The organism is Petrotoga halophila DSM 16923 (assembly GCF_002924615.1).
On record NZ_JALY01000116.1, the window covers coordinates 1 to 42,208 of the forward strand.

General features: G+C 35.2%; 57 protein-coding genes, 1 other RNA gene and 1 pseudogene. 9 read left to right on the forward strand and 50 right to left on the reverse strand.

The window, feature by feature from the left end:
* The 4 genes from AA81_RS05220 to rnpB form a co-directional block, all read left to right on the forward strand.
* Positions 1-1,160 (forward strand): amidohydrolase (locus tag AA81_RS05220; protein WP_103898446.1); only part of this gene is annotated, 1,160 nt, incomplete at its 5' end.
* Positions 1,069-1,560 carry a hypothetical protein gene (locus tag AA81_RS05225; protein ID WP_103898447.1) on the forward strand — a complete coding sequence of 164 codons (492 nt, stop codon included), beginning with the start codon at positions 1,069-1,071 and terminating at the stop codon, positions 1,558-1,560. The genes AA81_RS05220 and AA81_RS05225, both read left to right, overlap by 92 nt.
* Positions 1,554-2,480 carry a tRNA modification radical SAM protein MnmL/YtqA gene (gene mnmL / locus AA81_RS05230; protein ID WP_169999619.1) on the forward strand — a complete coding sequence of 309 codons (927 nt, stop codon included), beginning with the start codon at positions 1,554-1,556 and terminating at the stop codon, positions 2,478-2,480. Before AA81_RS05225 ends, mnmL begins: the two co-directional genes overlap by 7 nt.
* Positions 2,479-2,808: RNase P RNA component class A (gene rnpB / locus AA81_RS05235), an RNA gene on the forward strand. Before mnmL ends, rnpB begins: the two co-directional genes overlap by 2 nt.
* 38 nt (positions 2,809-2,846) lie before the next feature.
* Here the strand turns inward: rnpB and rplQ are convergent.
* The 45 genes from rplQ to AA81_RS05460 all read right to left on the reverse strand — a co-directional run bounded on the left by rplQ (position 2,847) and on the right by AA81_RS05460 (position 33,413).
* Positions 2,847-3,233, reverse strand: a complete 387-nt coding sequence (gene rplQ / locus AA81_RS05240) for a 50S ribosomal protein L17 (protein ID WP_012208588.1) — start codon at positions 3,231-3,233, stop codon at positions 2,847-2,849.
* The gene (locus AA81_RS05245; RefSeq protein ID WP_103898467.1) at positions 3,223-4,287 is read right to left on the reverse strand and encodes a DNA-directed RNA polymerase subunit alpha; all 1,065 of its coding nucleotides are present in this window, start codon (positions 4,285-4,287) and stop codon (positions 3,223-3,225) included. Before AA81_RS05245 ends, rplQ begins: the two co-directional genes overlap by 11 nt.
* 95 nt (positions 4,288-4,382) lie before the next feature.
* On the reverse strand, positions 4,383-5,018 hold the full coding sequence (rpsD, locus tag AA81_RS05250) for a 30S ribosomal protein S4 (protein WP_103078821.1): 636 nt from the start codon (positions 5,016-5,018) through the stop codon (positions 4,383-4,385).
* 19 nt (positions 5,019-5,037) lie between these two features.
* Positions 5,038-5,427 (reverse strand): 30S ribosomal protein S11, encoded by a 390-nt coding sequence (rpsK, locus tag AA81_RS05255; RefSeq protein ID WP_103898448.1) that lies wholly within the window; start codon positions 5,425-5,427, stop codon positions 5,038-5,040.
* A gap of 209 nt (positions 5,428-5,636) precedes the next feature.
* A complete protein-coding gene (gene rpsM, locus AA81_RS05260; protein ID WP_103078822.1) occupies positions 5,637-6,002 on the reverse strand; it encodes a 30S ribosomal protein S13 in 366 nt (121 codons plus the stop codon).
* Positions 6,003-6,040: 38 nt separating this feature from the next.
* Complete coding sequence (rpmJ, locus tag AA81_RS05265) at positions 6,041-6,157, reverse strand: 50S ribosomal protein L36 (protein ID WP_103078823.1); 117 nt, start codon at positions 6,155-6,157, stop codon at positions 6,041-6,043.
* Between the two features lie 48 nt (positions 6,158-6,205).
* The gene (gene infA, locus AA81_RS05270) at positions 6,206-6,436 is read right to left on the reverse strand and encodes a translation initiation factor IF-1 (RefSeq protein WP_103078824.1); all 231 of its coding nucleotides are present in this window, start codon (positions 6,434-6,436) and stop codon (positions 6,206-6,208) included.
* Positions 6,437-6,972: 536 nt separating this feature from the next.
* Positions 6,973-7,725: a type I methionyl aminopeptidase gene (gene map / locus AA81_RS05275; protein WP_103898449.1), complete on the reverse strand. Its 753-nt coding sequence runs from the start codon at positions 7,723-7,725 to the stop codon at positions 6,973-6,975.
* Positions 7,725-8,369 (reverse strand): adenylate kinase, encoded by a 645-nt coding sequence (locus AA81_RS05280; RefSeq protein WP_103078826.1) that lies wholly within the window; start codon positions 8,367-8,369, stop codon positions 7,725-7,727. Before AA81_RS05280 ends, map begins: the two co-directional genes overlap by 1 nt.
* A gap of 7 nt (positions 8,370-8,376) precedes the next feature.
* The gene (gene secY, locus AA81_RS05285) at positions 8,377-9,657 is read right to left on the reverse strand and encodes a preprotein translocase subunit SecY (protein WP_103076381.1); all 1,281 of its coding nucleotides are present in this window, start codon (positions 9,655-9,657) and stop codon (positions 8,377-8,379) included.
* Between the two features lies 1 nt (position 9,658).
* On the reverse strand, positions 9,659-10,114 hold the full coding sequence (rplO, locus tag AA81_RS05290; RefSeq protein WP_103076382.1) for a 50S ribosomal protein L15: 456 nt from the start codon (positions 10,112-10,114) through the stop codon (positions 9,659-9,661).
* 32 nt (positions 10,115-10,146) lie between these two features.
* Positions 10,147-10,332: a 50S ribosomal protein L30 gene (rpmD, locus tag AA81_RS05295; protein ID WP_103066425.1), complete on the reverse strand. Its 186-nt coding sequence runs from the start codon at positions 10,330-10,332 to the stop codon at positions 10,147-10,149.
* A 3-nt stretch (positions 10,333-10,335) separates the two neighbouring features.
* Positions 10,336-10,869 (reverse strand): 30S ribosomal protein S5, encoded by a 534-nt coding sequence (gene rpsE, locus AA81_RS05300; protein ID WP_103076383.1) that lies wholly within the window; start codon positions 10,867-10,869, stop codon positions 10,336-10,338.
* Positions 10,870-10,885: 16 nt separating this feature from the next.
* Entirely contained in the window at positions 10,886-11,254 is a 369-nt protein-coding gene (rplR, locus tag AA81_RS05305; protein ID WP_103076384.1) for a 50S ribosomal protein L18, read from the reverse strand.
* A 30-nt stretch (positions 11,255-11,284) separates the two neighbouring features.
* Complete coding sequence (rplF, locus tag AA81_RS05310; protein WP_103898450.1) at positions 11,285-11,845, reverse strand: 50S ribosomal protein L6; 561 nt, start codon at positions 11,843-11,845, stop codon at positions 11,285-11,287.
* Between the two features lie 12 nt (positions 11,846-11,857).
* The gene (gene rpsH, locus AA81_RS05315) at positions 11,858-12,262 is read right to left on the reverse strand and encodes a 30S ribosomal protein S8 (protein ID WP_103898451.1); all 405 of its coding nucleotides are present in this window, start codon (positions 12,260-12,262) and stop codon (positions 11,858-11,860) included.
* 14 nt (positions 12,263-12,276) lie between these two features.
* The gene (locus AA81_RS05320) at positions 12,277-12,462 is read right to left on the reverse strand and encodes a type Z 30S ribosomal protein S14 (RefSeq protein ID WP_103078834.1); all 186 of its coding nucleotides are present in this window, start codon (positions 12,460-12,462) and stop codon (positions 12,277-12,279) included.
* Between the two features lie 16 nt (positions 12,463-12,478).
* Complete coding sequence (rplE, locus tag AA81_RS05325) at positions 12,479-13,036, reverse strand: 50S ribosomal protein L5 (RefSeq protein ID WP_103898452.1); 558 nt, start codon at positions 13,034-13,036, stop codon at positions 12,479-12,481.
* Between the two features lie 73 nt (positions 13,037-13,109).
* A complete protein-coding gene (rplX, locus tag AA81_RS05330) occupies positions 13,110-13,430 on the reverse strand; it encodes a 50S ribosomal protein L24 (protein ID WP_103898453.1) in 321 nt (106 codons plus the stop codon).
* 9 nt (positions 13,431-13,439) lie between these two features.
* Positions 13,440-13,808 carry a 50S ribosomal protein L14 gene (gene rplN, locus AA81_RS05335; protein ID WP_103076390.1) on the reverse strand — a complete coding sequence of 123 codons (369 nt, stop codon included), beginning with the start codon at positions 13,806-13,808 and terminating at the stop codon, positions 13,440-13,442.
* Entirely contained in the window at positions 13,789-14,121 is a 333-nt protein-coding gene (rpsQ, locus tag AA81_RS05340) for a 30S ribosomal protein S17 (protein ID WP_103076391.1), read from the reverse strand. The genes rplN and rpsQ overlap by 20 nt, the downstream gene beginning before the upstream one ends.
* Before the next feature lie 5 nt (positions 14,122-14,126).
* Positions 14,127-14,327 (reverse strand): 50S ribosomal protein L29, encoded by a 201-nt coding sequence (rpmC, locus tag AA81_RS05345; protein ID WP_103066435.1) that lies wholly within the window; start codon positions 14,325-14,327, stop codon positions 14,127-14,129.
* On the reverse strand, positions 14,327-14,752 hold the full coding sequence (gene rplP, locus AA81_RS05350) for a 50S ribosomal protein L16 (protein ID WP_103076392.1): 426 nt from the start codon (positions 14,750-14,752) through the stop codon (positions 14,327-14,329). The genes rpmC and rplP overlap by 1 nt, the downstream gene beginning before the upstream one ends.
* A 218-nt stretch (positions 14,753-14,970) precedes the next feature.
* Entirely contained in the window at positions 14,971-15,606 is a 636-nt protein-coding gene (gene rpsC / locus AA81_RS05355; protein ID WP_103076393.1) for a 30S ribosomal protein S3, read from the reverse strand.
* A gap of 15 nt (positions 15,607-15,621) precedes the next feature.
* Positions 15,622-16,068: a 50S ribosomal protein L22 gene (rplV, locus tag AA81_RS05360; protein ID WP_103076394.1), complete on the reverse strand. Its 447-nt coding sequence runs from the start codon at positions 16,066-16,068 to the stop codon at positions 15,622-15,624.
* Positions 16,069-16,080: 12 nt separating this feature from the next.
* Positions 16,081-16,374, reverse strand: coding sequence for a 30S ribosomal protein S19 (rpsS, locus tag AA81_RS05365; protein ID WP_103076395.1), 294 nt, complete (start codon positions 16,372-16,374; stop codon positions 16,081-16,083).
* Positions 16,375-16,407: 33 nt separating this feature from the next.
* A complete protein-coding gene (gene rplB, locus AA81_RS05370) occupies positions 16,408-17,232 on the reverse strand; it encodes a 50S ribosomal protein L2 (protein WP_103898454.1) in 825 nt (274 codons plus the stop codon).
* A gap of 14 nt (positions 17,233-17,246) precedes the next feature.
* A complete protein-coding gene (gene rplW / locus AA81_RS05375; RefSeq protein WP_103898455.1) occupies positions 17,247-17,543 on the reverse strand; it encodes a 50S ribosomal protein L23 in 297 nt (98 codons plus the stop codon).
* Positions 17,543-18,208, reverse strand: a complete 666-nt coding sequence (rplD, locus tag AA81_RS05380; RefSeq protein ID WP_103065579.1) for a 50S ribosomal protein L4 — start codon at positions 18,206-18,208, stop codon at positions 17,543-17,545. Before rplD ends, rplW begins: the two co-directional genes overlap by 1 nt.
* A 16-nt stretch (positions 18,209-18,224) precedes the next feature.
* Positions 18,225-18,866: a 50S ribosomal protein L3 gene (rplC, locus tag AA81_RS05385; protein ID WP_103065580.1), complete on the reverse strand. Its 642-nt coding sequence runs from the start codon at positions 18,864-18,866 to the stop codon at positions 18,225-18,227.
* 59 nt (positions 18,867-18,925) lie between these two features.
* Positions 18,926-19,237, reverse strand: coding sequence for a 30S ribosomal protein S10 (rpsJ, locus tag AA81_RS05390; RefSeq protein ID WP_103065581.1), 312 nt, complete (start codon positions 19,235-19,237; stop codon positions 18,926-18,928).
* A gap of 77 nt (positions 19,238-19,314) precedes the next feature.
* The gene (tuf, locus tag AA81_RS05395; protein ID WP_103065582.1) at positions 19,315-20,514 is read right to left on the reverse strand and encodes an elongation factor Tu; all 1,200 of its coding nucleotides are present in this window, start codon (positions 20,512-20,514) and stop codon (positions 19,315-19,317) included.
* 34 nt (positions 20,515-20,548) lie between these two features.
* Positions 20,549-22,636 (reverse strand): elongation factor G, encoded by a 2,088-nt coding sequence (gene fusA / locus AA81_RS05400; RefSeq protein WP_103065583.1) that lies wholly within the window; start codon positions 22,634-22,636, stop codon positions 20,549-20,551.
* Positions 22,637-22,661: 25 nt separating this feature from the next.
* Positions 22,662-23,129: a 30S ribosomal protein S7 gene (gene rpsG, locus AA81_RS05405; RefSeq protein WP_103076399.1), complete on the reverse strand. Its 468-nt coding sequence runs from the start codon at positions 23,127-23,129 to the stop codon at positions 22,662-22,664.
* Positions 23,130-23,148: 19 nt separating this feature from the next.
* Positions 23,149-23,523 (reverse strand): 30S ribosomal protein S12, encoded by a 375-nt coding sequence (gene rpsL, locus AA81_RS05410; RefSeq protein ID WP_103076400.1) that lies wholly within the window; start codon positions 23,521-23,523, stop codon positions 23,149-23,151.
* Positions 23,524-23,729: 206 nt separating this feature from the next.
* Positions 23,730-25,727, reverse strand: coding sequence for an ATP-dependent helicase (locus AA81_RS05415; RefSeq protein WP_103078838.1), 1,998 nt, complete (start codon positions 25,725-25,727; stop codon positions 23,730-23,732).
* Between the two features lie 52 nt (positions 25,728-25,779).
* Positions 25,780-27,024 carry a sigma-70 family RNA polymerase sigma factor gene (locus tag AA81_RS05420; RefSeq protein WP_103076402.1) on the reverse strand — a complete coding sequence of 415 codons (1,245 nt, stop codon included), beginning with the start codon at positions 27,022-27,024 and terminating at the stop codon, positions 25,780-25,782.
* An 86-nt stretch (positions 27,025-27,110) separates the two neighbouring features.
* Positions 27,111-28,850 (reverse strand): DNA primase, encoded by a 1,740-nt coding sequence (gene dnaG / locus AA81_RS05425; RefSeq protein WP_103898456.1) that lies wholly within the window; start codon positions 28,848-28,850, stop codon positions 27,111-27,113.
* A 45-nt stretch (positions 28,851-28,895) separates the two neighbouring features.
* Positions 28,896-29,303, reverse strand: a complete 408-nt coding sequence (gene rpsI, locus AA81_RS05430; protein ID WP_103076404.1) for a 30S ribosomal protein S9 — start codon at positions 29,301-29,303, stop codon at positions 28,896-28,898.
* A 15-nt stretch (positions 29,304-29,318) separates the two neighbouring features.
* On the reverse strand, positions 29,319-29,774 hold the full coding sequence (rplM, locus tag AA81_RS05435; RefSeq protein WP_103076405.1) for a 50S ribosomal protein L13: 456 nt from the start codon (positions 29,772-29,774) through the stop codon (positions 29,319-29,321).
* Positions 29,775-29,787: 13 nt separating this feature from the next.
* A complete protein-coding gene (locus AA81_RS05440) occupies positions 29,788-30,348 on the reverse strand; it encodes an ECF transporter S component (protein ID WP_103898457.1) in 561 nt (186 codons plus the stop codon).
* Positions 30,349-30,355: 7 nt separating this feature from the next.
* Positions 30,356-30,625, reverse strand: coding sequence for a 50S ribosomal protein L27 (gene rpmA / locus AA81_RS05445; protein WP_103076407.1), 270 nt, complete (start codon positions 30,623-30,625; stop codon positions 30,356-30,358).
* A gap of 4 nt (positions 30,626-30,629) precedes the next feature.
* Complete coding sequence (locus AA81_RS05450; protein ID WP_103898458.1) at positions 30,630-30,926, reverse strand: ribosomal-processing cysteine protease Prp; 297 nt, start codon at positions 30,924-30,926, stop codon at positions 30,630-30,632.
* 5 nt (positions 30,927-30,931) lie between these two features.
* Positions 30,932-31,246, reverse strand: coding sequence for a 50S ribosomal protein L21 (gene rplU, locus AA81_RS05455; RefSeq protein ID WP_103898459.1), 315 nt, complete (start codon positions 31,244-31,246; stop codon positions 30,932-30,934).
* Between the two features lie 115 nt (positions 31,247-31,361).
* Positions 31,362-33,413, reverse strand: a complete 2,052-nt coding sequence (locus tag AA81_RS05460; RefSeq protein WP_103898460.1) for a transglycosylase domain-containing protein — start codon at positions 33,411-33,413, stop codon at positions 31,362-31,364.
* A 392-nt stretch (positions 33,414-33,805) separates the two neighbouring features.
* Between AA81_RS05460 and AA81_RS05465 the strand changes: the two genes are divergently transcribed.
* From AA81_RS05465 to AA81_RS05485, 5 genes are all read left to right on the forward strand, one after another.
* A complete protein-coding gene (locus tag AA81_RS05465) occupies positions 33,806-34,561 on the forward strand; it encodes a YebC/PmpR family DNA-binding transcriptional regulator (protein WP_103078847.1) in 756 nt (251 codons plus the stop codon).
* 71 nt (positions 34,562-34,632) lie between these two features.
* Positions 34,633-35,400: a hypothetical protein gene (locus tag AA81_RS05470; protein ID WP_103898461.1), complete on the forward strand. Its 768-nt coding sequence runs from the start codon at positions 34,633-34,635 to the stop codon at positions 35,398-35,400.
* A gap of 19 nt (positions 35,401-35,419) precedes the next feature.
* Positions 35,420-36,223 carry a CheR family methyltransferase gene (locus AA81_RS05475; protein ID WP_103898462.1) on the forward strand — a complete coding sequence of 268 codons (804 nt, stop codon included), beginning with the start codon at positions 35,420-35,422 and terminating at the stop codon, positions 36,221-36,223.
* A gap of 87 nt (positions 36,224-36,310) precedes the next feature.
* The gene (mtnA, locus tag AA81_RS05480; protein WP_103078850.1) at positions 36,311-37,366 is read left to right on the forward strand and encodes an S-methyl-5-thioribose-1-phosphate isomerase; all 1,056 of its coding nucleotides are present in this window, start codon (positions 36,311-36,313) and stop codon (positions 37,364-37,366) included.
* A complete protein-coding gene (locus AA81_RS05485; protein WP_103898463.1) occupies positions 37,363-37,830 on the forward strand; it encodes a metallophosphoesterase family protein in 468 nt (155 codons plus the stop codon). The genes mtnA and AA81_RS05485 overlap by 4 nt, the downstream gene beginning before the upstream one ends.
* 12 nt (positions 37,831-37,842) lie before the next feature.
* Here AA81_RS05485 and AA81_RS05490 read toward each other — a convergent pair whose 3' ends face one another.
* From AA81_RS05490 to AA81_RS05510, 5 genes and pseudogenes are all read right to left on the reverse strand, one after another.
* Positions 37,843-38,970 carry a family 1 glycosylhydrolase gene (locus AA81_RS05490; protein WP_103898464.1) on the reverse strand — a complete coding sequence of 376 codons (1,128 nt, stop codon included), beginning with the start codon at positions 38,968-38,970 and terminating at the stop codon, positions 37,843-37,845.
* A 14-nt stretch (positions 38,971-38,984) separates the two neighbouring features.
* Complete coding sequence (locus tag AA81_RS05495) at positions 38,985-40,019, reverse strand: ABC transporter permease (RefSeq protein ID WP_103898465.1); 1,035 nt, start codon at positions 40,017-40,019, stop codon at positions 38,985-38,987.
* Between the two features lie 59 nt (positions 40,020-40,078).
* Positions 40,079-40,639: pseudogene (locus AA81_RS05500) on the reverse strand (ABC transporter ATP-binding protein); the annotation flags it as partial.
* Positions 40,636-41,703: an efflux RND transporter periplasmic adaptor subunit gene (locus AA81_RS05505; RefSeq protein WP_103078854.1), complete on the reverse strand. Its 1,068-nt coding sequence runs from the start codon at positions 41,701-41,703 to the stop codon at positions 40,636-40,638. The gene AA81_RS05505 and the pseudogene AA81_RS05500, both read right to left, overlap by 4 nt.
* Positions 41,700-42,208, reverse strand: a 509-nt coding sequence (locus AA81_RS05510) for an HlyD family secretion protein (RefSeq protein WP_169999621.1), incomplete at its 5' end; no start/stop codon positions are given. The genes AA81_RS05510 and AA81_RS05505, both read right to left, overlap by 4 nt.

Here is a 42,208-nt window from a genome sequence, read left to right on the forward strand (position 1 = left end):
TGATCGTCCCTGGATTTATTAACACCCATAGCCATTCAGTAATGTCTTATTTTAGAGGTATAGCCGATGATTTATCGCTTAACGATTGGTTGTTCAAAGAGATGCTGCCAAGAGAGGATTTTTTGGAAAGTGAAATGGCTTACTACGGTGCCTTAGTTTCTATGTTAGAAATGATTTCCAACGGAATAACAACTTTTGTTGATATGTATATGTTTACTGATGAGATAGCTAAAGCTTCATACGATTTAGGAATTAGGGCATACATATCAAGAGGGCTCTCTTTTGATACAGATGAGGGTTGGAATAGAAGGATAAAAGAAAATATCGAAACGTATGAAAAATACAATGGCTTAGACAATAGAATTTATATAGGCTTTGGGCCTCATGCCCCTTACACCGTTCCTATGAATAAATTGAAAGAAGTAGCTGAGATCGCGAAAAAGTACAACACTCACATTCAGATTCATTTGTTAGAATCAGCAAATGAAAGAAATCAGTACAATCTTTTAGATGTTGAAAATACGGGTTTGTTCGATCTTCCTACGATAGCGGCGCACTGTGTCCATGTGGATGAAAAGGATATAGAGGTTCTTTCAAGGAAAGAAGTGAATGTGGCTTATAACCCTGTCAGTAATATGAAGTTGGGCAATGGGATAGCTCCCATAGTGGATATGCTCGATAAGAATATAAACATAACCTTTGGTACGGATGGTTGTGCAAGCAACAACTCTTTGAACTTCTTCAACGAGATGAAGTTTGGAGGTATATTGCAGAAATACAAGTATGGGCCTGATAGATTTTCAGTAGAACAGATTTTAAGAATGAGCTGGGAAAACGGAGGTTTTGCCTTAGAAACAAATATCGGAAGGTTAGAACCTGAGTTCAAAGCAGATTTGGTTGTTTTAGATATGGATTCTTTTGAGTTTTTCCCTAATGATTTATCAAGGTTGAAGTCTCATATAGTTTATTCTGCAAATCCTAAGAACGTTTTTGCAACGATGGTAGCGGGGAAGTTTTTGTACTACGATAGAGAATTTTTAACTTTAAAAGAGGAAAAGGAGCAAATATATGAGAAATTCCATAAATTTTACCAAAGAATCGAAGATAAGTATAATAATAGCGATCATTCTGATAGCCATAACGACGATAGGGATATCTAAACCCATCGATGATTACATAGAGTTTTCTCCCAAAGGCTATGAGGAGATAAGTAGGATAGTCACCAGAAACGGGACTATAATAAACACAACGGTCTCAGACACTGGCGAACATTTGGAGATGAACTTCAAAAAGAATGGTGGTTTGTACGAAGTTCACGTCGTTCATTTCGATAATCCGTTCACTTTGTTGAATTTTTGGTATACCTTTGTGAGTGATTATTCTGATGGCTTAGCCGCTACTTTTTCAGCTATTCCCTTTATATATGGTGAGTATAACGACGCGTATATGAAGATGCAAATCAGTGCTTGGTATAGGGGAGTAAATAACTTATTTTTTGTTGTTTATGGACCAAAAAGAAGCGTCATAAACGACCTGAAACTTCAGTTGAATAGATGGTGATTTTGTTGGATTTGTATAATAGGTTAAGTGAGTATTTTAAGAATAGATACGGTGAAAGGGTGCAAAGGTTACCGATCAACGCAGGATTTACTTGCCCAAATAAAATAGGCGTAAGAGGTAAGGGTGGATGTATTTATTGCGATTTAACGGGGAGCGGTTTTGCCGCTTTTAAGCCTAAGGTAAGTATCGAAGAGCAGGTTAAGGAAATGATTAATAGATACGAGAAAAAAGCTAATAAATTCCTCGCCTATTTTCAGGCAAACACTAATACTTACGCCCCTGTTGATGAATTGAAAGAAAAGTATGAAAGTAGTTTAATAGACGATAGAATAGTAGGTTTGGATGTATCGACCCGCCCGGATTGTGTTCCAGATGAGGTGATAGCACTTTTAAAAACTTTTAAAGATAGAGTTGATGTTTACGTTGAGCTCGGTGTTGAGAGTACTAACCCCAATACGTTAAAGTATATGAACAGAGGGCATTCTTTGGCTGAGGTTATAGATTCTGTAAATAGGTTAAAAAAAGCGGGATTAGAGGTTATTCTGCATTATATAATAGATTTTCCTTGTGATACATTAGAAGATGTGAAAGAGATGGCTAAGGTTAGTTCCGCCTTGAAGGTTAACGGTGTAAAATTGCATTCTTTGTATATCGTTGAGAATACAAAACTTGCCGATTTGTATAAAAGTGGAGAGTTTGTACCTTTGACGCTGGATGATTTTGTAGAAAGGGCAATTACTTTCTTGGAATACTTAGATCCACAGGTCGTGATTCATAGACTCGTTGCTGATCCTCCAAAAACCGGAACGTTACATGGAAATTGGGGGATTTCTAAAATAAAGATTTTAAACTTAATTGAAAATACGATGAGAGAGAGAGGTTCCTATCAGGGGAAAAATTTTAACTATTTGAATAATTGAAGTAGGACGGTTGATCGCGAGTAGGCATACTTGGCCTATTTTGAGGAAAGTCCGGACTCTAAGGGCAAGATACTGGTTAACAACCAGAGGGAGTGATCCCTGAATAGGGCCATAGAAAAGAAAACCGCCGAAAGGCAAGGGTGGAACGGTGAGGTAAGAGCTCACCAGTGTCAGAGCGATCTGGCAGCTTGGTAACCTCTATCTTGAGCAAGGTCAAGCAAGAAGGCCAGAGGTGGCCCGCCGAGAGACTTGAGTGTCCGCCTTCTGGGTAGACCGCGTAGATTAATGGTCAACTTGACAGAATCCGGCTTATAGTCCTACTGATATATTAAACAATGACGCCCGTTCTGGGCGTCATTGTTTAAGTTATTCTTCTTTCGGAAGTAATTGGAGTATAGATAATTCTGAAGCGTCACCTTTTCTATAACCGATTTTTAATATTCTTGTGTAACCACCGTTTCTATTTTCATATCTGGGTGCGATCTCATGTACTATTTTGTAGACTAGTTTTCTGTCGTTGAAGTGTTTGTTTATATCCCTGTTTAAAGCTACTCTCCTTTCTGGGAGATCAGTCGAATTAGCTTCCTTGGCTTTGGTGATTATTCTTTCAACAAGGGGCCTTACGGCTTTTGCTTTTGCGGTAGTAGTGATTATACTTTCAGATTCAAATACACTTCTAGCCAAATTGTTCAACAACGCTTTTCTATGGGAAGCATATCTATTTAATTTTTTAGTTTTGACTCTATGCCTCATCGAAGGTGTTCCCCCTTTCTTCTTGGTGTAATTTTTCGTAATCTATATCAAATTTCTCACTTAGCTCTTTTTTTATCTCGTCTAAAGATTTTCTTCCAAAGTTTTTGATTTTAAGAAGGTCAGCAGGTCTTCTTTTTAATAGTTCTCCAATGGTGTCTATTTTTTCTCTTTTTAAACAGTTTTTAGCTCTTTTCGTTAAATCCAAAGAATCAATCTGAGTTTCCACTAAATCTTTTGGCAACCCAAAAATATTTTCTTCCGCTTCTTCCTCTTCTTCTTCCTCTCTTTCAACTGAAACTTCCATTTGTTCTATAGCGCCCTCTTCTCCTTCTTTTTCCCAAAGTTTGGAAATGAAATCAAAATGTTCCATTAAAATTTTTGTTGCTTCTTTTAATGCTTCGGTGGGTGTTATGTTTTTTTTCGTCCAAATTTCAAGTATTAGCTTATCGTAGTCAGTTCTTCTTCCCACACGGATATTTTCGGTTAAATAGTTAACTTTAAGAACGGGACTGAACACTCCATCGATGAATATGTATTCGATGTCACTTTGAAATGTCAATTCTTGGGCAGGAATGAAACCTTTCCCTGCTTGAGCGTACAATTCAAAGTCTACTTCCATATCTTTATTTACATGGGCTATAACAAAATTTGGGTTGGCTATTTCTACTCCTGCCGGAGTTTTTATGTCCCCACTTTTTATGACTTGACCTGCTTTGTATTTCTTTCTTAGACTCAATAAAATTGGGTAATCTATCTCGTTGAGACTTTCAATGTCGTCAACCTTTAATTGAACCTTTTTTAAGTTTAAAGTTATTTCCAAGATGTCTTCTTTTATACCCTTTATTGTGTCGTATTCATGTAATTTTCCTGGGATACGTAGCCCGGTTATAGCCAAAGATGGAATGGACGATAACAACACCCTTCTTAATGCATTACCTAAAGTTATAGCATATCCTTTTTCCAGAGGAAACAATTCGTATTTTGAGTAGTTATATTCATCTTGCTCTTCCTTTTCAACTATCCTAAATTTTTCCGGTTTTATTAATATCTCCATATTATCTCTGATCCTTATTAGGGAGTCAGAGCACACCTCCTTTCCTGCCCCTTATGAGCGAGGTGATATTTTGTGTTTCAAATAAATAATACTTTTTACTTAGAGTAAAGCTCTATGATGTTAATCAAAGGTACAGGAACATCCATTTCATCAATATTTGGTAGTCTTTCGAAAGTTCCCCTATAATTTTCAAATTCCACGTTTACCCAATTGGGAATATTTCTATATCCTTCTTGCACTAATTCTAATCCTTCTCGTACTTGTTGTATGTTGCGACTTTTTTCCTTAACTTCTATTACATCCCCTACTTTAACTCTGTAAGATGGAATATTTACTTTCTTTCCGTTAACTAATATATGTCCATGAGTTACTATTTGCCTTGCCGTTCTTCTGTTTGGTGCGAAACCCATTTGATAAACTACAGAATCTAACCTTCTTTCTAAGAGTTGCATCAAAACTTCTCCAGTTTCTCCGCTTGGGGATCTTTCAGCTTCTTCAAAAGTGTTTCTGAATTGTTTCTCCATTAAGCCGTACATTCTTTTTAAGGCTTGTTTTGATCTTAATTGCATAGCGTATTGAGTCAATTTTTGTTTTTGTCTTCCGTGTTGTCCCGGAATGTAATTTCTTTTTCTAAGGGCTGATTTCTCAGTGTAGCTTCTTTTCCCTTTTAAATAAAGGTTTATTCCTTCGCGTCGAGATAATTTTTCGAGTGGTCCTATGTACCTCGCCATTAATTCTTTCCCTCCTTAATTAGAATCTTTTCTTTTTTGGCCTACAACCGTTGTGAGGTATAGGGGTGACATCTTTTATACTTTCTACATTTAGACCTGCAGCCTGTAAAGCCCTAATAGCGGATTCTCTTCCAGAACCTGGCCCTTTAACATATACATCGACCCTTTTTACCCCCAGATTTAGAGCTTCTTTTGCAACTTTATCTGAGGCCATTTGAGCTGAGAATGGAGTCCCTTTTTTGGCTCCTTTAAATCCAACATTTCCGCCACTAGACCATATTATTGGCCTGCCTTCAGTATCTGTTAAAGTAACGATTGTGTTGTTGAAGGTTGAATGAATGTGTATTGCTGCTTTTTCGGGAGCAGCTTTCTTTTTTTTGGTTCTTTGCTTTACTCCTTTTTTTGCCATTTATTTAAAAGCCTCCTTAAAAATTTGATTTATTACTCTCTTTAGAAACGCTAAAACTTGTGTTAGCGCCCCTTCGCCCCGCTCCCCACCCATAAGGTTAAAGTAATTTTTATCCATTTACATAGCTCCCCACCCATGTGGAAAAGGGATCTGCAATCCCTTAAACCCCTACAACTCACCCTTAAGGATGATGAGAAGCTCAGTTAGCTTTATCTTTTTTTGATCTTGGTTAATCTTGGTCCCTTTCTAGTTCTTGCGTTGGAGTGGGTTTTCTGACCTCTTACGGGTAATCCCGCTTTATGCCTTTTCCCCCTGTAACTACCAATGTCTATCAAACGCCTAATATTTTTATTAACCTCTTGCCTTAGTTCACCTTCAACTTTATAATTTTCGTTTATGTGGTGAGTTAGCTTTGAAATTTCATCGTCGGTTAGTTCTTTTGCTCTTTTGTTAGGGTCTATTTCTAAGTTATTTAATATATCAAGTGCTGTTTTTCTACCTATTCCATAAATATATGTTAATCCTACAAATAACGCTTTATTATCTGGTACTTCAACACCTAAAATACGCGCCATCCTTTTATCCTCCTCTTAAAGAAATTCTTATTATCTTATTATCCTTGTCTTTGCTTGTGTTTTGGATTTTTTGAACATACAACCCAAACTTTTCCGCCTCTTTTTACTATTTTACAGTGCTCACATCGTTTTTTTACAGAAGCCTTCACCTTCATAATTTATTTCCTCCTTCTTGATTCTCATTCTCTGTATTGATCTATTTTTTAATTTTTGTTGCCTTTTTCCCTTTTCACTATTCTTCCTTTGTTTAAATCGTAAACGGAGACTTCCACAGTGACTCGGTCTCCTGGAAGTATTTTGATAAAATTTTTTCTCATTCGCCCAGAAATATGGGCTAATATTTCATGCCCATTATCTAATTTAACTTTAAAATTTGCATTAGGTAAAGCTTCAATGATGTATCCTTGCATAACAACGACGTCTTTTTTAGCCAATACAATCCCTCCTTTTTCAGGGATTTTTTTCTGTCATTAGTAACTCTAAAATACGATTTAGCGCCCTTCCCCCGCTGCCCCCCCTGTGGAAGAGGGACCTGCGGTCCCTTAGACCCATACGTTAAGGGGCTTGCCCCTTAAAAACCCCAAAATCTGTGTTTGTTTAAAAAAAGTTTTTTGCACAAGGCTGCAAAAGGGTAAACCCTTTAAGATCCCAAGTTCAAAATCAAAATCAACTTAAAAACATAGTTTGCATACTACAGCAAACAGTGCTCCGCCCTGTGACCCTTTTAAAACCAGATACTTAATTTTGGAAAATGATTTTTAGAACTTTTTATGTAAGCTGCGCTTAGTCCTTATTTGCGCCCCTTCGCCCCGCACCCCACCCTTCTTAGGAAAGGACCTGCGGTCCCTTAGACCCCTCAACTTACTCATAAGGATAAAAGAATTTTTATCCATTTCCACATCGCTGTCCGCCCATAAGGAAAAAGGGATGGAGGAGGGTTCCCCCGTGACCCTAAAAATAAACCCTTAAATTATAGTTGCGTTAGTATTTCTGGGCCATTTTCTGTCACGGCAATTGTATGTTCAAAATGCGCTGCTTTCGATCTATCTCTGGTTACCGCTGTCCAACCATCTTCTAAAATATCCACTTCGTAACTTCCCATAGATACCATTGGTTCTATAGCAATTGTCATGTTTTTTCTTATTTTTGGGCCTCTATCTTGTCTTCCATAATTTGGAATTTGAGGATCTTCATGTAATTTCCTTCCTACGCCGTGACCTACGTATTCCCTTATTACAGAAAAACCTTTACTTTCAATATAAGTTTGAACTTCGTAACCAATATCACCAATTGTATTACCAACTACAGCTTTTTTTATACCCATATACAAAGATTCTTTGGTCGCTTCAACCAATTCTTTTTCCTTTTCAGAAACTTGTCCTATTATGTAGGTCCTGGCAGAATCTGCTATGTATCCTTTGTAAGTTAAACCACAATCTACGGATACAACATCACCATTTTTTAAAACTTTACTTCTCAATGGAAATCCATGAACAACTTCTTCATTTACAGAAAAGTTGATGGCATATTTGTAACCACTATAACCTTTGAAAGTGGGTATAGCATCTTCCTTTTCCATGTATGCTAAAACATATTTTTCAATATCTTCTCCGTTAACGCCTTCTTTCACTATTTCCGGAAGTAAAGCGTCAAGAAGACGGGCAAGCTTTTTTCCAGCCCGTCTCATCATTTCTATTTCTTGATCAGTCTTAATTATTATCATTATTTGTTAAAACTCCTTAGTATATTAAACAATTCTTTTGTAACGTCTTCAACATCTTGAGCACCGTCTATTGTAATTATTTTGTTATTTTTTCTATAATATTCTATTACGGGCTCGGTATTTTTCTTATATACTTTGTATCTTTCTCTGACTACATCTTCTTTGTCGTCGTCTCTTTGAATTAATTTTGTACCACATACATCACATTTTTCGTCTTCTTTTGGTTTAAGTGTGATTAAATTATATACTTTTCCACAGTTTGGGCAAACTCTTCTATTACTTATCCTTTTTACTATTTCCTCTTCAGAAACATCGATTAGTACTGCCGCATCTATTTCTTTTTTCAACTCTTTTGTTGCCTGATCTAAAAATTTTGCTTGGTCTAAAGTTCTAGGATAACCGTCAAGTATAAAAGAATCTAATTCTTCCAGTTTTTCTTTTACCAAACTGTTCATTATTTCATCTGAAACTAATTCTCCACGATCCATAATTGCTTTAGCCTTTTTACCTAATTCTGTACCTTTGCTAACAGCATCTCTTAAAATATCTCCGGTGGATATGTGTACAACATCAAACTCCTTGGCTACCTTTTTGGCTTGAGTCCCTTTACCTGCACCAGGGGGTCCGAAAAATAAAAGTCTCAACGAAAATTCATCTCCTTCCTCGTAGCCTTCCTTTTTTCATAAAGCCTTCATACTGTCTAACTATCATGTGTTGCTCCATCTGTTGAACTATGTCTAAAGCAACTCCCACTGCTATTAGGGTACTGGTACCACCTATCCAAATTTGCTGCATCCCTGAAGCACCTCTGATAAAGTAGGGGACCAAAGCGATTACTACCAAAAAGATCGCTCCTATGAATGTTACCCTCGTCATAACTGAAGTGATGTAATTAACAGTCGGTTTTCCTGGTCTTAAACCTGGTATGAACCCGCCATAATTTCGAATATTATCTGCTACGTCGTTTGGATCCATAACAACAGAACTGTAGAAGTATGTAAAGAAGAAAACCAACAAACCATACAACACAAGGTAAAGCGGAGCACCTATGGCAAATAGTCTATCGTCTACCGTCGTGTTTGTCACTCCAGCAATCATACTGGGTAGAGTCATGATAGCCGAAGCAAAGATTATTGGAATTACCCCTCCACCATTTACCTTAATAGGTAAATATGTTGAGGAACCTCCATAAATTTTGGTGCCGACCACTCTTTTTGCATACTGAATATTAATTCTTCTTTCAGAGGTTTGAACCGCTACCACGGCTATTACTATAAATATGGCAACAGCCGCTAAGAGTATCCATTCTAACGGAGTTAAACCTATGAGAGCTTCTGCTGCATATGTAGGATACCTCGATACTATACCTGCAAATATTAAAACAGATACTCCGTTTCCTATTCCTTTTTCGGTGATTAATTCACCTATCCATAGTAAAAACATCGTTCCTGCTGCTATAGAAACGGTTGCTAAAGTTACAAAGAGGACTGGTGATAGGTTGGGGGATCTGTAATTGTTGGCAGCTATGGACATTAATAATCCTTGCCCAAAAGCTAACACTAACGTTAACATCCTGGTGTAATGAGCGAATTTTTTTCTCCCACTTTCACCTTCTCTCAACATTTCTTTTAAACTAGGTATTATAGAAGAGAGAAGTTGAAAAATGATCGAAGCTGTAATATAGGGTGTTACTGAGAGAACAAATATAGATAAATTGCTTAATGCTCCCCCAGCAAAAACGTCAAAAAAACCGATGAATCCTCCAACCGCTCCTTGGGCTGCTCCACTTAAAGCAGATTGCCATGCCTCAATATTTATTCCCGGAATGGGGATGTAAATACCTATCCTAAACCCTATCAACGCTAAAAAGGTGAATATAACCCTATCCCTTAATTCAGGAATCCTAAAAACGTTCCTAAAGGCTTTGAACATGTTATTCAATCACCTCTATTTTCCCGCCAACAGCTTCAATTTTCTCTCTAGCAGTTTGAGAGAAAAAGTTAGCTTTGACAACAAGAGGTTTTGATATTTCTCCTTTTCCTAATATTTTTACTCCATCGTTCAATTTTTTTATTACTTTCCTTTCTAGAAGTATATCTGGAGTTACTTCTTCATTTTCTGAGAAATACTTTTCTAATGTTTCTACGTTTACAACAGAATATACTTTTTTGAATGGTTTATTAGAAAATCCAAATTTTGGAGTCCTTCTAATAATGTTTGTTTGTCCACCTTCAAAGGCTTTACCGATTTTACCACTTCCTCTAGCCTTTTGACCTTTGTGCCCTTTTCCGGATGTTTTTCCTAATCCTGAGCCAATTCCTCTTCCTAACCTTTTTTTGGGTTTTCTTGATCCTGGTGTAGGTTTTAGATCTTCAATTTTAAGTGGCATGTATATAGCCTCCTTATTTACAGTTTGTTTAATTAAGAATCGATTTCTTCCCACTCAACTAAGTGATGTACAGTCCTTATCATTCCTCTAATTTGAGGATTGTCAGGTTTTATTACTACTTTATCTTTTCTAGTTAAATCTAAAGCATCGAGAGTAGCTAATTGTCTTTTGTTCTTCCCTGCTCTTCCTCTTACTAATTTTATTTTTAGGCTTGACATCGCTCATACCCCCTCGTGTGCACCAAAAAATACTTGTTTTACAGTTAAATCTCTCAACTTTGCAATTTCTTGAGGAGATCTTAGCTTTTTTAATCCATTGTAAGTGGCTTTAGCTAAATTTAATACGTTCGTTGAACTAATGGATTTACTTAGAATATTATCTATTCCTGCTAATTCAACAACGGCTCTTACAGCTGAACTAGCTATAACACCGGTACCTGGCCCTGCTGGGAACAGTAATACGGTGGAAGCATCTTGTTCACCGATTGTTTCGTAAGGAATGGTTCCATTTCTAACGGGGACTTCTATTATATTATTCTTTGCATTTTCAATTGATTTTCTGATGGCTTGTGGAACTTCCCGGGCATTCCCAACTCCTAATCCTACTTTTCCATTTCTATTACCTACTACTGAAACAGCTCGAAATGAAATAGTTTTTCCACCTTTAGTTACTTTACTGACCCTTCGAATTTCGATTACTCGTTCTTCTAATTCATTTGCAGCATCAGTAGCTTTTACTTTCTGATCGCTCGGCATAAATTACCAACACCTCCTAAAACTTTAAGCCCGTTTCTCTTGCTGCTTCAGCAAGAGCTTTTACTTTTCCATGGTATTTGTAACCGCTTCTATCAAAAACTATTTCTGTTATACCTTTTTCTTTTGCTTTTTCAGCTATAAGTTTCCCTACTTCTTTTGCAGCGTTTTCATCCCATGTTTTTTCTAATTTTTCTTTCAATTGTTTTTGGGTTGTTGAAGCAGACACCAATGTGACACCTTTGGTATCGTCTATTATTTGAGCGTATATATGCTTTTGACTTTTAAAGACTGTTAGTCTTGGTTTTTCTGGTGTTCCTCTAACGTTTTTTCTCACTCTTAAATGCCTTTTTCGTCTAAGGGCTTTTTTGTCTAATTGTTTTATCAATTTAAAAGGGACCTCCTTTGCGGAAATGTTTTAAACTTTCTTTCCTTCTTTTCTTAAAACACTTTCTCCAACGTATTTTATACCTTTACCGCTGTATACGTTAACTTTTCTCAAACTTCTTATTCTTGCAGCGACTTCTCCAACTTTGTATTTATCTATACCTTTAACCACCACTCGTGTGGGTTGTGGAACCTCTATTGTTATTCCTTCAGGCACCGGAAATTCTACCGGCTTTGAATAACCAATATTCAAGACTAAATTTTTCCCTTGAAGTTGCGCTCTGTACCCAATACCAGTAATTTCTAATTCCTTTTGGTATCCTTCAGTTACACCTTTAATCATGTTTCTCACGTGAGAGGTGAACGTACCTCTGAGCGCTTTTAATCGCTTCTCGTCAGAACCTCTTTTAACTACGCCTTCTTTTGATTTAATCATTAATTCGTTGTTATCTGTGTAAACTTCCAAATATTCGGGTAAATTTAGACTTAATTCACCTTTTTTACCTTTGATTTTTATTGTTTGTCCATCCACTAATAATTCTAAACCATCAGGAATAATTGTTGGTTTATCAGCTATTCTCGATTGTGGCATCTAGGCACCTCCTCACCATACATAACAGATTACTTCTCCACCAACTTTTTTCTCTCTAGCTTCTTTATCGGTCATTACTCCTAAGGACGTTGAGAGTATAGCTATACCTAATCCACCTTTTACTTTTGGTATGTTACGGGTATTAACATATACTCTTCTTCCGCTTTTTGAAACCTTTATGATTCCTTCCATTATAGGTTTTTTTTCTCTTCTAGTTCCTTTGTACTTTAAATAGACTTTGAGTATTCCTTGTTTACCATCGTCTATGAATTTATAATCATTGATAAATCCTTCTTTTTTCATTATTTCTAAAATGTCTCTTTTTAAGTTCGAAGCAGGTATTTCTACACTCTCTTTGAACACCGAGTTGGCGTTCCTTATTCTGGTTAGCATATCAGCTACCGGATCGCTCCACATTCGTTTTTCCCTCCTTACCAGCTAGCCTTCTTAACTCCAGGAAGTTTACCTTCTAGAGCCTTTTCTCTGAAACATATTCTGCATAAACCGAATTCTCTATAAACAGCTCTTGATCTGCCACAAACTTTGCATCGTGAGTACTCTCTTGTTTTATACTTTTGGGTTCTTTTGGATTTTTCTATAAGCGCCTTTCTCGCCATTAATTACAACCTCCATTCATGATTTTTGTAATGGGAAACCAAAATATTCTAACAGTTTCCTTGCTTCCTCATCAGTTTTAGCTGTGGTAACGATTGTTATATCCATTCCTTGAACTCTATTTATGTCATCAGGCTTAATTTCTGGGAAAATTAGTTGTTCAGGAATTCCAAAGGTATAATTGCCTCTCCCATCAAAAGAATCAGATGGCAATCCTCTAAAGTCTCTTAATTTTGGTAATACAATATGATTTAATTTGTACAAGAAATTATACATTTTCCATCCTCTCAAAGTTACTTTTACACCTATTGGCATTCCTTCCCTAACCTTAAAATTAGCAACGCTTTTCTTAGCTCTGGTTATTAAGGCTTTTTGCCCGACTATCCTTGTTAACTCTTGAGCATGTTTTTCAACAACGGCTCTATTTCTGGAGCCTTCTCCAACTCCCATATTAACAACTATCTTTACAAGTTTTGGTACTTGTAGTTCGTTTTTGTAGTTAAATTCTTTCATCATAGAAGGTATTACTACTTCTTTGTATCTGTCTTTTAGAGGTATATATTGAACTTTTTCCATTGATAGTCCTCCTTTTTGCTTCTTCCCTTACTTACTTGCTAGGTTTTTACAATGTTTCAACAATTCGAATGGATTAAGACTTATCTACTATTTCACCACATTTTTTGCAATATCTTACTTTGCTTCCATCCTCAAGAAATTTAAATCCCACTCTGGTTTTTTGATCACAATTTGGACAAACCAACATAACGTTTGAAATATCAATAGGACTGGGTTGCTCGATAATTCCCCCCTCCCTCATCTTTTGAGTGGGCCTTTGATGTTTCTTAACGACGTTTACGTTATCTACAATAACTTTTTTATCCTTTGGAATAACCCTTAAAACTTTGCTTTTTTTCCCTTTATCTTTTCCAGAAATTACTATTACAGTGTCATCTCTTTTTATTTTATACATATTTTCACCTCACCAAACTTCTTTTGCTAACGATGCTATTTTCGCATAGCCTTTTTCCCGCACTTCTCTGGCTACTGGGCCAAAAACCCTCGTCCCTAAAGGTAATTTATTTTTATCAACTAGTACTGCAGCATTGTCATCAAATCTAATATAGGTTCCATCTTTCCTTTTTATCTCTTTTTTCGTTCTGACAATAACGGCTTGAACTACTTGACCTTTTTTCAAATCTGTGTGAGGTATGGCTTCCCTAACGGAGCAAACAACGGTGTCTCCAACGGTTCCTTTTGATTTATGAAATCCTCCGAGTACTTTAATAACTCTTAAAACTTTTGCTCCAGAGTTATCAGCGACTCTAACTTTACTCTCTAGTTGTACCATCAACCTCACCTCCAAAGGCTTCTTGTACTTCTTCTTCAACTGACTCGGGTGTTTCAACTTCTTCCGATAAAATATTTTTTCTCACAATTCTTTTTAAAACAAAAGCCTTTGTTTTGGAAAGCTTTCTAGATTCTTCTATTTCAACAATATCACCGATCTCACATTCGTTATTTTCGTCATGTGCATGGTATCTTCTGGTTTTTTTAACAAATTTGTGGTATTTGGGATGTTTGGTAAGTCTGTCTGTTTCTACCGTTATCGTTTTGTCCATCGCATTGCTGACAACTTTTCCCGTTATTATCTTTTTAGACATGAAATTTACCTCCTTATTCCGAGTTCCCTTTCTTTGAGGATGGTCTTTATTCGAGCTATATCTTTCTTTACTTGCTTGATACTTGAAGAATTTTTTAGTTGTCCAAGTTCAAGTTGAAACCTCAATTGAAATAATTTTTCCTTTAAATTGTTTAATTCTTCATTGAGCTCTTCGTCTGTTAATTCTCTCATCTCAGTTATTCTCATCAGAGCTCCCCTCCTATTTCATATCTTTGAACTATCTTAGTCCTTATCGGTAGCTTGGAGGCGGCATACTCTAAGGCCCTTTTGGCAGTTGCTTCATCGACTCCACCTATCTCAAACATTACCCTTCCCTTCTTTACAACCGCTACCCAACCTTCTACATCACCTTTACCTTTTCCTTGCCTTGTTCCAATACCTTTGGAAGTTACTGGTTTATCTGGAAAAACGTTAATCCAAATATTTCCTGTTCTTTTTAAGGTTCTAACCATAGATAACCTACATGCTTCTATCTGTTGAGCGGTTATCCATGAACTTTCCATCGCTTTTAATCCCCAGTCACCAAAATGTACCAAACTAGCACCTTTTGTCATTCCTTTGACTGTTCCGCGTTGTTGTTTTCTGTATTTCACTCTTTTAGGCATTAACATTTAGGATTTCCTCCTTTTTTACCATTTCTACGATCTTTAGCATGCTTTAGCGCCCCTTTGCCCCGCTCCCCACCCTAAGGAAGAACACAATATTTTGTCCCTTCATTTCGTAGCTCCATCCATAAGGATGGGGAAAGATATCTTCACTCCGCTCCTTACCTTTTAGGATGAGCAGAAGACTTTGCCTCTTCATCTGGTAGCCCATCCATTTGGAAACATTATTGAATTATCGTATCTCCATGATAGACCCATACCTTTATTCCTATGGTGCCGTATTTAGTTTGAGAATGAACGATAGCGTAATCTATGTTTGATCTTAAGGTTTGAAGAGGTAATCTTCCTTCCATATACCATTCTGTTCTTGCTATTTCAGCACCACCAAGCCTGCCAGAAACCATAATTTTCACGCCTTTAGCGCCTCTTCTCATGGCGTTGCTTATAGCTCTTTTCATGGCAACTTTGTGCGAAACCCTTCTTTGAAGTTGACCCGATACATCTTCAGCTATGAGTTGAGCATCAACGTAAGGATTTTTTACTTCTTGAGCGTAGACCTTAACATTTTTATCGCCCACTATGTTTTTCAAATCATCTCTAATTTTTTTTATCTCTGAACCTTTTCGTCCGATCAAAATCCCTAGTCTTGCACCATAGATATCTATTCTTATTAACGAATCGCTGGGTCTTTCAATTAATATATCTGAAATTCCGGCAGCTTCGTAATTTGATTTTAGATAATTTCTTATCTTTTCATCTTCATGTAAATAATCAGAATAATTCTTTTCGTTAAACCATACAGATTTCCAATTTTTATTGTTTCCAAGCCTGAAGCCGTTTGGATGCACTTTTGATCCCACTTAATTCACCTCACTTTATTTATCGGCACTTTTGTCTCTCACGGTTATATAAATATGGCTCATTCTTTTTTGAAGAATATCTGCTCTTCCATGAGACCTTGGCCATAGTCTTTTTAGTCTAGGGCCTTCATTCACCATTATTTCAGAAACATAAAGATTTTCAGCGTTCAACCCAAAATTATTCTCGGCGTTGGCTATCGCGGACATCAAAGTTTTGTATAGTATACGTGCTGATTTTTTTGGACTGAAAGTGAGTATTTGAAGTGCTTCACTTATATCTTTATTTCTTATTGAGTTGGCCATGGATCTAACTTTTTTTGGTGATATTCTTACATACTTTGTAACTGCCCTAGCTTCAACAATTGGTTCAGCAGCTTCTTTTTCTTTTCTCAATCTATGATAAACAGACCTTTTTACTTTTCTACCATCTTCTTGAACTCTGGAAACATTATTAGTAGCCATAAACTACCCTCCTCAACCTTGCTTTTCTAACTTTCCTTTAACCGCTTTTTTGTCCGGATGCCCTCCAAACCTTCTGGTTGGAGAAAATTCACCTAATCTATGACCGATCATTTGTTCAGTTATATAAACCGGTATGTGTTTCATTCCGTTATGAACTGCTATTGTGTGCCCAACCATTTCTGGAAGGATCATTGAAGCTCTTGACCAAGTTTTAATGACTTTTTTTTCACCCTTTTCGTTCATCTCTCTAATTTTTTTAATAAGACTCGGATGAACATATGGACCTTTCTTTAAAGATCTTCCCACCTACTGCACCTCCTTGCTCTTTCTGTTTAGTGCCTACTTTCCTCTTCTTCTTACAATAAATTTATCGGATTGTTTTTTTCCTCTTCTTGTTTTATATCCTTTAGCAGGAGTCCCCCATGGGGATTTAGGAATGTGACCTTTGCTCCTACCTTCTCCACCACCCATTGGGTGGTCTACTGGATTTTGCACCATACCTCTTACCTTGGGCCTTCTTCCCAACCATCTGGTTTTTCCCGCTTTACCGTAAACTTCGTTGGAATGGTCTTCGTTGCTTACTACACCGATGGTAGCCATGCAACTTAAACGAACCCTTCTCAACTCACTAGAAGGCATTTTTAAAAGTGCATATTTACCTTCTTTAGCCATTAACTGAGCATAAGTCCCTGCAGATTTTGCTATTTTTCCACCTCTGCCTGGTTCAAATTCTATGTTGTGTACAAGCGTACCCAAAGGAATGTTCTCCAAAGGTAAGCAGTTGCCAACTTTGATTTCAGCATTTGCACCATTCATTACAGTTTCTCCAACTTTCAATCCCTTTGGAGATAATATATACCTTTTTTCTCCATCAGCATATACTAGTAGAGCTATCCTTGCACTTCTGTTGGGATCGTATTCTATTGAGGCAACTTTTGCAGGGATATTTACTTTATTCCTTTTAAAGTCGATTACTCTGTATTTTCTTTTATGCCCACCACCACGATGCCTCATTGTAACTCGACCATAATGGTTCCTTCCACCTGTTTTTTTCAATGGTTCCAGTAAACTTTTTTCAGGTTTGACTTTTGATAATTCGGAAAAATCAGAAGTCGACATATATCTTCGCGAAGGTGTTACGGGTTTGTATTGTTTTAACGCCATTATTTATTCCCCTCCTACAAACTGCCTTGCAATTCTCTTATTACGTAACCTTCTCCTAATTTAACTATTGCTTTTTTCCATCCTCTGGTATACCCTTCACTTCTTCCCAATCTTTTTGGTTTCGGTTTCATATTCATTACGTACACTTTTTCTACTTTGACTTTGAATATTGTTTCAATGGCTTCCTTTATTTCTGGTTTAGTAGCATCTTTCACAACTTCAAATGTATATTTTCGTTCTTGCATGAGAGAATAAGTTTTTTCTGTTAAGATCGGCCTAGTAATAATATCGTACGCTTTTTGAAGCTCCATCAGCCGATCACCTCCTCGATTTTATTCACCATTTCTTTGGTAAGTACAATTTTCTCATTGTTTATTAAATCAAATACATTCAAACCATCCACATTTTTTTTATTTTGTCCAGGATTATCAGCAATAATTACTTTCACCTTTGGTAAATTTCTTGCAGACAATTTGAAGTTTTCGTATTGTTCTTGCTTATAAGGAAATAAAAATAAGACCTTTGTACCATCCATACCAAATTGGGTCAAAATATTTTTTACATCTTTTGTTCTAGGTTTTTCAAATTTAACATCATCCAAAACAATTAAGTTATTTTCTCTATACCTGACACTCAATGCAGATTTTAATGCTAATCTTTTCATTTTTTTGTTGAGATCTTTGTGAAATTCCCTAGGTTTTGGTCCAAAAGCTACTCCACCGTGTCGGAAAATAGGAGATCTAATTGATCCGGCTCTTGCTCTACCTAAATGCTTTTGAGGCCACGGTTTTCGGCCTCCTCCCCTGACTTCACTTCTAGTTTTTGTCGAAGCTGTACCTGCCCTTTTGTTGGTTAATTGCATATCCACGTATCTATATAGTACATCCATATTTGGGTCGATATTAAAAATTTCATCTTTAATATCTAACGTTCCCACTTTTTCATTTTTAATGTTGTATACATCTATCTGTGACATTTTTTAATTGACCTCCTTACTTCATTTTTGGGCGTTTAGCCTTAACGGCTTCTCTTATTGTTACTAATCCGCCCCTCGCTCCTGGGACTCCACCTTTGACCGCTATTAGATTGTTTTGTACATCAATGTAAACTACCTCTGAGTTTTGAATGGTTACCCTTTCATTTCCGTATTGACCAGCCATTTTTTTCCCTTTGAATACCTTAGAAGGATAGGATGCATTTCCTGTTGATCCTAGATCTCTATGAAATTTTGAACCGTGAGTTTTCTCTCCCCCTGAAAAGTTCCATCTTTTCATAACTCCTGAGTATCCTCGGCCTTTTGATTTACCTATTAAATCAATCTTTTCTCCTTCAGAAAAAATTGATACATCAATTTTTTGACCGATTTCGTAATCATCGACATTGTCTACTCTAAATTCCCTTAAATATCTCATGGGTTGCACTTGTGCCTTTTTGAAGTGACCCATCAATGGTTTGTTTGCTTTTCTTTCCGGTATCTCTTCAAAACCTATCTGTATAGCGTTATATCCATCTGTTTCTACGGTTTTCTTTTGAACTACCACACATGGTCCAGCTTTGATAACTGTCACCGGGATGGCTTTATCGTCTTTAAAAATTCGTGTCATTGCAACTTTTTTACCTAAAATACTCTTCATTTTCACACCTCCAGAGCCCGAATGATATCCGTCTTAATTTTTTTAGATTTACAATGGCATTAAGCCTTTATGTCTACAGATACTCCTGCTGGAATATTGACTTTCAACAGTTTAGTAACCGTATCTGATGAAGCATTGTAGATATATATAACTCTTTTATGAACAACTTTTTCAAATTGTTCCATTGAATATGAATATTTGTGTGGGGATCTTATTACCGAATATACAGTTCTCTTATTTGGTAATGGAATAGGACCAGAAACTTTAGCTTCGGTATCTTTTACGGCATCAATAATTTTTTTTGATGATTCATCTAGTAATCTATGGTCGTATCCTTTCAATCTAATTTTTATGTACTTATTATTGGCCATATTTTTTTAAAAAGCCTCCTTTTAACTCATTAGTAAGGGGAGCTGAAGCTCCCCGTACAATAATACATTCAAATTGATTATTCAATTATTTCTGTAACAACACCGGCTCCTACTGTCCTTCCACCCTCTCTTATAGCGAATCTCATCCCTTCTTCAAGGGCTACAGGGTAAATCAGTTCTACTGTCATATTGATATTGTCACCAGGCATTACCATCTCTGCACCGCTGGAAAATTCTACAAGAGTTCCTGTAACGTCTGCTGTTCTAATATAAAACTGAGGTCTGTAACCTTTGGTAAAGGGTGTGTGTCTTCCTCCCTCTTCCTTTTTCAATACGTATACCTCAGCCTTGAATTTTTTGTGAGGAGTAATTGAACCTGGAGCGGCGAGGACTTGACCTCTTTTTACTTCATCTTTTTCTATACCTCTTAAAAGACATCCGACGTTGTCTCCAGCTTCACCTTCATCCAATATCTTTCTAAACATCTCAACACCGGTTACAACAGTCTTTTTTGTTTCATAGCTCAAACCAACTATTTCAACTTGATCTCCAGTGTGAACAACACCTCTTTCGATTCTTCCAGTAACAACCGTTCCCCTTCCAGTAATGCTGAAAATATCTTCTATGGGCATTAAGAAAGGCTTATCAGTTTCTCTGACTGGATCTGGAAAGTAATTATCAATCGCATCTAGAAGTTCGTATATCTTTTGTGTCCAAGGACCGTCTGGGCTGTCTTCTTCCAATGCTTTTAGGGCAGAACCTTTAACAACTGGGACTTCATCTCCAGGAAATTCGTAGCTACTTAGGAGATCTCTAACTTCCATTTCTACTAAGTCTATTAATTCTTCGTCATCAACCATGTCAACTTTGTTTATAAAAACAGCTATAGCAGGAACGTTAACCTGTCTTGCCAACAAAACATGTTCCCTTGTTTGTGGCATAACACCATCAGTTGCGGCTACAACCAAAATAGCTCCATCCATTTGAGCTGCCCCAGTTATCATATTTTTTATGTAGTCCGCATGACCTGGACAATCTATATGTGCATAATGCCTTTTTTCTGTTTGATATTCAATGTGTGAAACGTTGATGGTGATTCCCCTTGCTTTTTCTTCAGGAGCTTTATCTATCATGTCAAAAGGTGTAAAATCTGCCCAGCCTTTGTAAGATAAAGCCTTGGATATAGCGGCGGTTAAAGTTGTTTTCCCGTGGTCAATATGACCGATAGTTCCTACGTTCATGTGTGTCTTTTCCCTAACAAACTTCTCTTTAGCCATTGTTCTATCTCCTCCTTATAAATTATTATTGAACTTATTCTCTACTTAAGAGTTTTTGAGTTACTTGCTCCGGAACCTCCTCATAATGAGAAAATTGAATCGAACTGGTTGCTCTTCCTTGCGAAAGAGATCTCATTACTGTGGCGTATCCGAATAATTCTGATAATGGAACATGGGCATGTATTATTCTGGTATTCGTTCCTCCCACGTTTTCAAAACTCTCTACTCTTCCTCTTCTTGAGCTTAAATCGGCAATTATATCTCCCATGTATTCTTCAGGAGTTGTAACGTCCACTTTCATGACAGGCTCTAACAAAACTGGTTTGGCTCTCTTTACTGCATCTTTAAAAGCCATAGATGCAGCTATTTTAAAGGCCATTTCTGAAGAGTCAACTTCATGGTATGAACCATCAAAAACTTCCACTTTAATAGCCACCATTGGATATCCCAATAAGACGCCATCTTGCATACTTTCCTTAACACCATTCTCTATGGCTGGTATATATTCTTTTGGTATGACTCCTCCCACTATTTTATCAACAAATTCGAATTCTTTTTCGCTATTCAAAGGCAGCGGTTCAATTCTAAGTTTAACATGTCCGTACTGCCCACGACCTCCAGTTTGCCTTATATATTTACCTTCAGCTTCGGCTGGAAGTTTTATTGTTTCTTTATATGCTACACGCGGCTGACCTACTTTAACGTTCACCTTGTATTCTCTTTTAATTCTCTCAATGATAATTTCTAAGTGCAATTCTCCCATTCCAGATAATATGGTTTCTCCAGTATCGTGGTCGACGTAGCTTCTTAAACTTGGGTCTTCTTCTGTTAATGCATTTAGGGCTTTACCCAATTTTGCTTCATCATCTTTGGTTTCAGGTTCTATGGAGACCGAAATAACAGGTTCTGGGAATTCAAGTTTTTCTAGAACTATATTACATTCTTTATCTGAGAGTGTATCCCCTGTAGAAGTATCCTTTAAGCCAATTAATCCAACAATGTCTCCAGCCCTTATGTAATCAACTTCTTCCCTTTTGTCAGCATGGAGAAAAACAAGTCTAGATACCCTTTCTGTCTTATTTTTAGTTGTATTGACCACGTAGCTGCCCTTATTTAAAGTACCGGAATAAACTCTAGCAAAAGTCAACTTACCAATAAAAGGGTCCGCCATTATTTTAAAAGCCAACGCAAAAAAATCTTCGTCTTTGGAAGGATGAATATCTTTTACATATTCCCCCGTCCTTTCATCAAACGCCTTAACAGGGGGCATATCTAATGGCGACGGCAGATAATCGATAACTCCATCCAACACGGGTTGTATACCTTTGTTTTTAAAAGCACTTCCACAAAAAACAGGTACTATTTTGTTTTGAATAGTGGCTTTTCTTATCGCTTCTTTTAATTTAGCCAGGGGAATTTCTTCCTCTTCTATATAAAGTTCCATTATATCTTCATCAACCTCCGCAATTGCGGCAATTAAATCTTCTCTCTTCGATTCACAAAAATCTATTAAATCATCTGGAATACTGGTTCTTTCGATTGTTTGGCCACTTTCATCTTTCCAATAAAGTGCTTCCATAGTTAGTAAATCAACTACACCTTCAAAATCCGACTCAGAACCTATTGGAACTTGCAAAGCAACAGGATTCGCACCCAACTTATCTTTCATTGTTTGTATAGCGTTAAAAAAATTCGCTCCTATTTTATCCATTTTATTCATAAAAGCAATTCTCGGCACTCTGTACCTGTCAGCTTGCCGCCAAACAGTTTCAGATTGTGGTTCAACTCCAACTTGAGCGTCAAAAACGGCAACCGCCCCATCTAAAACACGTAATGATCTTTCCACCTCAACCGTAAAATCAACGTGGCCTGGTGTATCAATTATATTTATCCTATGATCCTTCCAAAAGGCGGACGTTGCAGCGGAGGTTATGGTAATCCCTCTCTCTTTTTCTTGATCCATCCAATCTGTTTCAGTTGTACCTTCATCAACATTCCCTAATTTGTGTTTTGTCCCCGCATAAAACAAAATTCTTTCGGTAGTAGTTGTTTTCCCTGCATCTATATGCGCAACTATTCCTATATTTCTTATTTTTTCTATGGGGTATAATCTTTCTTTCAAAACAATCCCTCCTAAAACTGCTATACTACCATCTGAAATGTGCAAAAGCTCTATTCGCTTCAGCCATCCTGTGAACGTCTTCTTTCTTTTTTACGGCAGGTCCCGTATTGTTGTACGCGTCTATCAGTTCTTGAGATAATTTACTAATCATATCTCTTCCTTTTTTTGATTGTGCAGAAGTAACTATCCATCTTATAGCTAAAGATGTGGCTCTGTTTTCAGGTACTTCAAAAGGTACTTGATATGTTGAACCCCCAACCCTTCTTGATCTTACTTCTACCACAGGTTTAACATTATCTATCGCTTTATGAAAAGCCTCTATTGGATCTTCTTTTGTTGCTTCAGCCAATCTTTCCAAAGAAGAATACACTATTTTTTGAGCTAAAGATTTTTTCCCATCATACATTAACCTGTTTATAAATTTAGAAAGTAAAATATCTCCGTAAACGGGATCTGGAACTATGTTTCTTTTCTCAGCAGTTCTTCTTCTCATTCAGTAAAGAACCTCCTTATTAAGCCTTTGGTTTTTTGGTACCATATTTACTTCTACTTTGTTTTCTACCTTCAACTCCAGCAGCATCCAAAGCTCCTCTGATTATCTTATACCTTACACCAGGTAAATCTTTTACCCTTCCACCTCTTACCAAAACGTTAGAATGTTCTTGTAGGTTATGACCTTCTCCAGGTATATAACAAGTTACTTCAATTCCATTCGATAGTTTAACCCTTGCAATCTTTCTTAAAGCTGAATTAGGTTTTTTCGGGGTCATAGTTGATACCCTTACACAAACACCTCGTTTTTGAGGGTTACCTCGTAATGCAGGAGATTTGGTCTTTTTCTTTACAGATTTTCTTCCATATCTTATTAATTGATTAATCGTTGGCACTTAGATTTCTCTCATTTCAAGGGAAGCCACTAAATAAGTGCCCTCAAAAATGAGAGTTCACCTCCTTCTGCTTTATTTTAATTTATATTAGTAAAATATATATATTTTTCGTATATTTGAAAAAATAAGAAAACGCCAGTGGATATTTTACATTATTAGACCTTAATTAAAAATTAATTAAATATAACAATTTAAATAATTTATCGTTATTTATAATTGATTTTCAAACGGTTGACCATTCCCTCAGGAATTTTTTTGATAAAATCGTTTTCCTTTTTTACAAAATAAAATGAATTCCTTAAATAAGGGTTGGTCGTTCCAGTCAGTTGTTTCAAAATGTATAATTCATTCTTTGCCCTTGTTATGGCAACATAGAAGAGCCTTTCTTCTTCATCTAATTTTTGTTCTTTAATTGCAAGTCCGTTGGGAAAATCTCCTGGATTCACCGATATGAGAATAACTACTTTCCACTCCAACCCCTTTGCTCCATGAATCGTTGTGAGAGTTAACTTATTCTCATCATTGACCCCGTTCGTGGCGTTCTTTTTTTCATCGTTCGCGGGTATTACCCCTAGCTCTTCACTGAGCGTCAAATCTTCTATAAAAGCACCCACGGAATCGTATCGACTGGCAATTTCACTGAATCTTTCAATATCCATGTTCCTTGATTTAGAATCAGTAAAAGTTAAGAAAGAATATTCTTGGTAGAAATCTTGATAAATGACATCTATCAACTCATCAGGACTACTTTCTTTCTTTTCAAAAAGTTTTGTCAATAATTCCAGGGGTGTTTTGAACTTTTTTATTTCAGTTTCCTTCAATATATTTGAGATGTTATCGTTTTCCTCATTTATTCGAGTTTCTATCTCTTCATAGATCTTTGATGCAGTTTTGTTACCAATCCCAGGAAATAATTTTAAAACTCTCATCCATGAAATCTTATCCAAAGGATTGTTTAATACCTTTAAAAAAGCCAATATATCTTTAATATGTGCGGTTTCGATGAATCTCAATCCCGATAGTATTCTGTAAGGAATACCTTTTGAATCCAATTTTTGCTGTAATACCATAGATAGTGAATGTGATCTATATAGTACAGCGATATCTTTGTAATCTAAACCTTCTTTTAATTTATCTTTTATGATTTTGGTTACGGCATCGGCTTGTTCCAAATCGTCAAAAGTTTCCACAACAAAAGGTTTTAAATAACTTTTTCTTATAGGCTTGAGGACTTTAGGTACAGAGTTAGAAGGTATTAAATGATTAATAAAACCTACTATATCAGAGGTACTTCTGTAATTACTTTGTATTTTGAAAACTTTTGTTCTGTCATCTTCTATAAAATCTTTTACGTTTTTAAATAAAGCTCCTCTAAAAGAATATATGCTTTGAGAATCGTCTCCAACAACTATCAAATTTCCATGAACCGAGGATAAAGCCTCAACCAATTCAATTTGAATTTTGTTCGTATCTTGAAATTCGTCAACTAAAACATATTTAAATTGGCTTGAACACTTGTTTAGTACTTCTGGATGAGTTTTGAATAAAACTAAAGTATTTACTAATAGATCGTCATAGTCCATGGCGTTCATATCTTTTTTTAATTGGGTATATATACCCCAGATTTGTTCAATATCTCTTTCAAAATTCAACAAATAGGGAGCTCTTTCAAGTATGGCTTCTCTTAAAGAGGTTAATGTATTACATGAATAGCTTATAATTTTCATTATTACTTCTTCTTTGGGAAGTTTGTAATTATCACTGATTTCCTTGATGTACTCGCTTTTAGCCATTTTCAGTAAATCTTTTGAATCTTCTTTGTCGAGAATGCTGTAATTATTTTTGTAATCTAAAATCGTAGCATACCTTCTGAGAATAGAATTACATATATGATGAAAGGTACCTGCAAGCATTTTGTCCATGTTTCTGTTAGTTACATTCTTTACTCTTTCTATCATTTCCTTTGCTGCCGCTTTAGTGAAGGTAACTAGTAAAATATTCTCAGGTTTAACTCCATTATTCAACAAATAGGCAATTTTATAGGTTATTACTCTAGTTTTACCAGAGCCGGGACCCGCAACTATTATCGATCTTCCTTCTGATTTTATAACAGCTTCTTTTTGTTCCTCATCTAACTCATTTTCTAGAAAAGAGGGGAACCTTTTTTCCAAAAAGAGGAAATCATTCCCCTTATTTTTCTCCATGTATTTACACTCCTATTAAATATCATATTGTATATTTGCACCCCTTCGCCCGTTATATATCTTTCTTTTCTATCATATCGCTTATTTCTTTTAATTGCAAGCTTCTGGAGGGATGCCTTAACTTCCTTAAAGCTTTTACTTCAATCTGTCTTATCCTCTCTCTTGTGACATTGAAGAAGTTTCCAACCTCTTCGAGTGTTTTCATCTTGCCATCAAGCAAACCATACCTCATTTTTAACACCGTTGCTTCTTTGGGCCTTAAGGATTCTAAAACTTTTTCAATTTCTTCTTTAAGTATCATTCTTACCGCAATTTCCTCTGGTTGATCAGCTTCAGAGTCCTCTAAAAAATCCCCTATATAAGCTTCTTCATCATCTGAACCACTTATAGGCGCATCAACGGAAATGATTTCTTTAGTTGCCAATAAAATCTCATCCATCTTTTCCAACGGTTTATCCAGTAATTCTGCTAACTTTTCGGTAGTGGGATATTCACCTGTTTCTTGGAGATGTTTTCTAATAACTATATTCATCCTATTTATAGTTTCAACCAAATGAACAGGTATTCTAATTGTTCTCGCTTGATCGGCTATAGCTCTTGTTATTGCTTGCCTAACCCACCAAGTAGCGTAGGTTGAGAACTTAAAACCTCTTTTCCAATCAAATTTTTCTACAGCTCTAATTAAGCCAATGTTCCCTTCTTGAATCAAATCCAAAAAGGTTAATCCTCTTCCAGTATATCTTTTGGCTATACTTATTACTAATCTTAAATTTGCCTTCACCAATTCGTCTTTGGCTTTTTTGTCACCTTTTTTAGCCCTTATCGCAAGTTGTCTTTCCCTGGAAGGGGTTAAGAGTTTGATCCCCCCTATTTCCCTCAAATAAATCTTTATGGGTTCATTTACGGCAGAGTTGTCAAATATCTGAGATTCCCTTTCTTGAAAAAGCTCTTCCAAACCCTCGTTAAAAAATTCTTCTTCCTCCTGGGCTTGGTCCTCTGGAAAAGATTCCATAATTTCTATTCCTTCGGATTCTAGCTTTTCATGAATCTTTTCTAAAAAGTTACCATCAATTACATCTGATAAATTATGAGGTATGCATTCATCTATATCTTGATAAGTTATGGTATTATTTTTCTTTTTGGCTATTTCAATAAGGTTTTCCAAACCTTTTTCAAGTTCTTCTATATAACATTCTTTGTCTCTTTTAACCCTAATTTTATCTTGATCAACAATCTCTATTTTTTCAATTTCTTCTATTAATTCTGAAAAATCTATCTTTTTCTTAAGCTTTTCCATCGATTAGTTTACCTCCATAGGGAACGTTATTAGATCGCTTAATAAACAAATAAAATCCATTTTTAAAATATTGTGTAATCTACTATTCAATTTACTATTTTTAGTTTAGAATAAAGTTGTATGATTTGAGACGTAATATTCGTCTTTTCCGAAAGATCTTTTGTTTCATGAAGTTTTTTCTTCAACTCTTCTATTTGTTGATTTATTTTTGTTCTTCTAATACTCTCTTTTAAAGAAGAAAGAATCCTCTCCGGATTAAAGAAATATTCAATCTTCCAAACCTCTACTATCAATTCACTTAGTTCTTTTGAAGAATTTTCAAGTAGAAACCCGATATCTGAACTTTGTGAGGTTAAAGTAAAAAATTCTTTGAGTAATTGACTAGAGAAATCTTCTTCGCTGAAATAATTTTTGAGTATCTCTCTATAGTGAGGATATTTAATCCATAGGTATAAATAAGATTTTGCAATATCGTACCTTATATCCTTTTCTACGTAAAGAGTATCTTTCGTTTGAGAATTAGACTCATTTGAAGCAGAACTTTCAGGTATGAGCGCAGACGTTCTTTCTAATACTTTTTGAATGTATTCGGTGCCTTTTCCCGTTTTTTTTGAAATATTTTCTATAAAACTTTGTAAATAACTTATTCTTCCAACATTTTCAAATTTTTTGTACCATCTTGACATTTCTTTCAAATATTTCTCTAAAGCGAATTCATTGCCTAAATCGTATTTTTCTGCATAATAATCAATAATGAATTCATGAAATTTGTAGGAGCTTTTTAATATTTCGGCGATGTATTTGTTATCGTGCTTCTTGGTTAGTTCATCTGGATCTTTAGCAGGATACTTCGAAACTGCTATTTGGAAATCTTTAGCAAATAAAGCATCTATAGTGGATAAAGTGACTTTTTGACCAGATTCATCCATATCGTACATTGTAACTACTTTGTTAGTTGCTTTCAGTAATTCAAGGGCATGATCTTTTGTAAAGGCAGAACCTAAAATTCCTACAACATTTTTGAAACCTAATTTGTACATGGAAATTACATCAAAGTACCCTTCGACCAATATTACAAAATCATTTTCTTTTATGAATTTTTTGTTTTTATAATACCTGTAAAGTATTTTAGACTTTTTAAAAAATTTATTCTCAGGAGTATTCAGATACTTAGGAGAATTCGTTTCTTCCTCTATTTGTCTACCAGCGAAGCCCACTAGTTCTCCAACATTGTTCCTGATTGGGATAATTAAACGATTATAAAAAAACTCTTTGTCACCATTGATCAACAAACCAGCATTCTTTGCAATGTCTTTGTCAAAAAGATTTTCTTCGATCACTTTTTGGATTTCTGAGCCCGTGGCAAACCCTAATTCAAATTCTTCAGCTAACTCTCTGGTTATCTCTCTCTTTTTCAGATACTGCCACACTCTATGCTTCGAAGAAAGGTTGAGAAGATTATAGTTATAAAGCTTGGAAACTTCCTCATTGAAAGTTACCTCAACAGGTTCTTCTTTTTGAGTAATATCTAGTTCAATTCCTGCATATGTAGCTATTTTTTTTAAGGCATCCAAAAAACTAATTTGTTCATACTTTTCCAAAAAAGTGATCACATCACCATGAGCTCCACATCCAAAGCAATGGAAGGTTTGAGTTTCAGGAAATATATAAAAAGATGGTGTATCTTCCGCGTGAAAAGGACATAGTGCTACGTAATTTTTTCCCCTTTTAGAAAGAGACAAATAAGAATTGACGAAATCAACTATATCAACTTTATTTTTAATTTCGTCAATCGTTTTTTTCAGGTTATCGTAATTTCTGCTCATAATACTTCACTATTCCTTAAAAATACAAAGCAAATAATACAATACTCATCTTTTTGAAAACTGAGCTCTTTTCCTAGCTTTTCTCAAACCATATTTCTTTCTTTCTACTTCTCTTGGATCTCTGGTTAATAGACCTTCTTTTTTCAAAATGGGTCTCAAAGATTCATCATAAGAAAGCAAAGCCCTGGCAATTCCAAGCCTAATGGCACCAGCTTGGCCACTCAATCCTCCACCATTAACCCTTATAACTAAATCAAACTGTCCATTCGTAGATGTAATGGTGAGTGGTTTTAAAGCTTCCATTTCCCATACCTCGTTGCCTCTTAAATATTCTACTAAACTTTTGTATTCTTTTCCGTTTATTTTAATCTTACCATTACCTGGTCTCAAATGTACCCTCGCAACAGCTGTTTTTCTTCTACCGGTTCCATAATATTCGACAAGTTCTGCCATTCGAATACCTCCTGATTAAATATTTTCTATTTTTATCTCTTTTGGTTTCTGAGCCTGGTGTGGATGATCAGGACCAACATATACCTTTAATTTTTTCATCATATGTTTGGCTAAAATGGTCTTTGGCATCATTCCCTTCACAGCCAACTTAATTATCCTTTCAGGATGTTTATTGTACATTTGTTCAAAAGAAATTTCCTTGAGCCCTCCAGGATAACCACTGTATCTTCTGTATACTTTGTTTTCTTTTTTGTCTTTCGAAAGTTTTATTTTTTCTGCATTCACTACAACAACAAAATCTCCACAATCTATATGTGGTGTATAAGTTGGCTTGTGTTTCCCTTGTAGTATTTTTGCAATCCTTGATGCTAGTCTTCCTAGTGTGTAGTCTTTTGCATCAATTAAGAACCATTCCCTTTTTATATCCTCTTTTTTAGCGATATACGAAGGCTGCACTAATTTAGAATTCATTTCAAAAACCTCCTCATTCTTCTCTTTTTGCTTGAGCGAAACTTGTTATTTTTGTTTTTTTCAATAAAAAATGCGAAATAGACGAATCCACAAAAAATTTGATGAAATTAAACAATAGAACTAGTAAAAAAAACACTTGCAAACTTATCCCTATGTTACTAACGAATTGTGATGTTGGTTGATTAGTATAAACTGGTATCGCTATAAAATAATTCAACCCGTACGCTACAACCCCCGTCAGTAAAGAAGAAATTACGTAATTGATCCAGTTGTTCAACTTAACGAAATTTTTTAACAAATACAATGTGGTTATAAAAGCAGTCCCAGCTATAAAATTCATCAATATACCTATTAAACCACCATCACCAGCTCTGAAAATAAATAAAAAACTTTTTATTATAAGAGTAAAGAATCCAGGCAAAAAACCGTATCCCATTGTCACCAAAATGATCAAACTGTCGCTGGGATCAAATTTTAAAAAAGGTAACAAAGGTATTATTGGAAATTCTATAAAAGTTAAAAGAAAAGAGAGTGCCCCAAATATTCCAACAATCGCAACTCTTCTACCATGCATAAACGGATCAGTCCTTTAGGGCATAAACATCAACGAACTTCCTGTTGTTTTTAGTTTTGAACTTAACAACGCCGTCTATTTTAGCAAATATCGTGAAGTCTCTTCCTATTCCAACGTTTTCCCCAGGATGAATCTTAGTGCCTCTTTGTCTAACAATTATAGTTCCAGCCTTAATTTTTTTGCCGTCAGAAGCCTTGACACCAAGATACTTGGGGTTGCTATCTTTTTTATTTACATCAGAGCTTTTTTTAGCAAAAAGTTGTAAATCTATTTTCATATTCTTATCTAACCTCCACTTTAAGATTTCTTGGGTAATCTTTAGATATAGCAACCAAACTTTTAAGCAAGTAATCTAATAACAATTGGGAGAGGTGAGTTTCTTGCTTGAGCGAAATCTTTAAATAGCCCTCTCTTTTCTCAATCTGACCTAAACTTTCATTTTTTAGAATTTCAGCAACAAATTGCGTTAAAACACTCACGGCACTACAAACTATATCATTGCCAAAAGAAGAAAATTCGGCATGTCCGAAAATTTCTACACTGGGGCTTTCAGAATTGGTATAAACTGCGGTAATCATCGGCGTTACCCTTCAATTTCTTTTATTTTTAGAGCGGTATATTCCTGTCTGTGACCTTTTTCTCTTCTATAATTTTTTCTTCCTTCAAATTTGATTATTTTTACCTTTCTATCTTTCCCATGCTCTACAACCTCGGTAATTACCTTTGCTCCATCCACATAAGGTTTCCCAGCTTTCTTTTCTTCATCTTTACTTAAATAAATAACTTTGTCTAATACTACCTGGTTACCTGGATCGACATCTTTTACTTTTTCAGTGTAAATCACTTGATCTTTTTCTACCTTGTATTGTTTACCATTAAAATAGACTATAGCGTACACTTTTGCACCTCCGATCTCTCAGAATTTTCTAAAATCCATTTGCCTATTTTACCATCTAAATAAACGGGTAGTATTAATTAATTGTTAATTTTAAAAAAATAAAACTAGACATTTTTCACTCTATGAACTTTTCTATTACTTTAGCTTGGTCAGGATATATATACTTTATTTGATTATAAATCTCCTTTAATTGTGCTTGCTTATCTTTATCGATAGTAATGCCGTTCAAGTAACTTTCCAAATCGTAACCGTTTTGAATGAAGGAAAATGGTTCTTTAAAGAAATCCGTCAGATTCTCTTTTTTCCATTGCTCGATTTCTTTTACCACATCAGGATAAAGATATTGAATTTCCCTCTGGGCAGCGTTTATCTTTTTTTCAAGCTCTTTATACGGATAATCGAACTTGACCGAATTTAAATATCCCACAACGTTCCCCCCGGTGGAAACAAAATCAATGGGACTTTCAAAAAATGAAATATTTTCTTGTATACTTTTTAAACTAAGATAAACATAAACCTCTTCGCTTTGGCCATAATAAAGTAAAGAGGTGGCAATCTCTTTTGCCCAGGGAACAGCCGTGTAAGAAGATAAAAGATCTTCCCCTTTAACCATAGTGGTTAAAACCTCGCTACCGGTGTATCCAACAAACCAAGCTGATAAATCAGAAGTTCCGGTTTTACCATGTAAATCTAAATCTAAAACATTTGCTCTTTGCCCTGTTCCTTCTAAAACGACTTTTCTCATTAAAGTATTCATTGTGGCATATGAATCATTGGATATACCATCGATTTTTCTTTCAACATTTGGATATCTTTTATATATTAAATTCCCTTTTTTATCGTAAACTTCTGAAATTATGTAAGTCGAAGGAATAATACCGTAATTTGGGAAAAGTGAATAAGCTTTTGTAAACTCATATGGACTTGTTTCCACAGTTCCCAGCGACAATGTTAAATCATTGGGATATTTACCTTGAACACCCACAACATTTGAAAGAAAATTCTTTATTGTTTCTATAGACCTTTGAGGAGATATATCTATATGAGAAGCGAGGTAGATCGATGGAATGTTTATGGAATCGACTAACGCTTCTTCTAAAGTGACCGTTCCTCTGTATGTCTTATCAAAATTTTCCGGGGCCCAATCACCAAATTTCATAGGTTGATCGGGAAGTACTGTATCTGTATCATAACCATTTTCCAAAGCTAAAAGATAATAAAATGGTTTAATAGCAGAACCAACTTGTTGTTGGGAATAGAAAACATCGTATTCTCCACCCCAAAAACTTAATATTTCACCAGTTTTGTTGTTGATCACAATGGCAGAGGTTGATGAATCTACAGTAACAGAATCGAATAAATTCTTATTAAAGGTGGTTTTTATAGTATACCCACCGCCCTTTAATCCTATATCTTCTTCTTCTACTTTGATTCTATAAACTAAATTTAAATATCTTTCATCGTAGGTTTGAGGGTAAAAAACCATCTTATCTATTCTTTCCTTAACGCTATCTTTTTCTTCTATTATAAAATTACTAGGAAGGGAATTTAAAACTATCATCCCCTGATTTTTAGCTCTTTCTGGGTACTTATAGGGGTTGTAAACTTCTGGCCCATTTATTATCCCTATTAAAACTAGCATCTCTTCGTAACTTAAATTCTGTAGCTCTTTTCCGTAATATCTCTCTGCCGCAGCCCCAAATCCTGAAATGTCATTCCCCAAATACACACTATTCATATAAGCTTCCAAAATTTCTTCTTTTGTATAAGACCTCTCCAGAAAAAAAGCAAGCATCATATCCATTATTTTCCTTTTAATAGTTCTTTCATTTGTGAGATAAACAGTTTTGGCAAGTTGTTGAGTCAGGGTACTCCCACCTTGGACTATAGAAAAGTTCTTTATATTTGTTAATGCAGCTCTCGTCAACGCCTTAATATTGATCCCATTGTGCTCGTAAAACTCTCTATCTTCTGACCACAAAAGGAAATATATCAATTCTGAAGGCATTTCATCCAACTTAACATATTTGTATTTTGTTGATAGTATTTGTTCTCCATTATCGAATAGATAAGTGTTGTACTTGGGATCCACAAGAAAAATAGAAGTTGAATCATTGTAATAGCCGTATACATAGAAAAATAAAGCAAAAAAAATTGCCATTCCCATAAAAAAACCTATAATGAAACTCTTTATAAAAAACACCTCCGCTACATGGCTTATCGTTTGTCTATTGTTTTTTCTTGATATGACCTTTTAAATGTTTATTTGAAGATATCATACCATATTTAGATTTATATTTTTTAAAAATTTTAGTAATAAATAATATTATAGAAAATATTTTACTTGTTTTTCTAAATGAAAAATGTTAAAATAATGGTGAAAGAATTTATAAGAATAACAAATTTCCCATAAAAGTAAAATAATAGTAATTAAATTGATAGAAAACAAAAATGCCTATGTAATCCTTAATAGTATAATTGTTTCTGTCAAAAATTTAATTAACTTAAGGAACCGCGACAAAAATAATTTATTCAATGTTTGTGAGGAGGCTGAATATTATGTCAGGACATAATAAATGGGCAAATATTAAACACAGAAAAGGTGCACAAGATGCAAAAAGATCCCAAATGTTTACAAAACTCATTAGAGAGCTTACAATAGCTGCTAGAGAAGGTGGAGGAGATCCAGAAGCTAATCCACGTTTAAGAACCGCGGTAGAAAACGCCAAGGCAGCTAACATGCCTAAAGACAAGATCGAATCAGCTATAAAAAAAGGAACCGGTGAATTAGAGGGTGAAGAACTCACCGAAATAATGTACGAGGCATACGGTCCAGGAGGAGTTGCGCTCCTAATTTCGGTTGTAACCGATAACAAGAATAGAACCGCTCAAGAGGTTCGCCATGTTCTCTCGAAATGGGGTGGGTCTTTAGCAGAATCAGGTTCTGTTTCGTGGAATTTTGAACGAAAAGGACTAATAACCATCCCCAAAGAAGAAGTTGAAGATATTGACGAGTTAATGTTACTCGCGGTTGAAGCTGGCGCAGAAGATTTAGATGAAAACACCGATCCTTTAGAAATCATCACCGCCCCGGAAAATCTGACTCAGGTGAGAAATGCTCTAAAAGAAGCAGGATATACCGTTTCCGAAAAGTTAACCTTTTTACCCAAAACAACCGTTAAGCTTTCTGATGAAGACGCCGAAAAGTTATTAAAATTGTTGAATGCATTGGATGATATGGATGATGTTCAAGAAGTATTCGGAAATTATGAGATTGACGATGAAGTAATGGAAAGACTCGCTGCAAACATTTAAAAACCCATAAATGGGGACTTTCGTCCCCATTTTAAATTATTAGGGAACTATTTGGGAAAGGATAACTACAAATGAAAAGATTTCCCTTAATACTTATATTAATTACATCGATAATCTCCACCTTGAATTTCGCCTCTAGTCCCTCGAAGGTACTTTTTTTAAGTGATTTCACTCAAACTTTGAAAAACGAATTTATTTTTGATTTAAAGTTTGAAGATATTTACGAAACTAAGTTCAATTTTGACTTTGAATCTTTAGAAGACGAAGTTCGATTATCGAATGTAGATAATGTAATTAATTATTTCAAATTCGATCAAGCAGGCTTCGAATTTTCGTATAGAAATCCCGGAAATAGAAACGACCCATACTTTTTAACAGAAAGTTTTGATAGTTTCAGCATGGTATTGGACGATTATTTTGTACTAACGTTCAACGATCTGAAAATTGGCGTTATCTTCAAAGAATCGCTTTTTAACATGTCCTTTTGGACTAAGGTCACAGACCTTTCTCAATCAAAAATTGCGTTGACTTTAGCAATTCCAAACAAATTAGGTATATCTCTAGGGTTTGAAGATATTATGAAGTACTATTTTAGAGCTGGAGATTTACTTTTTTCTTTGGATAATAATGCTCTTGACTCTGTTTATATTTTGAATCAAGATTTTCTATTGGAGTACAATTCGAGCACCAAATCTCTTTTGATTGATTCGATTTACTTCGATAAAAATGAAGAAAATTTCTATTTTCGAATACCTGTTACGAGAAATTTATTTCTGACTTATTCCAATCTTGGAATAGGTGTTTCTTTCTATATAGAACTCTTAAGCGAAAATAGATAAATAAATTTGGAGGAAAAAGATGGCGGATTATTATTCTTCTCCTTATGATGACGAAGATTACAAATTGTTTTTGAAAAAGTTGGTAACCCATTTCAATCTAGATCTCTCTGGATACAAACAACACAGAGTAAGGCGTAGAACGGATATATTGCTCAAAAAGTATGGAATCAATTCGTATTCGGAATATCTAGAATTATTACAGAAAAATAAGGACAAATGGCAGGAGTTTTTAGATAAACTCACCATAAATGTTACGGAATTTTTTAGGAACCCAGAGAAATGGGAATATTTAAAACAAGAAATAATCCCCGAGCTCATTAAAAATCACAAACCGAGGCTAAAATTTTGGAGTGCAGGTTGTTCTACAGGAGAGGAACCTTACACACTTGCTATTATATTAAATGAATTAGGTATTTCCAGCAAATCAACAATAATCGCTTCAGATTTTGACGATGGAGCTTTACAGCAAGCCAAACGTGGCATATATAATGAAAAAAGTTTAATAAACTTAAACGATGAATACATAAAAAAGTATTTCAAAAAAAAAGAAGAAGGTAAATACGAAATAAAAGATTTCATCAAAAATAATGTTACTTTCAATAAAATGAACCTCCTATTTGACGAGTTTGAAAAGAATTTTGATTTAATCATATGTAGGAATGTTGTCATATACTTTGACAACGATGCTAAAGAAAAGTTATATAAAAAATTTTACGATGCTTTGAATCCTGGAGGAGTTCTGTTTGTTGGCTCTACGGAAAGAATTTTCAATTACAAGGCTTTTGGCTTTACTTCCATTGCACCCTTTTTTTACAAGAAATGATCTGTAGATAGAGGGCAGGGAGCGGAGCAAAGGGGCGCTGAAAGAAGCTTTAGGGATTTTAAAATCAAAATGTTTAGGAGGAAACAAATGAAAAATATAAAAACTATGACAATGGAATGGACAGGTAACAGCCTAGTTTTGATAGACCAGAGGTATTTACCCTTAGAAGAAAAGTATGTAGAATGTCGGAATTATCTCGATGTTGCCAACTCAATAAAAGACATGGTAGTAAGAGGAGCTCCCGCTATAGGAGCAACTGCAGCATTTGGCTTCGTTTTAGGAGCAAAAGAGTTTTCACATCTTTCTGACAAAAATCTATTTTTAAACAAATTAGATGAAGTAAAAAACAGCTTATCTAAAACCCGTCCCACCGCCGTAAACTTATTTTGGGCTTTAAACAGAATGGACAAAGTATTAAAAGACAGCTTCCAAAACGAAGAAACTAATGACCTTGTAAAGACATTGGAAGAAGAAGCCTTGAAAATCGCTTACGAAGATATTGAAATAAATAAACAAATTGGTAAGAACGGAGAGACTTTGTTAAACGATGGAGATACCGTTTTGACGCATTGCAATGCAGGAGCTTTAGCAACCGTCGACTATGGAACTGCTTTAGGAGTTATTAGAGCAGCCGTAGAAAATGGAAAAGATATCCAGGTCTATGCCGATGAAACCAGACCATACCTACAAGGAGCTAGATTGACGGTTTGGGAATTGGTTAAAAGTGGTATCAAAACTACATTAATTACAGACAACATGGCAGGCTGGGTGATGAAACAAGGAAAAATAAATGCTATAATAGTGGGTGCCGATAGAATCGCACGTAATGGGGACGTTGCCAACAAAATTGGAACTTATTCTGTAGCTGTTCTTGCAAAAAGGCATGGTATTCCTTTTTATGTCGCTGCTCCTCTTTCAACTATAGACATAGAAACAAAAGATGGAGAAGGTATTCCCATCGAAGAAAGGAATCATAATGAGGTCAGATTTTGTCATAAAACTCGTTTAGTACCAGACGATGTAAATATATACAACCCTGCCTTTGATGTAACTCCAAATGAATTAGTTACAGCGATAATTACCGAAAAGAAAGTCCTAAGATCTCCTTATGAAAAAAACATAATGGAAGTGGTCACCCTTTGAAAATACTTGTAATTAGCGATCTACACATTCCCCTAAAATCAGACTTGAAAAGTCTAGAAAAATTAAACTTTGGACTTTATGATCAAATATTTTTACTCGGAGACATCGTAGATATCGAAGTGTTGAATTACTTAGAAAATCAAAAGCCCATACTTCATGCAGTGTATGGAAATATGGATGATTTTTATATAAAAAATCGACTCCCTGAAAAATTGTATTTAGAATTATTTGGCAAAAAAATAGGTCTTATCCACGGTCATCAAACTGGTCGTGCAATACCTGATAAACTTTTGAAATATTTTAATAAAAAGATTGATTTGATGGTCTTTGGACATTCGCATTATCAAGAAAAATATGAAATAGAGGATACTTTGATATTGAATCCGGGGGCTTTTTGTGAAGGAGATTATGCAGAAATAGAGTTGAATGAGAGTATACTTGAAATCAAATTACTACATCCGTGATTTTACGTTAAGCTAATCAATATATTTTAGGTATCTTTCGTTTATCCCATTATCCCCTATGATATTCGAATAGATTTTTGCAAAGTTTCTTAAACTGATATATCTATTTTTATCATCTATCCTATATAGTCCTGTTTTTAAAAGACGGTTGTTGATTTTAACATCGCTTAGAGAATTATAGATATATCCGAAAATTTTCACATTATTTTCCAAAGATTGATTAATCTTGTATAAATTATTAACTAAATATCGGCTTTTTAAACTATCATCCTCAACTGTAGATATATTTTCAGTTATTAGGAAAGGCAGGTAATATTTAGAAGAAAATCTTTTTATTACTTCATCAAGGTCCATATTATTCTTCCTTCTTGAAAATTCTCTTATCAAAGAAGTATATTCTTCTGAATTTGAAGTCAAATCATTGAAATTTATCCCGATAAAATCTATATCAGAGTTTTTAAAAGCCATGTTTTCAAAAAAAGGGCTTTCTCCTTTTACAATTACATCAATAAAGGAAAAAACAAAATCTAACTGTTCTTCTTCCTCAACATAAAATTCCTCGCTTACCGATACTTTAGCGTAAGGGTTAATACTTTTTATTATACGAACACTTTTATCGTAAAGATTGAAGAGATTTTGAACCGTTTCATGTAATGCGGTGTTATCAACATCTGCACCTTTAAAAAATCTTTTTTTTAGGTATTTCGCAGTATGATTCAAGATAATATAATATTGAACCTTGAATTTAAAAGTGGAGACAATCTTTTCTATAATTTCTATAAATATCGAGATATTTTCTTCGTTTTCTATATTATCAAAAGCTTCTTTTTTATTGTACGAAAGGAAATCAAAATCGACGAGGTTAACGATAGGTTCAATTCCACTTTGACGTAGTTGCTCTATAAAGTTATCATACATAGCACAAGAATAAAAAGGATCAAGATATAACAAATCCCAATTTAGATTGAATCTAAAAGAATTAATTTTCAACCTCTTAAGAAAAGATAATTGTTTGTTCAAGTTTTTTTCTGCATTTTCAAATATTTGTTGTTTCGATCCTTCCGTTGAATTTTCCAAAAAAGGAAAGAAAGGGGAGTTTACTCCCCACAAAAAAGATCTCGGAAAATTTACATTTTCCACATAAAACACCTTCTTTACTCGTATCTTAAGGCTTCTATTGGGCTCAACTTTGATGCTTGATTTGCTGGGTATATACCAAAGAATAGACCTATCGCCGCAGATACCCCAAAGGATAAAGCGATCGATTTCCAGGTTATGACGGCCGTTAATCCAAAAGCTCTACCAAAATATGCTATTAAACCTGAGAGAAGCCCACCTAATATCATACCTATTATACCAGCTACCACTGTTAAAACTATACTCTCAACTAAAAATTCCATCAAAATCCTATGCCTTGTGGCTCCTATAGCCATCTTTATACCTATCTCTCTGGTTCTTTCTTTAACGGTGACGAGCATAATATTCATTATTCCTATTCCGCCTACAACTAACGAAATTGCCGCTATTCCTACAAGTATCACATTCATAATACCAGTTATTTGATTAACAGCTTCTAAAATAGCGTCTTGACTTAATATACTGTATTTATCAGAATCTCCAAATTTTCTATAAAGATAAAAGTCCGTCGCCATGGTTGCCAATTCTGCAGTATTCTCATCTACTGCTGAAACAAAAATAGAGCTCGTCCTTCCATTCATGTGAAACAACCTATAATCTGCTACTGTATGGGGGAGTATGATCATATCATCAACGTTAAATAATAACCTTGTTCCGGTTTTTTCCAAAACTCCAACTATTTCAAAAGAAACCTTTCTACTACCAGAATTTCCACTTTGAATAACATTGATTCGTTCACCAACAACATTTTGACGACCAAATAATTCATTAGCTATATTATAACCTATAACGGCAACCGACCTTAATTCTTCTTCGTCAGTTTCATCTAACCTTCTACCATAAGCAATATTTAAGTTCATTATATCAAAAAAACTAGGCATAACTCCGAATACCGATCCGGAAATTGTTTCTCCAGCACTTTCAATGGTCAAATTTGAATTTAAAACACCTGTAGCATTCTTTACTTGTGGAACCATACTTTTAATGTTAACTGCATCTTGAAACTCAAGGGGCTGAGATGAAAATCTGGAATACACAGTGGAGTTAACCATAATAATATTGGACCCTAGAGAAGAAACGGTATTGTTTATTTCCTGCCTTGCTCCATCCCAAATATTTGAAGAATTTCTTCTCCACTTTTAGTATCCAGGTTCCCCGTTGGTTCATCAGCTAAAAGAAAGGCTGGATCGTTAGCTAAAGCCCTTGCTATTGCTACCCTTTGTTGTTGCCCACCCGATAGTTGAGTTGGTTTATGATCTAACCTGTTACCGAGCCCTACTAACTCTAATTGTTCTTTTGCTATCTCTCTTCTTTTTTTCTGAGGTACACCCGCATATATTAAAGGTAGTTCAACATTTTCCAATGCACTCAACTTTGGAAGTAAATTGAAACTTTGAAATACAAATCCTATCTTTTTGTTTCTTACCCTTGCTAATTCTCTATCTTTCATTTTGGACACTTCCACATTTTCAATGTATACCTGTCCTTTTGTAGGTTTATCCAGACAACCAAGAATTTGTAACAAAGTTGATTTACCGCTACCTGAAGGTCCGATTATGATGACATATTCACCATCTTCAACATTAAAAGAAACCCCGCGCAGTGCCTCAACTTTTACTTCTCCAACATCGTATATTTTCCATACATCTTTTAATTCCATTACTGCCATCAAAATCCGCCTCCTCCAGGACCTTGAGGAACAGCGCCTGGAGCAACAGGTACTCCCATTGGAATACCATAATTTTGCATTATTCTTTGTGCTTCTTCTTGAGATGGCAATATCAAAACCTTATCTCCTGGTTTTAAACCCGCAGTTATTTCAACCATGCTATCCGTTTCTTTTCCAGTTTGTACTTGAACAGGTTCCATACCACCTTCTGCAGTCTTTTTGTATACTATTTTTGACCCATCAACCCCTTCATGAATGGCATCTTTTGGTACAGCTACTGTGTTTTCCAATTTTAAGGTAACTATTTCTACATCGGCTGTCATACCAGGAATCAGGAGATTTTGAGGATTATCTTGTGTAAATTCAATTTCAATTGGTATAACAACTACCCCCATATCCGTTTGAGTAGTTGGACTAATCCATGTTATTACTCCTGGCTCTTCTAAATTCAAAGGATCTATTCTTATTGTTGCGTCCATGCCTTCATTTATAAGCGGGAAATCTATTTCATCAACCGCAGTTTCAACTTTTATTGTGCTATTATCCACTATAGTTAATACGGCAGAAGTTGTTCCAACCATATCCCCCTTGGAAATATTTACTGTGTTTACTATCCCTGAAACAGGGGATTTTATCTCAGTTTCTTCCAAATTCTTCTTTGCTTTTTCCAACTGTAACCTCTTTACTTCCTTCATCCGTTCACCTACGTTGGTTGATGATTCGTAATCATTTAAGGCATTCAAGTACGCTATCTGATAGTCAAGATCATCTATTTTAGCTAATATCTGACCTTCTTCAACCTCGTCTCCTTTTTCTACGTATACCTCAACTATTTCTCCAGAAACTTTTGGGATCACTGATTCAATCTCAGCCGTTATGTTTCCCACCACTTCTATCGAATCTCCTACGCCATCTGATTTTACCTCGTATTCTAAGTATATTGACGGTAATCCACTTGTTTCAGAAGTTGTAGGTGAACTTTGCATTGGAAAAAATATTATCCCAACTACTACAATTATAGCTACTATCACTATTGTCCATATCGTTATCTTTCCTCTTCTTTTCAATTTATATCACCCCATATGTCCACATAGTATTGCTGCATTATTCTTAATTCGTTTGTCAGAATGTCGTTTTCCGTCTTTTCACTCGTTAATTGTGCCCTGTTTAACGTTATTTCTGATAATTTTAATTCCTCATCCGTTATGTATCCTTGATCATTTAATTCTTTACTTCTATTGTAATCTTCTATGGCGTTTTCTAAATCTATTTGATTTACTCTAAAGTCATAATTCAACGTTTTTCTGGTAGTTTCTAAACTTTTAATCGCATTTTCCACTTCCAACATACTTTCATCGTACGTCAAAGCGGCAACGTTTGTTTTCATAGTATCAGACGCCAACTTTCTTTCTCCTTTATCTAATATAGCTAATTGAAATCCTACACTTATACTCAAATTATCAATCAAATTTTCTCCTTCTTCGAAAAATGGATTCATAGACATACTTATCTTATTGAAAGGCAGGTAAGGAATGAACCAGAAATTACTTTCTATTTCCGATGCCTCTTCTT

Excerpts from the sequence above, each read along its gene's own strand:
- AA81_RS05225 (WP_103898447.1), top strand. The coding sequence starts at position 1,069 with ATGAGAAATTCCATAAATTTTACCAAAGAATCGAAGATAAGTATAATA.
- mnmL (WP_169999619.1), top strand. The coding sequence starts at position 1,554 with ATGGTGATTTTGTTGGATTTGTATAATAGGTTAAGTGAGTATTTTAAG.
- rplQ (WP_012208588.1), bottom strand. The coding sequence starts at position 3,233 with ATGAGGCATAGAGTCAAAACTAAAAAATTAAATAGATATGCTTCCCAT.
- AA81_RS05245 (WP_103898467.1), bottom strand. The coding sequence starts at position 4,287 with ATGGAGATATTAATAAAACCGGAAAAATTTAGGATAGTTGAAAAGGAA.
- rpsD (WP_103078821.1), bottom strand. The coding sequence starts at position 5,018 with ATGGCGAGGTACATAGGACCACTCGAAAAATTATCTCGACGCGAAGGA.
- rpsK (WP_103898448.1), bottom strand. The coding sequence starts at position 5,427 with ATGGCAAAAAAAGGAGTAAAGCAAAGAACCAAAAAAAAGAAAGCTGCT.
- rpsM (WP_103078822.1), bottom strand. The coding sequence starts at position 6,002 with ATGGCGCGTATTTTAGGTGTTGAAGTACCAGATAATAAAGCGTTATTT.
- rpmJ (WP_103078823.1), bottom strand. The coding sequence starts at position 6,157 with ATGAAGGTGAAGGCTTCTGTAAAAAAACGATGTGAGCACTGTAAAATA.
- map (WP_103898449.1), bottom strand. The coding sequence starts at position 7,725 with ATGATAATAATTAAGACTGATCAAGAAATAGAAATGATGAGACGGGCT.
- secY (WP_103076381.1), bottom strand. The coding sequence starts at position 9,657 with ATGTTCAAAGCCTTTAGGAACGTTTTTAGGATTCCTGAATTAAGGGAT.
- rplO (WP_103076382.1), bottom strand. The coding sequence starts at position 10,114 with ATGCCACTTAAAATTGAAGATCTAAAACCTACACCAGGATCAAGAAAA.
- rpmD (WP_103066425.1), bottom strand. The coding sequence starts at position 10,332 with ATGTCAAGCCTAAAAATAAAATTAGTAAGAGGAAGAGCAGGGAAGAAC.
- rpsE (WP_103076383.1), bottom strand. The coding sequence starts at position 10,869 with ATGCCGAGCGATCAGAAAGTAAAAGCTACTGATGCTGCAAATGAATTA.
- rplF (WP_103898450.1), bottom strand. The coding sequence starts at position 11,845 with ATGCCACAATCGAGAATAGCTGATAAACCAACAATTATTCCTGATGGT.
- rpsH (WP_103898451.1), bottom strand. The coding sequence starts at position 12,262 with ATGTGGAGCGATCCGGTAGCTGATATGCTAACCAGAATAAGGAACGCC.
- AA81_RS05320 (WP_103078834.1), bottom strand. The coding sequence starts at position 12,462 with ATGGCGAGAAAGGCGCTTATAGAAAAATCCAAAAGAACCCAAAAGTAT.
- rplE (WP_103898452.1), bottom strand. The coding sequence starts at position 13,036 with ATGGAAAAAGTTCAATATATACCTCTAAAAGACAGATACAAAGAAGTA.
- rplX (WP_103898453.1), bottom strand. The coding sequence starts at position 13,430 with ATGTATAAAATAAAAAGAGATGACACTGTAATAGTAATTTCTGGAAAA.
- rplN (WP_103076390.1), bottom strand. The coding sequence starts at position 13,808 with ATGGTACAACTAGAGAGTAAAGTTAGAGTCGCTGATAACTCTGGAGCA.
- rpsQ (WP_103076391.1), bottom strand. The coding sequence starts at position 14,121 with ATGTCTAAAAAGATAATAACGGGAAAAGTTGTCAGCAATGCGATGGAC.
- rpmC (WP_103066435.1), bottom strand. The coding sequence starts at position 14,327 with ATGAGAATAACTGAGATGAGAGAATTAACAGACGAAGAGCTCAATGAA.
- rplP (WP_103076392.1), bottom strand. The coding sequence starts at position 14,752 with ATGTTAATGCCTAAAAGAGTGAAATACAGAAAACAACAACGCGGAACA.
- rplV (WP_103076394.1), bottom strand. The coding sequence starts at position 16,068 with ATGGCTACTAATAATGTTTCCAGAGTTCAAGAAGATGGTAGAAAAGTA.
- rplB (WP_103898454.1), bottom strand. The coding sequence starts at position 17,232 with ATGGCGTTAAAACAATACAAACCCGTAACACCTTCGCGAAGATATATG.
- rplW (WP_103898455.1), bottom strand. The coding sequence starts at position 17,543 with ATGGAGCTTCAAAAAGCGTACGATATTATTACTAGGCCGATCTTAACA.
- rplD (WP_103065579.1), bottom strand. The coding sequence starts at position 18,208 with ATGTCACAGATAGATGTATACAACATTAAAAATGAAAAAGTGGGAACG.
- rplC (WP_103065580.1), bottom strand. The coding sequence starts at position 18,866 with ATGAAGAGTATTTTAGGTAAAAAAGTTGCAATGACACGAATTTTTAAA.
- rpsJ (WP_103065581.1), bottom strand. The coding sequence starts at position 19,237 with ATGGCCAATAATAAGTACATAAAAATTAGATTGAAAGGATACGACCAT.
- tuf (WP_103065582.1), bottom strand. The coding sequence starts at position 20,514 with ATGGCTAAAGAGAAGTTTGTTAGGGAAAAGACACACATGAACGTAGGA.
- rpsG (WP_103076399.1), bottom strand. The coding sequence starts at position 23,129 with ATGAGAAGAAGAACTGCTGAGAAAAGAAACATAGTTCCAGATCCCGTT.
- AA81_RS05415 (WP_103078838.1), bottom strand. The coding sequence starts at position 25,727 with ATGGAGAAAAATAAGGGGAATGATTTCCTCTTTTTGGAAAAAAGGTTC.
- AA81_RS05420 (WP_103076402.1), bottom strand. The coding sequence starts at position 27,024 with ATGGAAAAGCTTAAGAAAAAGATAGATTTTTCAGAATTAATAGAAGAA.
- dnaG (WP_103898456.1), bottom strand. The coding sequence starts at position 28,850 with ATGAGCAGAAATTACGATAACCTGAAAAAAACGATTGACGAAATTAAA.
- rpsI (WP_103076404.1), bottom strand. The coding sequence starts at position 29,303 with ATGGCAGAACTTGTCGAATATTATGGAACCGGTAGAAGAAAAACAGCT.
- rplM (WP_103076405.1), bottom strand. The coding sequence starts at position 29,774 with ATGAATTCTAAATTAGTGCAGCCTTCGTATATCGCTAAAAAAGAGGAT.
- AA81_RS05440 (WP_103898457.1), bottom strand. The coding sequence starts at position 30,348 with ATGCATGGTAGAAGAGTTGCGATTGTTGGAATATTTGGGGCACTCTCT.
- rpmA (WP_103076407.1), bottom strand. The coding sequence starts at position 30,625 with ATGAAAATAGATTTACAACTTTTTGCTAAAAAAAGCTCTGATGTAAAT.
- AA81_RS05450 (WP_103898458.1), bottom strand. The coding sequence starts at position 30,926 with ATGATTACCGCAGTTTATACCAATTCTGAAAGCCCCAGTGTAGAAATT.
- AA81_RS05460 (WP_103898460.1), bottom strand. The coding sequence starts at position 33,413 with ATGGGAATGGCAATTTTTTTTGCTTTATTTTTCTATGTATACGGCTAT.
- AA81_RS05465 (WP_103078847.1), top strand. The coding sequence starts at position 33,806 with ATGTCAGGACATAATAAATGGGCAAATATTAAACACAGAAAAGGTGCA.
- AA81_RS05470 (WP_103898461.1), top strand. The coding sequence starts at position 34,633 with ATGAAAAGATTTCCCTTAATACTTATATTAATTACATCGATAATCTCC.
- AA81_RS05475 (WP_103898462.1), top strand. The coding sequence starts at position 35,420 with ATGGCGGATTATTATTCTTCTCCTTATGATGACGAAGATTACAAATTG.
- mtnA (WP_103078850.1), top strand. The coding sequence starts at position 36,311 with ATGAAAAATATAAAAACTATGACAATGGAATGGACAGGTAACAGCCTA.
- AA81_RS05495 (WP_103898465.1), bottom strand. The coding sequence starts at position 40,019 with ATGGTTAACTCCACTGTGTATTCCAGATTTTCATCTCAGCCCCTTGAG.